This window comes from Streptomyces sp. NPDC090442 (genome assembly GCF_044769405.1).
GTDB lineage: Bacteria > Actinomycetota > Actinomycetes > Streptomycetales > Streptomycetaceae > Streptomyces.
Genome location: NZ_JBIVXW010000075.1, coordinates 1 through 46,522 on the forward strand (window position 1 = coordinate 1; position 46,522 = coordinate 46,522).

Consider the following 46,522-nt stretch of genomic DNA (forward strand, 5'->3'; position numbering starts at 1 on the left):
CGGTGGGGGGTGTTCAGTCCCCCCCGACCCCCGGCCGGGGTACCCGGTCGGTTACGCGCCGCCGGTGTGGACCTGGAAGGCCGCCCGGCGCACGGCCTTGGCGAGCGCCGGGTCCGGGTGGGCGGCGGCCAGCGCCACCAGCACCTGGACGGTCCGGGGATGGCCGACCGCGCGGACCTCCTCCAGCAGCCGCGGCACCGAGCCCTGGACCGCCGAGTCCAGGTGCCGGACCAGGAGTTGGGTCTCGCCGTGGTCGGCGACGGCCGCCGCGGTGTCCACCCAGAGCCAGGTCGACTCCTCACGGGTGAGGACGTCCGGCGCGGTCTCCGGGTCGCCGCCCTCGTGCTCGACGAGCCAGAGCAGGGCGTAGGGCCGCAGCGCGGGCTCCTCGGCGGCGGCCCGCACGGCCGGTTCGGCGGGCGCGCCGACGGCGCGCAGCGCCTCGAAGGCCAGCCCGCGCAGCAGCGCGTCCTCGCCGCGGGCGACGGCCAGCAGCTCCTCGACGGCGGCGCCGACGGAGCGGGCCGCGAGCCAGGCGCGGTACTCGGCGCGGGCCGGGCCCGGGGTCAGCCGCGCGCAGCCGCGCAGCATCGCCTCCGCGGACTGCTCGATGTGGCCGGCCGGGCTCTGCGCGGCGACGCAGATCTGCTCCAGCTTGACCCACACCGACCAGTTGCCCAGCGGCGTCAACTGCGCCTCCTGGCCGTGGTGTCGACCCTCGCCGGCGCCCTCGGGCGCGCCCTCCGGCGGCACCAGCGCGCCGACCGCGAGCAGTGCGTCCAGCGCCCAGCGCAGCAGCTCGACGAGCGGCGCCCCCGCGGCGTCGCTCGTCGCTCCGCCGGCGTCGGCGCCGTCGGGGGCCGGGTCGGTCCCGTAGGGCACCTCGCAGCGTTCGGTGCGCAGTTCCTCGACGCGCTGGGTGAGCATGTCGAGCAGCACCGGCAGCCGCACCGGGCCGGCGGACAGGTGCAGCAGGGACAGCAGTTGCGGGGCGGCCTCGACGACCTCGGCGACGGCCGTGAGGCCGGCGCCGGCCGGGGCGGGCAGCGCCAGCGACCAGGCGTCGAAGAGCGCGACCCAGCCGCGCAGGGCCGCGGTGTCGTCGCGGTCCCAGGCCCGCAGCCGCCAGCCGGGGCGGGCCAGTCCGTCGTGGAGCTCGATCAGCCCGGCGAGCCGGGCCCGGTCCCAGTCGGCGCGGACCTGGTGGGGCGTCAGCGCCAGCGCCTCGGCGGCGGCGTCGACGGCGGCCTGTGGGAGCGCTCCGTCGGTGCCCGCGCGCAGGCTGCCCGCGCGGTCGGCCCAGTGCGCGAGGCGGGCCGCGCCGGCGAGCACGGCGCGGGCCTGGCGGGCCAGTTCCGCGGGCGGCGGGGTGCCCTCGGGGGGCCGGGGCGCCGGGCGGGTGACCCGGGTGCTCACCGCCTGGCGGGCGGCCGCAATCGGTTGTCGGGGGACGAGTCGGAGCCGGGAGTCGCGCGGTGTACGGGACGTCACAGGAGCAGTCTTGCCGCTGACGGCCCGAAAGCCCAATCGGAACCCGGCTTGCGGTCTTCCGGGCGGGCGCCACCCCGGCTTCCCTTCCCCGAGAGCGGGAGTTGTCCGCCCGTACACCTTCCGGCCCGGCGGAGCGTTCGACAGGGGCCCGCGCGGGTCCCGTGCGCCGCGTCGACCGGCGGTGCGCCGGCGCCGCACCTCAGCGGGGTCGTCACATCAGCGGGGTGAGGAAGCGGCGCAGGGTCTCCTCGTAGCGGTCCGGGGCGACGTTCCACATCGCCGCGTGCGGGGCGTGCGGCACGGGCGCGAGCGTGATCAGCTCCGGGCGGCGGGCGGCGAAGCTCCGGGAGGCGCCCCAGGGGGCGAGGGTGTCCTCGGGGCCGTGGAACAGCAGGACGGGCATGCCGAGTTCGTCGGGGTCGACGGCGTCGGCGGGGCGGTCGACGGGCAGCCCGGTGTGGCCCTCGGCGGCGCGCACGGCGAGCGGGAGCAGGATCCGCGGGATGCGCCGGGCGGCGGCCAGCGCGCGGACGGTGGCGTGCCGGTCGAGGATCGGGGAGTCCAGGACGAGGCCGGAGATCCGGTCCCGCAGCGCGGAGTTGACGGCGGCGCGCAGCGCCATGGTGGCGCCGGCGGACCAGCCGTACAGGACGACCGCGCGGGCGCCGTGCTGGACGGCGTAGCGGATCGCGGCGTCCAGGTCGCGCCATTCGGTGTCGCCGAGGTGGTGCAGTCCGTCGGCGGTGTGCGGGGCGCCGGGGTCGTTGCGGTAGGCGAGGTCGAGGACGGGGAAGTGGTGGCGGTGCAGGAACGGCAGTACCACCATGGGGTGTTCGCGGGTGGTGCCGAGGCCGTGGGCGGTGAGGACCCAGGTGTCGCGGGCGCCGGGCACCAACCACGCGGGCAGCGTGCCCAGTTCGCCCGGGACGTCGACCTCCTCGTACGTCAGGCCGAGGGCGTCGTAGGGGTTGCCGGCGTGCACCTGCGGGGTGAGCCGCATCCGGGTGCCGGGGCGCAACGTGCCGTGGGTGACGCGTTCCAGGCGACGGACGACGGCGTCGGCGGGGTGCGGGGTGCCGTGGACGACGGGGCCGACCACCGCGTGGCAGCCGGCGCCGGTCAGCCCGTAGGTGCCGGGTCTGAGGGAGGCCAGGCTGCGGGTGAGGACGAGGTGATCGCCGGCGGCGGAGTGGACGGTGAGCCGGGAGTCGCCGGGGAAGGGGCGACCGGGCGACGGTTTCAGGGCAACGTCGCCGGCGTACCGCCCGGCGGCCACCGCGGCCGCCCCGGCACCGATCACGGTGGTGGCGGTCACCGCCGCCACGGTTCCCAGTCGCACCACTCCAGTGTGCGCAGCGCCGCCGGAGCCGGCCACCGGGCGGTCAGCACCGGCGGCCGGACCAGCGGCGTTGTGCCGTTGCGGGGCCTCGCGCGGGGTGTCGTGGCGGGTCAGGCGGGGGCGTCGCCGGGCTGGCCGTAGCCGCGCAGCCGCTCCCCCGCGGCGTCGAGCTGGTCGGCCGAGAGCAGGCTGGGGGTGTGTCCGGGCACGGAGACCGCGGTGAGCCAGACCCGGCACATCCACTCCAGTTGGGCGGTGCGGTCCAGCGCCTCGGCGAGGGTGGCGCCGTGGGCGATGGTGCCGTGGTTCTGGAGGAGGGCGGCGCTGCGGTCGCGGAGCGCGGCGGCCATGTGGGCGGCGAGCTCGTCGCTGCCGTAGAGGGCGTAGGGGGCGACCCGGACGGGTCCGCCGAGGGCGGCCGTCATGTAGTGGACGGGCGGGAGTTCGGTGACGAGGGTGGAGACGGCGGTGGCGTGCGGGGCGTGGGTGTGCACGACCGCGGTGGCGGTGGTGTCGCGGTAGACGGCCAGGTGGAGCGGGAGTTCGCTGGTCGGGCGGAGTCTGCCGACGATCTGGCGGCCTTCGAGGTCGACCCCGGTGACGTCGCCGGGGCCGAGCCGGTCGTAGGGGACGCCGCTGGGCGTGACGAGGATCAGGTCCCTGACGCGGACCGAGACGTTGCCGGAGGTGCCGACGACGAGGCCGTCGGCGGCGGTCCGGCGGGCGGTGGCGACGAGCTCGCTCCAGGCGGCGGCGAGGTGGTCCGGGCGGTCCTTCATGGTGTCCTCCGGGGCGGCACTGCGGGACGTGCGGAAACGCGCGGAGGCAGTGCATCACACCGTACGAGCGGGCCGGGGCACGATAGGCCACCGCGCCAGAAGCCCGGTATCCGCCATATGGGGATACCCCCTCTCCTGAGAGGGATTGGCCGGAGAACGACCACCTTGCGTTGGTCATCCCTTAGCGTCGAGTGCACTGCACCCCTCACATGTCATCACCCAGGGGGACCCGTGACTTGTGACCGCTCCACCCCCCGGACCACGCTGGCGACCGCGATAGCCGTGGCGTCACTGGCCGGCACCGCACTCGCCGAACACCCCGCGTGGGCCGCCTCGGACGGCCGGCCGCTGGGGCACGACGTCTCCTCGTACCAGAAGCACATCGACTGGCGGGCGGCCCGCGCGAAGGGCGCGCGGTTCGTCTACGTCAAGGCCACCGAGTCGGACGGCTACCACAACCCCTCGTTCTCCGGGCAGTACCACGGCTCCCGGGCGGCCGGACTCCTGCACGGCGCCTACCACTTCGCGGTGCCCAGCGCCTCGTCGGGCACCCGGCAGGCCCGCTACTTCCTGCGCCACGGCGGCCACGGCAAACGGGACGGCTGGACGCTGCCGCCGGCCCTCGACATCGAGCACAACCCCTACGACGGCAAGCAGCCGTGCTTCGGGCTGAGCAGCCCGGCGCTGGTGCGCTGGATACGGGCGTTCAGCGACGAGGTGCGGCGCGACGCCGGGCGGCGGCCGGTGATCTACACCACGGCCCGCTGGTGGGACCGCTGCACGGGCGGCAGCCGGGCCTTCGGCGGTGACCATCCGCTGTGGCTGGCGGAGTATTCCGGCGCGGCGCGGACGCCCGCCGGCTGGTCGTTCCCGAGCATCCTGCAGTACGCCTCGCGCGGGCCGCTGCCGGGCGATCAGGACCGCTGGAACGGCACACTGACGCAGCTCAAGAAATTTGCCGACGGGTGAGACGGAAGTGACGGCAGGGGCGCCTCCGCGTGAACACTGCGGGGGTGTCACCGCGGCGCCCGGCCGAGTTCACTTTCCGTTCACTCGCCGTCCGTACGTTCTCGAAGACACTGACCATCGAACGGATTGCCTGGGTGAATGGAACACATCACGCTTCTCATCGGGATCGTGATCGTCACGGCCTTGGTGTTCGACTTTACGAACGGCTTCCACGACACGGCCAACGCAATGGCCACCACCATCTCCACCGGGGCCCTGCAACCCAAGATCGCGGTGGGGATGTCGGCGGTACTCAACCTCGTCGGCGCGTTCCTGTCGGTTGAGGTCGCCAAGACCATCTCCGGCGGGATCATCGACGAGAGCGCCGGCATCAGACCGGAAGTGATCTTCGCCGGCCTGGTCGGCGCCATCGTCTGGAACCTCGTCACCTGGCTCGCCGGCCTCCCCTCCAGCTCGTCGCACGCCCTCTTCGGTGGTCTGATCGGCGCGACGCTGGTGTCCGTCGGCACCGGCGGGGTGCACGGCGAGGCCGTCGTGATGAAGGTCCTGATCCCGGCGGTGGCCGCGCCGTTCGTCGCGGGGCTCGCCTCGATGGCGGCGACCCGGCTCACCTACCGGCTGGCCCGCGGCCGCGACGAGGCCGACACCGCCAAGGGCTACCGCGCCGGGCAGATCGCCTCGGCGGCCCTGGTCTCGCTGGCCCACGGCACCAACGACGCGCAGAAGACGATGGGCGTGATCACCCTCGCGCTGATCACCGGCGGGGTCATCGCCCCGCACTCCGACCCGCCGATGTGGGTGATCGCCTCCGCCGGCCTGGCCATCGCGCTCGGCACCTACCTGGGCGGCTGGCGGATCATCCGCACCATGGGCAAGGGCATCACCGACATCCAGCCGCCGCAGGGCTTCGCCGCCCAGACCGGCGCCGCGGCCACCATCCTGGCCTCCTCCCACCTCGGCTTCGCGCTCTCCACCACCCAGGTCTGCTCCGGCGCCGTGATGGGCTCCGGGCTCGGCCGCAAGGGCGGCGTGGTGCGCTGGTCCACGGCCGGCCGGATGGTCGTGGCCTGGGGGCTGACGCTGCCGGCCGCCGGCCTGGTCTCCGCGGGGGCCGCGGTCCTCGCCGACCAGGGCACCTGGGGCATCACGACGGTGGCCGTCCTGGCGCTGGCGATCTGCGGCGGCATCTGGGTCGCCTCCCGGCGCAAGCCGGTCGACCACACCAACGTCAACGAGGGTCCGGCGGTGGAGCCGGCGGGCGTCGTCACCACCGCGCTCCAGGCCGTCTCGCCGCCCCCGGCGGGCCCGGTCGCCCCGGCGGCCTCCGAGGCGGACGCGGCCGCCGTGCCCGCCCAGCGGGACGCCGCCGCCCCCACCCAGCCCGCGACGGCCACCTCCTGACGGCCGGCCGCCGCGACCGAACTGACCCAAGGACCCTAAGGACTACGCAATGCACATCGACTGGGCAGCTCTCGGCCAGGTCTTCGGCGTCACGCTCGTGGTGACGGTGGGAATCGTGGGCCTGTTCACCGTCGGCATCGTGGGCACCTCCCGCAAGCCGGCCGCGGACGGCGACGCGGTGGCCGCCGCGGCACCGGGCGTGGGGTCGCGCGCCGGGGCGCTGGCGGCGTTCGCGCTCTGCGCGCTGGCGGTGGCGTACGGGATCTATCTGATCGTCGCCGCCTGACGGTTGGCCGGCCGCGGGCCGGCAGCAGTGGACGGGGCGTTGGGAGGGCGCGGCACCAGCCGCGGCCGCCGGGCGCCCCGTTGGCGTGTGATGCGGGCGACCACCGGGCTGCCGGTCGCCTGCGAAGCCCCGTTCCGCCGGGCGGCGTTCGGGGCGGGCGGCGCGCGGGATCACGGACCGGGCGCGGTGGGGTGGCGGGCGGGCGCCGGCGGCTGCCCTGTGGTCTTGGACACAGGGCCGGCGGTGGGGCTGCGTCGCAGGTCAAGGGCGAGTTGACGGGCGTCGCGGGGCGTGGTGGACTGCCGGGGCCAATCGGCGACAGCAGAGGAAGTCCGGTGCGAATCCGGCGCGGTCCCGCCACTGTCACCGGGGAGCGCTCCTCCGACGAGGGCCACGGCCCGTACGCCACGTACGGGCGGGAAGGCCGGGGGACGCGCCGATCCGGGAGCCAGGAGACTCTGGTCGCCGTCGCGTCGAGCCAGGGCGAGGACCCTGAGTGAGGACATACCACCATGCCCGGCTGCCCATCGAGAGCCTCATCGCCCGCTGCCGCAGGGCCCGTTCGGTGTCTGACGGCGGTCTGATCCGGTGCGCGGCGAACACGCGGCATACGCGTGCGGCGCGGCCCTCGGCTTCCTCGGTGATCTGATCGCGGCGGATCCGCGGCGCGGCCATCCGGTGGCCGCGTTCGGCCGGGCCGCGGGCGCCCTCGAACGTCGACTGTGGCGCGACCACCGCGGATACGGCGCGGCCCACGCGGTGGTGTGCGCCGGCGGCGCGGCCGCCGGTGCCGCGCTGTTGGAGCGCGCCGTACGCCACCGCCCGGGCGCCCGGGCCGCGTTGACCGCGGCCGCGGTGTGGGCGGTGCTGGGCGGTACCTCGTTGGGCCGGGAGGCGCGCGCCGTGGGCGGCGCGCTGGACGTCGGCGATCTGGACGTGGCGCGGGAGCGGTTGCCGCATCTGTGCGGGCGCGACCCGCAGGCGTTGGACGGGCCGCAGATGGCCCGTGCGGTGGTGGAGTCGGTCGCCGAGAACACCTCGGACGCGGTGGTGGGCGCCCTGGTGTGGGGCGCGCTGGGCGGGGTGCCCGGACTGGTCGCGTTCCGCGCGGTGAACACCCTGGACGCGATGGTGGGTCACAAGTCGCCGCGCTACTGGCGGTTCGGCTGGGCCGCGGCCCGGCTCGACGACGTCGCCGGCCGGCCCGGCTCCCGGCTGACCGCGGCGCTGACGGTCCTCGCCGGGCCGGACCGACGCGGTGCGCTGCGGGCCTGGCGGGCGGACGGCGGGGCCCATCCGAGCCCCAACGCGGGCCCGGTGGAAGCCTCGTTCGCCGGTGCGCTGGGCATCCGGCTGGGCGGCACGCTGGCGTACGGCGGGCGGGTGGAACACCGGCCGGTGCTCAACGGCGGGGCGCGGCCCCCGGAGGTCTCCGACGTGGAACGGGCGGTGCGGCTCTCCCGGCGGGTGAGCGCGCTGGCGCTGGGCGTGACGGTGGCGGGACGGTTGGCGGCGGGTGCCGTGCGGCGCCGCCGGGTGAACGGGAACGGGAGGCTGTCCCGGTGAACGGGCGCGAGAAGACGGCCGGTGGGCTGCTGGTGGCCGGGACGACGTCCGACGCCGGCAAGAGCGTGGTGACGGCCGGCATCTGCCGCTGGTTGGTGCGGCAGGGCATCAGGGTGGCGCCGTTCAAGGCGCAGAACATGTCGCTGAACTCGTTCGTGACCCGGGAGGGCGCGGAGATCGGTCGGGCGCAGGCGATGCAGGCGGCCGCGGCCCGGGTGGAGCCGACCGCGCTGATGAACCCGGTGCTGCTCAAGCCGGGCAGCGACCGCAGCAGCCAGGTGGTGCTGTTGGGGAAGCCGGTGGGCGAGTTGAGTGCGCGGGGCTACCACGAGGGGCGGCAGGAGCAGTTGCTCGGGACCGTGACCGACTGCCTGGCGGAGCTGCGACGCACGCACGACGCGGTGATCTGCGAGGGCGCGGGCAGCCCCGCCGAGATCAACCTGCGCCGCACCGACCTGGTCAACATGGGCCTGGCCCGGGCGGCGCGGATCCCGGTCGTGGTGGTCGGCGACATCGACCGCGGCGGGGTCTTCGCGTCGTTCTTCGGGACCACCGCGCTGCTGTCCGAGGAGGACCAGGCGCTGGTCGCCGGCTACCTCGTCAACAAGTTCCGCGGCGATGTGACGCTGCTGGAGCCGGGGTTGGAGATGCTGCGCGGCCTCACCGGGCGGGCGACCTACGGCGTGCTGCCGTTCGCCCACGGGCTGGGCATCGACGAGGAGGACGGTCTGCACGTCTCGCTGCGCGGGGCCGTGCGGGAGTCGGTGGTGGCGCCGCCGGCGGGCGAGGACATCCTGCGGGTCGCGGTCTGCGCGGTGCCGCTGATGTCCAACTTCACCGACGTGGACGCGCTGGCGGCCGAACCGGGCGTGGTGGTGCGGTTCGTGGACCAGCCGGAGGAGCTCGTCGACGCGGACCTGGTGGTGCTGCCGGGGACCCGCGGCACGGTCCGGGCGCTGGCGTGGCTGCGCGAGCGCGGGCTGGCCGACGCGGTGGCCCGGCGGGCCGCCGAGGGCCGTCCGGTGCTGGGCGTCTGCGGCGGCTACCAGATGCTCGGCGAGCGCATCGAGGACGACGTCGAGTCGCGGGCCGGGGCGGTCGAGGGGCTGGGACTGCTGCCGGTCCGGGTCCGCTTCGCGGTGGAGAAGACCCTCGCGCGGCCGTCCGGCGTGGCGCTGGGTGAGCCGGTGGCGGGGTACGAGATCCACCACGGCGTGGCCCACGTCCTCGGCGGGGACGCGGCGTTCATGTCCGACGGCCGGGGGAACGCCCTGGACGGCTGCCGGGTGGGCGCCGTGTGGGGCACGCACTGGCACGGCTCCCTGGAGAGCGACGGTTTCCGGCGGGCGTTCCTGCGGGAGGTGGCGCGGGCGGCCGGCCGGCGCTTCGTGCCGGCGCCGGACACCCGCTTCGGCGCGCTGCGCGAGGAGCAGTTGGACCGGCTGGGCGACCTGATCGAGGAGCACGCGGACACCAAGGCGCTGCTGCGGCTGATCGAGGAAGGGGTGCCGGAGGGGCTGCCGTTCGTGCCTCCGGGGGCGCCATGAGCACAGGGCACGCGGGGCGGGAACGGCGGGGAACACTTCAGGAGCGCAGCCGGCGAGGCGGAGGACGACAGGCATGACAACGACGCAGAACCCGACCCGGCAGTACCCGTTCACCGCGGTCGTCGGCATGGACGACATGCGGCTGGGGCTCCTGCTGAACGCGATCTCGCCCGCCATCGGCGGGGTGTTGGTGCGGGGCGAGAAGGGCACCGCGAAGTCGACGATGGTGCGCGGGCTGGCGGAGCTGATGCCGGCCGTGGACGTCGTCGCCGGCTGCCGGTTCTCCTGTGCGCCGACCGCACCGGACCCGGGCTGCCCCGACGGGCCGCACGGCGCGGCCGACGCCGACGCGCGGCCGACGCGGATGGTCGAGCTGCCGGTCGGCGCCTCCGAGGACCGCCTGGTCGGCGCGCTGGACATCGAGCGGGCGCTGTCGGAGGGCGTGAAGGCGTTCGAGCCGGGCCTGTTGGCGGACGCGCACCGCGGCGTGCTCTACGTCGACGAAGTCAACCTCCTGCACGACCACTTGGTGGACCTCCTCCTGGACGCCGCCGCCATGGGTGCCTCCTACGTGGAGCGGGAGGGCGTCTCCGTGCGGCACGCCGCGCGGTTCCTGCTCGTCGGGACGATGAACCCCGAAGAGGGCGAGCTACGGCCGCAGTTGCTGGACCGGTTCGGGCTGACCGTGGAGGTCGCCGCGTCCCGGGACCCGGAGCAGCGGGTGGCGGTGGTCCGCCGCCGGCTGGCGTACGACGACGACCCGGAGGGCTTCGCGGCGCGCTGGGCGGCCGAGGAGCTGCGCTTGCGCGAACGGATCGCGCGGGCCCGGGAGTTGCTGCCGTCGGTGGTGCTCGGCGACAAGGCGCTGCGGCAGATCGCGGCGACCTGCGCGGCGTTCGAGGTGGACGGGATGCGGGCGGACATCGTGATGGCCCGCACCGCGAACGCGCTGGCGGCCTGGGCGGGGCGGACCGAGGTGCTGCCGGAGGACGTGCGGCAGGCGGCGCTGCTGGCGCTGCCGCACCGCCGGCGGCGCAATCCGTTCGACGCGCCCGGGCTCGACGAGGACAAGCTGGACGAGGTGTTGGAGGAGTCCGGCGGGACGGACGACGACCCGGAGCCGGAGCCGGAGGGTCCCGACGACGGCCCGGAGGGCCCGGGCGGCGGGCCCGAGGGCGGTCCCGACGGTGGTCCCGGTGGGGTGCCGCCGCAGGAGTCCCGGGAGCGGCCGGGCGACGCGCCGCGGCCCGACGTGCCGCGGCAGCAGGAGCCGGAGCGCCCGGCGCGGCCCGAGGAGTCCGAGCGGGAGCCGGCGGGCGAGCCCGCGGCCGGGCCGGGCGGGGAGCAGGCCGCGGTGGGCGCCGCCGAGCCGTTCCGCACCCGGCGGCTGGACGTGCCGGGGCTGGGCGAGGGCGCGGACGGCCGGCGGTCCCGGGCGCGGACCGCGCACGGCCGGACGACCGGCGCCCGGCGCCCCCAAGGGACCCTGGGCAAGCTGCACTTGACGGCGACGGTGCAGGCCGCGGCGCCGCACCAGTGGGCGCGCGGCCGGCGCGGGCCCGGCCTGGTGGTGCGCCGGGACGACCTGCGGGAGGCGGTGCGCGAGGGGCGCGAGGGCAATCTCGTGCTGTTCGTGGTGGACGCGTCCGGGTCGATGGCGGCGCGGAAGCGGATGGGCGCGGTCAAGGGGGCGGTGCTGTCGCTGCTGCTCGACGCGTACCAGCGGCGCGACAAGATCGGAATGATCACCTTCCGGGGGGCCGGCGCCGAGTTGGCGCTGCCGCCGACGTCGTCGGTGGAGGCGGGCGCGGCCCGGCTGGAGCGGTTGCCGACGGGCGGCCGGACGCCGCTGTCGGAGGGGCTGTTGCGGGCCCACGAGGTGCTGCGGGTGGAGCGGATGCGGGATCCGTCCCGGCGGCCGCTGGTCGTGGTGGTGACCGACGGGCGGGCGACCGGGGGGCCGGAGCCCCTGGGGCGGGCCCACCGGGCGGCGGGGCTGTTGGCCGCCGAGGGGACCGCGTCGGTGGTGGTGGACTGCGAGGCGGGGCCGGTGCGGCTGGGGCTGGCCGGGGAGTTGGCCCGGGAGCTGGGCGGGACCGCCGTCACCCTCGACGAACTGCGCGCGGACAGCGTCTCCGCGCTCGTACGGACCGTGCAGGGCAGGCCCGTCCGCGGCGGCAGCGCCGGCGCGGACCGGGCACGACCGGATCGTCACAACAGGAAGGCCGCGTAATGCCGCAGGGACAGCCGTCCGTCGTACCCGAGGACGGGCTCACCACCCGCCAGCGCCGCAACCGTCCGCTGGTGCTGGTGCACACCGGCGAGGGCAAGGGCAAGTCGACCGCCGCGTTCGGCCTGGCGCTGCGCGCCTGGAACCAGGGCTGGCCGGTCGGGGTGTTCCAGTTCGTGAAGTCGGCGAAGTGGAAGGTCGGCGAGGAGCGGGCGCTGAAGGTGCTCGGCGACTCCGGGGAGGGCGGCACCGTCGCCTGGCACAAGATGGGCGAGGGCTGGTCCTGGGTGCAGCGCGACTCCCAGTTCAGCAACGAGGAGGCGGCCCGGGAGGGTTGGGAGCAGGTCAAGCGGGACCTGGCGGCCGAGACGTACCGGCTGCTGGTGCTGGACGAGTTCGCCTACCCGCTGAAGTGGGGCTGGGTGGATGTCGACGAGGTGGTGTCGGTGCTGCGCGACCGGCCCGGGACCCAGCACGTGGTGATCACCGGGCGGGGCGCGCCGCAGGCGCTGCTGGACGTCGCGGACCTGGTGACGGAGATGACGAAGGTGAAGCACCCGATGGACGCGGGGCAGAAGGGCCAGCGGGGCATCGAATGGTGAGTACGCGATGAGTGGTGGCGTCCCCCGGTTGGTGATCGCGGCGCCGTCGTCCGGCGCCGGGAAGACCACGGTGGCGACCGGTCTGATGGCGGCGTTCGCCGAGGCCGGTCTCGTGGTGTCCCCGCACAAGGTGGGGCCCGACTACATCGATCCGGGCTATCACGCGCTGGCCACGGGCCGGCCCGGCCGCAATCTGGACGCCTACCTGTGCGGTCCGGGCCAGATCGCGCCGCTGTTCCTGCACGGGGCGGCGGGCGCCGACCTGGCCCTGGTCGAGGGCGTGATGGGGCTGTTCGACGGGGCGTCCGGGAGGGGCGAGCTGTCGTCCACGGCGCAGGTGGCGAAGCTGCTGCGGGCGCCGGTGGTGCTGGTGGTGGACGCCTCCTCGCAGTCCCGGTCGGTGGCGGCGCTGGTGCACGGCTTCGCGTCGTGGGACCCGGAGGTCCGGCTGGCCGGGGTGATCCTCAACAAGGTCGGTTCGGACCGCCACGAGGAGCTGCTGCGGGACGCCATGGAGTCCTCCGGGGTGCCGGTGCTCGGGGCGCTGCGCCGCACCGAGCGGGCCGGTACGCCCTCCCGTCACCTGGGGTTGGTGCCGGTCGCCGAGCGGCGGGTCGAAGCGGTCGAGTCGGTGCGGGAGTTGGCCGCGCAGGTGCGCGCGGGGTGCGATCTTCAGGCGCTGCTGGCGCTGGCCCGGAGCGTGCCGGAGCTGCCGGACCGGCCGTGGGACCCGGCGGCGGCGCTGGCGGCCGCCGGCGGGGCCACCGGGTCCGGGCGGCCGGTGGTGGCCGTGGCCGGCGGGCCCGCGTTCACCTTCTCGTACGCCGAGCACGCGGAGCTGCTGACCGCGGCGGGGGCCGAGGTGGCGCCGTTCGACCCGCTGCGGGACGAGCAACTGCCGCCGGGTACCCGGGGGTTGGTGATCGGCGGCGGCTTCCCCGAGGTGTACGCGCCGGAGCTGTCGGCGAACGCGCCGCTGCGGTCGGCGGTGGCGGAGCTGGCGGCGTCGGGGGCGCCGGTCTCGGCCGAGTGCGCCGGACTGCTGTACCTCTCCCGCTCGTTGGACGGGCGGCCGATGTGCGGGGTGCTGCCGGCCGACGGCCGGATGACCGGGCGGCTCACGCTCGGCTACCGGGAGGCGGTGGCCCTGACCGACAACGCGCTGGCGGCGGCCGGGACCCGGGTGCGCGGCCACGAGTTCCACCGGACGGTGCTGGAGCCGGGCGCGGGCGCGTCCCCGGCGTGGGGGGTGACGCACCCCCGGCGCGGCGTGGAGGGCTTCGTGGCGGGCGGGGTGCACGCCTCGTATCTGCATGTGCACTGGGCGGCGGAACCGGCGCTGGCGGGACGGCTGGTGGCGGGCGCGGCGCGGGCGTCGGTGCCGGCCGCGGGCGGTGTCCGGTGAGCGGCGCGGACGCCCCCGGCCGGGAGGCCGGCGCGCCGGCCCTCGACCATCTCGTCTACGCCACCCCGGACCTGGACCGCACGGTGGCGGAGGTCGCCGAACTGACCGGCGTCCGCCCCGTGTTGGGCGGCGGCCACCCGGGGCGGGGCACCCGCAACCACCTGCTGGGGCTGGGCTCCGGCGCGTACCTGGAGATCATCGGCCCGGACCCGGCGCAACCGGAGCCCGCGCGGCCGCGGTGGTTCGGCATCGACGCGCTGGACGGGCCACGGCTGGTGACGTGGGCGGTGCGGGTCACCGGGATCGCCGGGCGGGTGGCGCGGGCCCGGGCTGCCGGCTACGACCCCGGCGACCCGGTGGCGATGTCCCGTCGGACGCCGGACGGCACCGAGTTGGCCTGGCGGTTGACCCCGCCGGGGGCGGGCGGCGGCCTCGCGCCGTTCCTGTTGGACTGGGGCGACACCCCGCACCCGTCCGGGGCCGGACTGCCGGTGCTGCCGTTGCTGTCGCTGTCGGCGACGCATCCGGATCCGGCGGCGGCGCGGGCCGAGTGGGCGGCGCTGGGCGTCCGTTGGCCGGGCGCGCCGCTGATCGAGGGGCCGGTGCGGCTCACCGCCGTGGTGGCCGGGCGGCACGGTCCGGTGGCGTTCGGCCGCGGGACCGCCGCGCGGTGACCGGTGCGCGCGGGGCCGGCCCCGTCGTGGTCGCGGGGGTGGGGGCGCGGCGCGGCGTGGCGGCGGCCGAGGTGGTGGAGCTGATCGGCGCGGCGTTGGCGGCGGCCGGGCGGCGGCCGGCGGCGCTGGCCGGGCTGGCGACGGTGGTCGGCAAGGCGGCCGAGCCCGGACTGCTGGGCGCCGCGCGGCACTTCGGGGTGCCGCTGTGGCCGTTCCCGGCCGCGGCGCTGGCGGCGGTCGGGGTGCCGGCGCCGTCGGGCGTGGTGCGGGCCGCGGTCGGCACGCCGAGCGTCGCGGAGGCGGCGGCACTGCTGGCGGCGGGGCCGGGGGCCGCGCTGGTGGTCGGCAAGCGGGTCTCGGCCGCGGCGACCTGTGCGCTGGCCGCGCCCGCGGACCCGGACAGTTGGGGCGCGGCGTCGCTTACCCCCGGTACGACGGGCGCGGCCGATGCCCCCGCGGCGGCGGTCGATATCGTCGTCCCCTCCTCCGACCCGATCAGCGACCCCCTCGGCCCCTAGGAGACGTTGTGACCTCCCGACCCGCACTGCTCATCGCCGGTCACGGCACCCGGCACGAGGGCGCGGCCGACGCGCTGCGCGCGCTGGTGCGACGGCTCGCCGAGCGCCATCCCGAACTGCCGGTCGCCGGCGGCTTCTTCGGCGCCCCGGCGTCGCCGCTGCCGCTGTCCGGCGCGGTCGACGAACTGGCCGCGCGGGGCGCCACCCGCCTGGTGGTGGTGCCGCTGCTGATGGCGCCCACCGGGGCGCTGACGGAGGGCCTGCCGGACGCGGTGGCGCGGGCGGTCGCCGCCCACCCCGGGCTGCGCTATGCCTGCGGCTCGGAACTGGGTCCCGACCCGCGGCTGTTGGCGGCGCTGGAGCGGCGGCTGGACGAGGCGCTGGGCGGCGGCGCGCGGCGGCCGCAGGACCGGTCCGGCACCACGGTGCTGCTGGTCGGGCGCGGCGCCGCCGATCCGTACGCCAACGCCGAAGTGGCCCGGGCCGCCCGGCTGTTGTGGGAGGGCCGGGGCTTCGCGGGCGTGGAGACCGCGTTCGTCACGCTGGCGGCGCCGGACGTGCCGGCCGGGCTGGAGCGGTGCCGGGTGCTGGCCGCCGCGGGGCCGGACGGGGTCGGGCCGGCCCGGACCGTCGTCCTGCCGTACTTCTTCTTCGCCGGCGACCTGCTGGAGCGGCTGCGGATGCAGACCGAGGGCTGGGCGGCGGCGCACCCGGGAGCCGAGGTGGTCTCCGCCGAACCGATCGGTGCGGCGCCGGAGTTGGCCGAGGTGGTCCTGGCGCGCTATCGGGCGACGGCGGCCGACGAGGCGGCGTTCGACGACCGGGCGGACCGGGGCGTCCGCCCGTCGGCCGGGACCGTCGTGACCGCCGGGGGCCGGGGATGACCGGCCCTGCGCTCTCCGCGCCCGAGGCCGTCGCCGGGCCCGGGGAGGTGGACCTGCGGCACCACGGAGACGCCGAGGTGCGCGGCGCGGACCTCACGGACCTGGCGGTCAATGTCCGCGCGGGCACTCCCCCGGCCTGGCTCAAGGCGCGGATCGCCGCGTCGCTGGACGGGCTGGCCGGGTATCCGGACGGCCGGGCGGCGCGCCGGGCGGTCGCGGACCGGCACGGACTGCCGGTCGAGCGGGTGCTGCTGACGTCCGGCGCCGCGGAGGCGTTCGTGCTGCTGGCGCGGGCGGTCCGGGCGCGCCGGCCGGTGGTGGTGCACCCGCAGTTCACCGAGCCGGAGGCGGCGCTGCGGGACGCCGGGCACGAGGTCGGGCGGGTCCTGCTGACCGAGCGGGACGGCTTCCGGCTGGACCCGGCGGCGGTCCCGGACGACGCGGACCTGGTCGTGGTCGGCAACCCCACCAACCCCACGTCGGTGCTGCACCCGGCGGGCGGGCTGGCCTCGTTGGCGCGGCCCGGGCGGACGCTGGTGGTGGACGAGGCGTTCATGGACGCGGTGCCCGGGGAGCGGGAGTCGCTGGCCGGGCGGGTGGGCGAGCTGCCGGGGCTGGTGGTGCTGCGCAGCCTCACCAAGACCTGGGGGCTGGCGGGGCTGCGGGTCGGCTATGTGCTGGCGGACGCGGCGACCGTCGGGGAGTTGGCGCGGGCGCAGCCGCTGTGGCCGGTCTCCTCGCCGGCGCTGGCCGCCGCCGAGGCGTGCTGCGAGCCAGGCGCGCTGGCCGAGGCGGCCGCGGCGGCCGAGCGGATCGGCACGGACCGGGCCCATCTGCTGGCGCGGCTGGGCCGGTTGCCGGGGGTGGCGGTGGTCGGGCCGGCGGCGGGGCCGTTCGTGCTGGTGCGGCTGCCCGGCGCGGCGGCGGTGCGGGCCGGGCTGCGGGCCCGCGGTTTCGCGGTCCGCCGCGGCGACACCTTCCCCGGACTGGGCCCGGACTGGCTCCGGTTGGCGGTCCGGGACCGGGCGACCACCGACCGGTTCGTGGCCGTCCTGACGGAGGTGCTCGGGGCGGCGCCCGTGTAGCGCGGTCCCCTCGCCGGGGCGGTCGGCCGGGCCACGCCCCGGCGGCCCCGGCGAGGGGCGGGGTGCGCCGCGCGGGCCCACGCGGCGCACCGGCCGTACTCGCGTGCGGCGCCCCCACGGCACCGTTGGCGGGTACGGGATCTGGCGGGATCGCTCAGCCGCGCCCGCCCGGCGTGGCGTTCCGGCGGTGGCGGACGTAGCCGAGCGCCCCGGCGCCGCCGGCGACCAGCAGGGCGGCACCGCCCGCGAGGTACGGAGTGGCGGAGCTGCTGCCGGTCTCGGCGAGGTGCTGCTCGGTGGCCGAACGGGCGCCGCCGGTAGTGGAGTTCACCTGGGTGCCGCCGGTGTGCCCGCCGGTCCCTCCGGCGGTGTCGCCGCCGGTGCCGGGCTGGTGCGGGCGCCCGGGCTGCCCCGGTTTGTCGGGGGTGCCGTGCGGGGCGGTGCAGGTGGCCTGGGCGAGGGTGACCTGGCCGTGGACCTCCGCGACGTTGAGCTTCAACGGGTTGACGGAGACCTTCAGTTGCAGCGCGGTCGCGGCGGCGCTCGTCGAGGTGGTGCTCTTCTGCGAGAGGTCGAGCCGGACCTCACCGACCCCCGGCACCTTGACCTCGGTGGCGCCGCCGGCGCGCAGCGCGACGCGCTTGCCCAACACCACCACGTCGCCAAGGAGTTGGGCCTCGGCCCGCGGGTGCTGCCCGGCGGCGCAGACCGCCCGGGCGGTGACCTGCTGGACCTCGGCCAGCGGGGTGGCCGGGAGGCCGGGCAGCTGGACCCTGGCCCGGACGAGGTGGGCGTAGCCCTCGGCGGTCCGCCCGTCGGCGGTGGCGCGGGCGGTGGCGACGTCGGCCCGCAGCAGGCTGACCGGGCGGCCGCCGTCGATGCCGTCCAGGCGGACGGTGAGCGCGGTCTTGTCGGCCGAGGCCGGAGCGTGGACCTCGTTGAGCTCGGCCCGGACGGGGACGTCCAGGGTCTTGTCGAGCAGCCCGACGTCCAGGGCGGTGCGCAGCACCACGGCGCCCGAAGTGCCATGGGTGCGGCCGTCGTTGTCGGCGGCGTAGGCGGCCGGCGCGGCGGCGAGGACGACGGCGGGACCGGCCGTCAGGACGGCGGCGACCAGGGTGGCGCCGATCCGTCTGGTGGCGCTGGCGGAACTGGTGGACACGTGTGTGGAACCCCCACAGGAGAGATGGCGCCGCCGGCCGCGCCAATGGGGGACATCGCGCGGGCCGACGGCCTCGTCCCGCACATCGTGTACGCACTGAGGGTGAACGGTCAGCCACGCGAGGTCAGTTCACCCCAAAGGGTGGTTTCCGTTTCCCTATTCGATTCCCTTCCTTCCGCCGCCCCCGCCCCGCCGCCTCCTCCCTCACGACAGGCACCACGCGCCCCGGCCGCAACGTGCCACCCCACGGCGGCCGTTGGCTCAGCGCATCAGCACGCCACCGTTGACGTCGTAGGTGGCCCCGGTGACGAAGGTCTGCCGCGAGGCCAGGAAGACGGCGACCCGGGCGACCTCCTCCGGGGTGGCGATCCGGCCCATCGGCACCTGGGCGGTGAGGTCGGCGAGCGCCCCCGGGCCGATCGAGCGGACCATCGGGGTGTCGATCATGGCCGGGGCGACCGCGTTCACCGTGACGCCGTGCGCGGCGAGTTCGGCGGCGAAGACCCGGGTGAGCGCGATCAGCCCGGCCTTGCTGGTGCCGTAGGCGGCGCCGGTGGGCCGGGGCGTCTGGCCGGCGACCGAGGCCACGTTGACGATCCGTCCGTAGCCGCGGTCGCGCATGTCGGCGGCGACCGCGCGGGTCAGCAGGAAGACCGCGCGGAGGTTGACCGCGAAGACCTCGTCCCACTCCTCGGCGGTGATCTCCCACAGCGTCCGGGCGAGCGGCCGGGCGGCGTTGTTGATCAGCACGTCGACGGGTCGCCAGGCGCGGACCTCGTCGTAGGCGGCGGCGATCGCGTCCGGGTCGCGCAGATCGACGCGGAGGGTGCGGATCCGCTCCCCGTCGGGGTCGACCTCCGCGGCGAGGGAGCGGTTCGCCCCGTCGTCGATGTCCAGGGCGGCGACCTGGGCGCCCTCGGCGTGGCAGGCGCGGACCAGGGCGGCGCCGAGACCCTGGGCGCTGCCGGTGATCAGGGCGGTGCGGCCGGCAAGTCCGGTGTCGAGCACGGCGGTTCCCCTCAGACCGTTCCGAAGAACAGCGGACGGCCGACCCGGGCCTCGATGCGCAGGTAGCGGAAGAGCCGCCCGTCGCCGACCGGGGTGTCGCGGACCAGGCCGCAGACCCGGGAGGCGGTGGCCAGGTCGGGGACGTCGGCCAGGATGTAGGAGGTCCAGGGCGCGGCGGCGGCGGCGCCGACCATCAACTGGTCGTCGTCCAGGGTGCCGAGGACCCGGACGCCGAAGCGCTCGCCGAGCCGGTCGAAGGCGGGCCCGAGGGCGGCGGCGACGGCGGCGCGCACGGCGTCGTCGGCGGCGAAGAAGTCCTGCGTCACGCCGATGCAGAAGAGCGTGCGCAGCGGGCCGTCGGCGGACGGGTCCGGGGCGGGTGCGGGAACGGGTGCCGGGTGGGCGGTGGTCATCGGCGGGCCTCGCGGGTGCGTCGGCACGGCGGTGCACGGGCACCGGTGAGCGCCGGCGCGGGCACCGTCCGTGAATAATTAGAGAATCGTCAACGCATTGACGATCACCGACCGTATCACTCGCTTAGAGAGTTCTCGAACAATGTCACGTACGGACCCGGCCGCCCCCGCCGCCGCGGACCCCAGCGCCCTCTCCGCACCGGCCGACCCCGATCAGCCGGAGGCCGCGCGGATCCGCCTCGGGGACCTGCTCCAGGCGTTCAGCGACCCGCTGCGGCGGGGGATCGTGCACCGGCTGGCCACCCAGGGCGAGGCGGGCTGCGGGGACATCGAGCTGCCGGTCAGCCGGGCCACCGGCTCCTACCACTTCCGGATCCTGCGGACGGCGGGCTGGACCCACACCCGCCGGGTCGGCCGCGAGCGCTACCTCTCGCTGCGCCGCGCCGACCTCGAAGCACGCTTCCCCGGCCTGGTGGAGGCCCTGCTGCGGGCCGACGCGACGGAACGGGCCGCGGCGGACGCGCCGCGGGCGGACGCCTGACCGGCGCCCGTCAGCCGACGACCCGACCGCGCAGCACCACCAGGCGCGGCGCCGTCAGCACCCGGACGTCGGCCCGCGGGTCGGCCTCGTAGACGACCAGGTCCGCGGGGACGCCCTCGGTGAGCCCCGGGCGGCCGAGCCACTCCCGGGCGCCCCAGGTCGTCGCGGAGAGCGCGGCCTCGACCGGCAGTCCGGCCTTCATCAGCTCCGCGACCTCGTCGGCGACCAGGCCGTGCGGCAGCGAGCCGCCGGCGTCGGTGCCGGCGTAGATCGGGACGCCGGCGTCGTAGGCGGCCCGCACGGTGTCGTAGCGGCGGGCGTGCAGTCGGCGCATGTGGTCGGCCCAGCGGGGGAACTTCGCCTCGCCGCCGGCCGCGAGGTCCGGGAAGGTCGCGATGTTGACCAGCGTGGGGACGATGGCGACCTGGCGCTCGGCGAAGAGCGGGATGGTGTCCTCGGTCAGCCCGGTGGCGTGCTCGATGCAGTCGATGCCGGCCTCGACCAGCGGGGCGAGGGACTCCTCGGCGAAGCAGTGCGCGGTGACCCGGGCGCCGAGCCGGTGCGCCTCGGCGATGGCGGCGGCCACCTCGCCGGGCGGCCAGCACGCGGCCAGGTCGCCCACCGAGCGGTCGATCCAGTCGCCGACCAGCTTGACCCAGCCGTCGCCGCGCCGGGCCTCCCGGGCGACGTAGGCGACCAGGTCGTCCGGCTCGATCTCGTGCGCGTAGTTGCGGATGTAGCGCCGGGTGCGGGCGATGTGCCGGCCGGCGCGGATGATCCGCGGCAGGTCGGCGCGGTCGTCGACCCAGCGGGTGTCCGAGGGCGACCCGGCGTCCCGGATGAGGAGAGTGCCGGCGTCACGGTCGGTGAGCGCCTGCTTCTCGCTGGTGGCGTCGTCCACCGGCCCGTGCGCGTCCAACCCGACGTGGCAGTGGGCGTCGACCAGGCCCGGCAGCACCCAGCCGGTCACCGTCCTGGCATCGCGTGCCAGGGCGGGCCGCTCGAAGGTGACGCGGCCGTCGACCACCCACAGCTCGTCGCGGACGTCGTGCGGGCCGACGAGGACCCTCCCCTTGAGGTGCAGCACCGCACCCTCGTTCATGGACGTCATGCCCGCACTGTATGCGCGCGGCACAGGCAACGGCCACGGTGCGCCGAAGTACCCCCGCGCATGCCCCCGCGAACGCTTTTCGAAAACCCCGCGGTATCCGACGGGTCGCGTTAACGACGCTTGTGTCTTGCCGGGACGCAGGCCCTGTGGCGCCTTCCCGAGCAGCTTTTCATGAACTGCCCGCGGAACCTTCCGCCGGCAAATTCCCAATTCTCAAGAAGCACAGCTTCCCGTATTCGTATGCCCGCTTTCCCGCACCTCAAACGCCAAGATTTCGCTAGCGTCAAGTCTCATTATTCAGGCACTTCAGGCGAGCGTTATTGACCTGTGACCGACTACACACCGTGCCCGTTTCGCTCCAAATGTCCGTGACGAATCGTGACATCTTGCGGCCGAGTCGCGCGCTCGCGCGCCCCCGCGTGATAACACAAAACCGCTTCTCGCGTAACCCGGACCCGCGATGCAATTTGCTTTTCGCCTGGGTAAATTCAATTGCATGACCGCCGCACAAGCAGCCCATGCAGGTGCCCGAAGCGAAATCGCAGAAATACCGGAGGGCTTCAAGCTCGACTCCCCCCGGGTGGAGGACGGGTCCGCGATCTGGCGGATCGCCCGCGACTCGAAGGCGCTGGACCTGAACTCCTCCTACAGCTACCTCCTGTGGTGCCGCGACTTCGCCGCCACCTCCGTCGTCGCCCGCGACGCGGAGGGTGAGCCGGCCGCGTTCATCACCGGCTACCTGCGCCCTGACCGCCCCGACACCCTCGTCGTCTGGCAGGTGGCCGTCGACGCGGCGCATCGTGGACGCGGCCTGGCCGCCGCCCTGTTGGACGGGCTGACCACCCGTGCCATCGATGACATGGGCGTTCGGCGCGTGGAGACGACCATCACGCCTGACAACGCGGCCTCCAACCGGCTGTTCGCGTCCTTCGCCGAGCGGCACGCAGTGCCGGTCAGGCGCGAGGCGCTCTTCGACGCGGCGCTCTTCCCCGACCAGGGGCATGAGCCGGAGGTCCTGCACCGCATCGGCCCGTTCGAGGTGCCGCCCGGCACCGGCCACTGAGCCGGGCCGCGCGCGCGGCGCCCCACCCCCAGACTTCTCTCCTCCCGCACTCATCTCCCTGGAGCATGTTGTGACCATCACCCAGCCCGATCTGAGCGTCTTCGAGACCGTCGAGTCGGAGGTGCGCAGCTACTGCCGTGGCTGGCCCACCATCTTCGACCGCGCGCAGGGCAGCCACCTGACCGACGAGGACGGCCACACCTACCTGGACTTCTTCGCCGGCGCCGGCTCGCTCAACTACGGGCACAACAACCCGGTGCTCAAACGCGCCCTGATCGACTACATCGAACGGGACGGCATCACCCACGGCCTGGACATGTCCACCACGGCCAAGCGGGCGTTCCTGGAGTCGTTCCAGAACATCATCCTGCGCCCGCGCGACCTGCCCTACAAGGTCATGTTCCCGGGCCCGACGGGCGCCAACTCCGTTGAGGCCGCGCTGAAGTTGGCCCGCAAGGTCAAGGGCCGGGAGTCGATCGTCTCCTTCACCAACGCCTTCCACGGCATGTCGCTGGGCGCGCTCGCGGTGACCGGCAACTCGATGAAGCGGGCCGGCGCCGGCATCCCGCTGGTGCACGGCACCCCGATGCCGTTCGACAACTACCTCGACGGCCAGGTCCCGGACTTCCTGTGGTTCGAGCGGCTGTTGGAGGACCAGGGCTCCGGCCTGAACAAGCCCGCGGCGGTCATCGTCGAGACCGTCCAGGGTGAGGGCGGCATCAACGTCGCCCGCGCCGACTGGCTGCGGGAGCTGGCCGCGCTGTGCGAGCGCCAGGACATGCTGCTGATCGTCGACGACATCCAGATGGGCTGCGGGCGCACGGGCGCCTTCTTCTCCTTCGAGGAGGCGGGCATCGTGCCGGACATCGTCACCGTCTCCAAGTCCATCAGCGGGTACGGGCTGCCGATGGCGCTCACCCTGTTCAAGCCGGAGTTGGACATCTGGGAGCCGGGCGAGCACAACGGCACCTTCCGCGGCAACAACCCGGCCTTCGTCACCGCCGCCGCCACCCTGGACACGTACTGGGCCGACGGCCAGATGGAGAAGCAGACCCTGGCCCGCGGCGAGCTGGTCGAGTCGCACCTGAAGGCCATCGTCGACGAGCACCCGGACGTCTTCGTCGAGTACCGCGGCCGCGGTCTGGTGTGGGGTATGGAGACCGTCGACAAGGACCTCGCCAACAAGATCGCCAAGCGCGCCTTCGAGCTGGGTCTGCTGATCGAGACCTCCGGCCCGCAGAGCGAGGTCGTCAAACTGCTGCCGGCGCTGACGACCACCCCCGAGGAGCTGGACGAGGGGCTGCGGACCCTCGCCCGCGCGGTCCGTGACTGCGCCTGACGCTCCCGCGTCCGACGTCCTCACCGTTCCACAGAAAGGCACTCAAGACACCATGATCGTCCGCTCGTTCAAGGACATCGAAGGCACCGACCGGCACGTCAAGGCCAAGACCGGCACGTGGGAGAGCAAGCGCATCGTGCTGGCCAAGGAGCGGGTCGGCTTCTCGCTCCACGAGACGATCCTCTACGCCGGCACCGAGACCTCCATGTGGTACGCCAACCACATCGAGGCCGTGGTCTGCGTCGAGGGCGTGGCCGAGCTGACCAACGACGAGACCGGCGAGAAGCACCTCATCACGCCCGGCGTGATGTACCTGCTGAACGGGCACGAGAAGCACACCATGCGGATCAAGGAGGACTTCCGCTGCCTGTGCGTCTTCAACCCGCCGGTCACCGGCCGCGAGGACCACGACGAGAACGGCGTCTACCCGCTGCTCACCGAGCCCGAGCCCGAGGCCGGTTGAGGTAGGGCGGTCGAACCGCCGCGCGTCACCGCGAGCCGCCAGACATTCCGTACGAGAGGAGAGGAAGGCACCACCATGACCACCGCACCCGAGCGCACCGCCGACCTGTACCCGACCCGTGGGACCTTGGAGGTCATCACCCCGCGGCGGGACCCGGTGGTGTGGTCGCAGCCCGGCGCGGAGGGACCCTTCGCCGCGTCCGAACTGGGCGACTTCGACCGGGACGGGTTCTTCGCCATCCCGGAGCTGCTCGCCCCGGACGAGGTCGCGGTCTACCGGGCCGAGTTGGACCGGCTGGTGCACGACCCGGTGACCCGGGCCGATCCGCGCTCGATCGTCGAACCGACGTCGCAGGACGTCCGCTCGGTCTTCGAAGTGCACCGGATCAGCGAGGTGTTCGCGAAGCTGGTCGCCGATCCGCGCGTGGTCGGCCGGGCCCGGCAGCTCCTCGGCTCGGACGTCTACGTCCACCAGTCGCGGATCAACGTCAAGCCCGGTTTCGGTGCCTCCGGCTTCTACTGGCACTCGGACTTCGAGACCTGGCACGCGGAGGACGGGCTGCCCCACATGCGTACGGTGTCGGTCTCGATCGCGCTGACCGAGAACTACGACACCAACGGCGGCCTGATGATCATGCCCGGGTCGCACCGCTCCTTCATCGGGTGCGAGGGTGCCACCCCGAAGGACAACTACAAGAAGTCGCTGCAGATGCAGGACGCCGGCACGCCGTCCGACGAGGCGCTGACGAAGCTGGCGGACGAGTACGGCATCCGCCTGTTCACCGGCAGGGCCGGCTCGGCGACCTGGTTCGACTGCAACGCCATGCACGGCTCCGGCGACAACATCACGCCGTACCCGCGCAGCAACGTCTTCATCGTCTTCAACAGCGTGGAGAACGCCGCGGTGGAGCCGTTCGCGGCCCCGGTCCGGCGCCCGGAGTTCATCGGGGCGCGGGACTTCACGCCGGTGCGCTAGCGCCCGCGCCGGTCGGCGCATGACGTCCCGCGGCCGCCGGGCCGCACCCCTGGTGGTGCGGTGCGGCGGCCGCCGCGCTCTTCCGTGCCGGACGGGCCACACCCCGACCTGACGCTACGTCAGTTGACCACCAGGGTCGGGTAGTCGAGTCCGCATGGCCTGCGGAAACGCCACGGCACCGCCCGGAGCCGGAGTTCGCGCCCGCCGCGCCGTCACTCCGTCAGCAGCTCCAGCGCCCGCGCCACGTCGTCGGTCGAGTTGTAGAGGTGGAACGCGGCCCGCAGCAGCCCGCCGCGGACCGAGACCCGCACCCCGGCCCGGGCCAGCCGCGGTTCGGCGTCGGCCAGTCCCGGGGTGGAGACGATCGCCGACCCGGGCGCGGACTCGGGGACGTACCCGGCCGCCCTCAGGCCGGCTCGGTACTGCTCGGCCAGCGCGAGGTTGTGGGCGTGCACGGTCGGCACGCCGATCTCGGCGAGCAGTCCGAGGGAGTGCTCCGCGGCGACGTAGGAGTAGTGGGCGTGCGGCTCGTCGTAGCGGCGGGCGGTGGCCGCGGGCCGGTCGACCACCCCGTAGTTGGACTCCCCCGGGTCCTCCCCGGCGGCCCATCCCGCGTGCACCGGCACCGGCCAGCCCGGGCCGCCGAGCTCCCCGCGCTCCCCGCCGAAGACCATGAACGTCGTCCCGCGCGGGCACAGCAACCACTTGAACGCCCCGCACACCACGTAGTCGAAGTCGGCGAGCGGCAGCGGCAGCCAGCCCGCGGCCTGGGTGATGTCGAGGTAGGTCCGCGCCCCGTGCGCCCGGGCGGCCTCCCGCACCGCGGCCAGATCGGCCAGCCGGCCGTCGAGGGCGTGCACCGCGCTCACCGCTACCAGCGCCGTCCCCGGCCGCACCGCGTCGACCAGCGCCTCCCGCGGCACCATCCGCACCGTGCAGCCGGACCGCGCCGCCAACGGGTTCACCAACGAGCTGAAGTCCCCCTCGGCGACCAGCACTTCGGCGCCCTCGGGCAGCGAGGCGGCGACGAACGCGGACTGCACCGCGACCGAACTCCCCAGCGCCACCCGCTCCTCGGGCACCCCCATCAGCCGGGCGAAGGCCGCCCGCGCCCGGGCCGCCGGCCCGAAGTAGTCGCGCCCCATCGTCCCGTGCGAGGCCGACTCGGTCAGCGCGGCGCGGATCGCGGCGGCGCTCCGGGCGGGCAGCAGCCCGCTGGACGCCGAGTTCAGATAGACCGTCCCGGGCGCGAACTCGCCCTCGCCCAGTGCCACATGTCGCTGCATGGGCCCCACTCTGCTCGGTGATCGGCCCGGCGTCCACGGGACATCCGGCTGCCGGGCCGACCCTGGCCGGTTCGGGCTCGTTCAGCCCTGCGGGACCGCGCAGCCGTCGTCGCCGCAGGTGTCCGCGTCGTCGGCGGCCAGAACCTGGACGGCGCCGTCGGCGTGGGCGCGCTCCAGGGCCTGCCGGAAGACGTCGACGGGCTGGGCGCCGGAGACGCCGTAGCGGCGGTCGATCACGAAGAAGGGGACGCCGGTGGCGCCGAGCTCGGCGGCGGCCCGCTCGTCGGCGCGGACGTCCTCGGCGTACGCCTCGGAGTCGGCCAGCACCCGCGCGACCTCCTCGGACGGCAGCCCGGCCGCCTCGGCGAGGTCGGTCAGGACGGCCGGGTCGGCGAGGTGGCGGGCCTCGGCGAAGTTGGCGCGGTAGAGCGCGGTGAGCAGGGCGTCCTGGACGCCGTGCGCCTTGGCCAGGTGGAGCAGGCGGTGCAGGTCGAAGGTGTTGCCGTGGATCCGGTCGGACCGGTACCCGAGCCCCTCGCCGGCGGCCGCCTCGGCGACCCGGGCCTCCATCGCCTCCGCCTGGGCGCGGCTGACGCCGTACTTCGTGGCGAGCATGTCGAGGACCGGGACGTCGGTGGCCGGCGGCGCGGCCGGGTCCAGCTCGAAGGAGCGGTGCACCACCTCGACGTCCGCCCGGTGGGCGAACGCCGCCAGGCCGGCCTCGAAGCGGGCCTTGCCGATGTAGCACCAGGGGCAGGCGATGTCCGACCAGATTTCGACGCGCATGGGTCTTGCTTGCTTTCCTCGGGAACGTCCCGACCGGGGCCGGCCGGGGGTACGGACGGGTGCAACAGCGGGGTGGGCGGCGTTATTCCGGCCGGCCCGGACTGCCGGGCCGGGGTGCGCCCGGTTCCAGCGGTACCGTCCCGATATGGGCATGCCATCACCCCACCACACCGACGGTTTCTGGGAGACGACCGGGGCCGCCAAGACCTTCACGCACCCGCTGGACGCGAGGCTGCTGGCCGAGTTCGTGCCGCGCAGCGCGCGGGTGCTGGACTTCGGCTGCGGCTACGGGCGGCTGACCGCGGAGCTGGCCGGGCTCGGGTACCGCGCGGTGCGCGGGGTGGACCGGTCCGCGGCGCTGGTGGCGCGGGGGCGGCGGGAGCATCCGGAGCTGGCGCTGCTGCGCTGGGCCGGGTTGCCGCTGCCGTTCGGTGACCGCAGCTTCGACGCGGCGCTGCTGTTCACGGTGCTGACCTGCGTGCCGGACGACGACGGGCAGCGGGCCATCGTCGGGGAGCTGGCGCGGCTGGTGCGTCCGGGCGGGGTGCTGTACCTCAGCGACGTGCCGGTGCAGGACGACCCGTTCCACCGCGCGCAGTACCGGCGGTGCGCGCAGCGGTACGGGACCTACGGGGTCTTCGACACCGACGACGGCGGGGTGTTCCGGCACCATCCGCCGCAGTGGCTGCGGGAGTTGCTGCGGGCGGCGGGCTTCGCGGTGCTGCGGGAGCTGCGGGGCACCGCGCCGACGATGGGCGGCCGGTCCGCCGAGCGGTTGCAGATCATGGCCCGGCGGGAGCCCGGCGGGGCGGCGGGACCAGCGGCAGGGTGAGCGAGAGGTGGCTGGCGTCGGGGGCGGGGCGGCGGTCGGGGTCGGGGCGCCAGCCGAGGCGGGTGTAGAAGGCGCGGGCGCGGTGGTTGTGCCAGAGCACGTCGAGGGCGGCCCGGGAGAAGCCGGCGGCGCGCCAGGCGTGCAGGCAGGCCGCGTGCAGGGCGCGGCCCACGCCGGTGCCCCAGTGGGCCGGGTCGACGTGCAGTTGGTGGAGGGTGACGGTGGCGGGGCCGGTGCGTCGGGGGTCCCGGCGCACCGGTGCGGCGTCGGGGACGTAGGAGGCGGCGCCGACGACGCGGTCGCGGCGGACCGCGCAGAGGGTCGGACTGTCCTCGCGGTGCAGCACGCGGGACCAGACCTCGCGCCAACGGGCGTGCTCGGCGGGGGCGTCGAACGGCGCGTCCGGCACCCGGCCGCGGACGTAGGCGGCGCGGGCGGCGGTGTGCAGGGCGGCGATCGGCTCCAGGTCGGCGGCGGTGGCGGGGCGGACCTGCGGGGCGGTGGGGGTCATCGGCCGGTCCGTGCCCCTGCCACGCGGCCGCCGGGGCGGTCGTCGCCCGGGTGCTCGGGCCGGTCGTCGACGCGGCGCGGCAGTCGCAGCGGGTTCTCCTCCAGCAGTTCGGGCGGGAGCAGGGCGGGCGGGGTGTCCTGGTAGGCGACCGGGCGCAGCCAGCGCTCGACGGCGGTGGCGCCGACGGAGGTGGCGGTGGAGGTGGTGGCCGGGTAGGGGCCGCCGTGGTGCTGGGCGGGGGCGACCGCGACGCCGGTGGGCCAGCCGTTGACCACGACCCGGCCGGCGAGCGGGGTGACCGCCGCGAGCAGCCGGGCGCCGCGGCCCTCGGGGTCGGTGCCGGCGCTCTCCGCGTCGGCGAGTTGGAGGGTGGCGGAGAGGCTGCCGGGTACCCGGGCGAGCACCGCGCCGGCCTCGTCCTCGTCGGCGCAGCGGACCACGACGGTGACCGGGCCGAAGCACTCCTCCAGGAGCAGGTCGTGCGGCCCGTCGGCGGTGAGCCGGTCGGCGGGGACGGTGAGCACGGCCGCGTCGACGGTGGACCCGTCCCCCTCCGGGACGGGCGCCAACGCCGCCTGCACGCCGGGGAGTTGGGCGCGCTCGCGGACGCCGGCGAGGAAGGCGTCGCGCATCCGGCGGTCGAGCATCACGCCCGGCCCGGTGGCGCCGGCGGCGGCGGTGAGGGCCGCCAGCAGCCGGTCGCCGGCCGGGCCCCCGGGCAGCAGGACCAGTCCCGGCTTGACGCAGAACTGGCCGGTGCCCAGGGTCATCGAGCCGGCCAGCCCGGCGCCGATCTCCTCGGCCCGCTCGGCGGCCGCGGCCCCGGTGACCACCACGGGGTTGAGGCTGCCCAGTTCACCGTGGAACGGGATGGGGCGCGGGCGGGCCGCGGCCGCGTCGTGCAGGGCCCGGCCCCCGCGGACCGAGCCGGTGAAGCCGGCGGCGGCGACCAGCGGATGGCGGACCAGGTCCAGGCCGGCCTGGAAGCCGTGCACCAGGCGCACGGTGTCCGCCGGCAGACCGGTGTCGGTGGCGGCCCGGCGCAGCAGCGCGGCGCACCGCTCGGAGGTGGCCGGGTGGTCCGGGTGCGCCTTGACGACGACCGGGCAGCCGGCCGCGAGGGCGCTGGCGGTGTCGCCGCCGGGGACGGAGAAGGCGAGCGGGAAGTTGCTGGCGGCGTAGACCGCGACCACGCCCAGCGGGATCTTGTAGCGGCGCAGGTCGGGGCGGGGCGGGGTGAGGTCCGGGGCCGGGTGGTCGATCCGGACGTCGAGGAAGGCGCCCTCGTCGACGAGGTCCGCGAAGCTGCGCAACTGGTAGGCGGTGCGGGCGAGTTCGCCGGTGAGGCGGGGCGCGCCGAGCGCGGTCTCGGCGTCGGCGGTGGCCACGACGCCGTCGGCGTCGGCCTCCAGGAGGGCGGCGGCGCGGCGCAGCAGGGCGGCCCGTCGGCCGCGGTCGGCGAGCGGGCCGCGGGCGGCGTGCGCGGCGCGGACCGCGGCGTCCACCGCGTCGGCGGTGGCCTCCGCCCCAACCCGCTCCCGGCGCTTCCCGGTTCGGGGGTCGACGCTCCAGACTGGTGCTGCCTCCGGTGCTGCCTCAGCTGTCACCGTGCGTTCCTTCCGGGCGAGTTCGGGCCGCGCGAAACCTTGCCGCACACGGGACGGCGTTCTATATGCTGAACGATGTCCCAGATGATGAATCTCTGGGACTCTATGGCCGTCCGAACTGAGGGGTCAAGGGCGATGACAGTTGCCGAGACCGGAGGAGCACAGGTCAAGTCCGCGGTGCGCACGGTGGAGTTGCTGGAGTTCTTCGCGGGCCGCCCCGGCATGCACAGCCTCGCCTCCGTCCAAGAGGCCGTCGGCTACCCCAAGTCCAGCCTCTACATGCTGCTGCGCACCCTGGTCGACCTCGGCTGGGTGGAGACCGACGCCACCGGCACCCGCTACGGCATCGGCGTCCGCGCCCTGCTGGTCGGCACCTCGTACATCGACGGCGACGAGGTGGTGGCCGCCGCCCGCCCCACCCTGGACCGGCTCTCCGACGACACCACCGAGACCATCCACCTCGCCCGGCTCGACGGGGTCAACGTGGTCTACCTCGCCACCCGCCAGTCGCAGCACTACCTGCGCCCGTTCACCCGGGTCGGCCGCCGGCTGCCCGCGCACTCCACGTCGCTGGGCAAGGCGCTGCTGGCCACCCACACCGACGACCAGGTACGGGCGATGCTGCCGCCCACCCTGCCCGCGCTGACCGAGCACACCCGCACCGACCGCGAGCAGCTGATCGAGGAGCTGCACGCGGTCCGCGAGCAGGGCTTCGCGGTGGACCGCGAGGAGAACACCCTCGGCCTGCGCTGCTTCGGCGTGGCCATCCCCTACCGCACCCCGGCCCGGGACGCGATCAGCTGCTCGGTGCCGGTCGCCCGGCTGACCCCCGCCCACGAACAGACCATCAAGGACGCACTGTTCGACGCCCGGGACCGGCTGACGCTGGCCACCCGCCGGCTGTGAGCCGTCCCGGCGGCGCCGACGGCCACCGGGCGGACTCGCTCACCCGTTCACCGTAGGCCAACAGGACCGACCGGCCCCCGAGGGCTTATCTCGTGGGAGGAGGCGCGGAACTCATCGACTTCCCCAGTGGCGCACCCTGTGTCACGTCCGCGCTTCGCGGAGGTCGTTCCCATGCGTTCCACCCGACTGTTCACCGGCGCCGCGCTGTCCGCCGCCACGCTCGGCCTGGCCACCACCGCCGCGTACGCCGGCGACTTCGGCACCATCGAGGTCTCCCCGGGCACGGCCGCGGCCGGCTCGGTGGTCTCCCTCTCCACCACGGGATGCGGGGCCAGCCGCTCGGCGAGCGTGGACGCCGCCGCCCTGGGGGGCGGCACGGTCACCTTCGCCCCGGGCACCGCCAAGAACTCCCTGGAAGGGAAGGTCACGGTCAAACCCGGTACCAAGCCCGGCACTTACGGGGTCGGCGGGAAGTGCGCCGACGGCAAGCAGATCACCGGCACCGTCAAGATCGGCGACGCGTCCGCCGACCCCAGCATGAGCCCCAGCGGCATGGCGCACCCCAGCGGAAGCCCGAGCATGCCCGCCAAGGAGAAGTCCGGCCCGAAGACGCCGGGCAAGGAGCACCCGCCGGCCGGGCATGGTGGCGCCGGTGCCACCATGCCGCCCAAGGGCAAGATGAAGACCGGTGAGGGCTCCACCAGCGAGGACGGCGTCAGCACCACCGAGATCGCGGCGGGCGCCGGGGTGGCGCTGGTCGCGGCCGCCGGCGCCGTCTGGCTGGTCCGCCGCCGGACCGGCGGCCGGTACTGACGCAGGCCCCGCTCCCGACCGGCCGTGCCCCCCAAGCGCCCCGCTGCGCCCGGTCCCCCGCCGCCGTCCCCCGGCGGCGGGCGGCCGGGTCGGCGCGGCCGGGCGGGCGCGGCCCGGCCGCGTCGGGCGGCGCTGGCCGGCGGGCTGGCGGCCGTCGTCATCGCGCTCGCCGGCGGCGCCGGGGCCTGGCTGATCGCCGACGGCAGCCGGGACACCGCGCCGCCCCAGCCGCCCGCCGCCCAGGGGTTCACCGGCCGGACGCCGGACGCCGCCCCGACCGCGCGCCCGGCCGCGCCGCCCCTCCCGGCGGCCGAGCCGCTGCGGGTGGCGGTCCCCTCGCTGCGCATCGACGCCCCGCTGACCCGCCTGGGGCTGGCCGCGGACGGCAGCCTCGCCCCGCCGCCGGAGGGCGAGCGCAACCTGGCGGGCTGGTACGCCGAGGGCACCCCGCCGGGCGCCACCGGGACCGCGCTGATCGCCGGCCACGTCGACAACCGCGCCGGCCCCGCGGTCTTCTACCGCCTGGGCGCCCTGAAGAAGGGCCACACCGTGCGGATCCTGCGCGCGGACGGCCGCACCGCCGTCTTCACCGTCGACGCGGTGGAGGTCTACGACGGCCGGCACTTCCCCGACGAGCGGGTCTACGGCGAGGCTCACCGGCCCGAACTCCGGCTGATCACCTGCGGCGGCGGTTTCAGCCGGCGGCGGCAGGAGTACCTGGGGAACGTCGTGGTCTTCGCCCACCTGACGGGAAGTCAGGCGGGCGGGACGGAGTCCGCGCCGCTGCCCTGGGCGCGGCCGCCGACCGACCGGTTCAGCGCCCGCAGCGCGCCGCGCACCGCCGCCAGGTCCGCCGCGCCGGCCAACCCCGCGTGGTAGAGCCGCAGTTCGTCGGCGCCGAGCGCGGCGGCGTGCGCCGCGTCGGCGGCCAGCGTGCCGGGGCTGCCGCCCATCCCGGCGACCACGCCGAGGTTGGCGGCCACCGTCGCGCCCGCGGGGCGCCGGGCGAACGGGCCCAGCACCGCGGCCCGTTCGGCGGCGCCGCCGGTGCAGGGCACCACCACCCCGTCCGCGGACGCCCAGACCACCGCCGGGTCCACCCCGGGGTTGGGCCCGCACCGGTGCGGGGCGGGGTCGGCGTGCAGCAGCACCCGGAAACCGTCCGGTGCGGCGGCGCGCACGGCGCCCACCACCGCGCCCCGCAGCTCCCCCGCCGCCCGGTCCCGCCAGGCCCGCACGGCGCCCGCGAGGTCCTGGCCCAACAGCTCCTCGACGGCGGCCCACTCCCCCGCCCGGCCCTCGCCGTCCGGCGCCGCCGCGCCGTCCCACACCGGCGCCAGCGCCCGTCGCACCGCGGCCGCCACCTCGCCCCGCGCCAGGCCGAGTTCGGCGTACCCGCCCTCGCAGACCGGACAGCAGCAGACCGACATCAGATACTCCGCGGCACCGCCCAGCCGGACGCCGGCCAGCTTGTCGTGGCCGTGCAGATGCGCCAGCCCGTACCACCCGCAGGACTCCAGCTCCGTGCCGCGGGCGCCGGGCCGGGCGGCCGCCTCGGCGGCGAGGCGGACGAGGTAGTCGCGCACCTCGGGGTGGGCGATGCAGGGCGCCCACGGGTACCGGTCGCCGTGGGCGTTGCGGACGACGGCGGCCGGATGGTCCGCGCCCAGGCGGGAGTTGTGGGCCAGCACCACCCAGCTGTGCACCTCCAGGCCGGCTGCGGCCAGGGCCCGCGCGGCGGTGCCGAAGGGATCCGGGTCGGCGACCCAGTCCTGGGCGTAGGGGCGCAGGGCGCGGCCGGCCCAGCGGTCCGGGTCGGGCGGGTAGAGGACCGCGGAGTGCCGGGCGGTGACGATGCGGTGGCGGGGGTGGCGGGGGGTGAGGGCGCGGGTGGAGTGGTAGGCGGCGGCCAACGTGACCTGCTGGACACCCAGTTCGGCGAGCCGGTCGGGGGCGTCGGGATCGCCGACCACGTCCCAGGGGTAGAGGAAGGCGGCGGCCCGCATCAGGCGCCGCTCCCGGGCGCGGCCGCGACCAGTGCCAGCCCCCGGTCGAGGAGGCGGGCCAACTGCTCGACGTGCGCGGGCCCGGGGTCGGACAGCGGCGGCCGCACCCCGCCGACGGACGGCCCGCCGCGCAGCCGCACACCCGCCTTGACCAGCGAGACGGCGTATCCACTGCCCTGGTTGCGGAGCTCCACCAGCGGCCGGTAGAAGCCGTCCAACAGCCGGGCGACGGTGGCGTCGTCGCCGTCGTTCAGCGCCCGGTGGAAGGCGAGCGCGATCTCGGGGGCGAAGGCGAAGACGGCGGAGGAGTAGAGGCGGACGCCCAGGCCGCGGTAGGCGGGGCCGGTGAGCTCGGCGGTGGGCAGGCCGTTGAAGTAGCGGAACGGCCGGTCCGGGGCGGCGGTGCGGACCGCGCTGATGACGCGCTGGAGCAGGTCCAGGTCGCCCAGGCCGTCCTTGAGGCCGATGATGCCGGGGGTCCGGGCCAGGGCGGCGACGGTGTCCGGGGCGAAGACGGCGTTGTCGCGCTGGTAGACGATGACCGGGAGCGGGGTGGCGGCGGCGAGCGCGGCGTAGTGGCGGAGCAGGCCGGCCTGGTCGGCCCGGACGAGGTAGGGCGGCATGGCCAGCAGCCCGTCGGCTCCGGCGGCGTGCGCCAGGCCCGCGAACTGGGCGGCGAGCGCGGTGCCGTAGCCGGTGCCGGCGAGCACCGGGAGCCGGCCGGCCGCCTCGTCCACCGCGGCGGCGACGCAGGCGGCGTACTCGTCGGGGGCGAGCGCGTGGAACTCGCCGGTGCCGCAGCAGGCGAAGACGGCGCCCGCGCCGGCCGCGACGCCGGCGCGCACATGGGCCCGGAAGGCGTCCAGGTCCAGCGCGCCGTCGGGGTCGTAGGCGGTCACGGGGAAGAACAGCAGCCCGTCGAGGCGGTCGGTGAGCGGGCGGCGGCTCCCAGCGGCGGCTGGGGGAGGGTGTGCGGTCACGGGGTCTCCCTGGCGTACGCGGGGGCGTGCTCATATACGTTCATGACCGATGTCCATATTTCTGAACGGCGTCACGGTATTGCAGCCGTCCCGGACGGGTCAAGGGTGCCCGCACCACGCCAACACCGCGCCGCACAAGCCGATTTGGGCGCGGCGTCAAGCGGCTTGACCGGCCAGGATCGACATCCCTAGCGTGTCCATCCATCTGAACCGGATCGTGCCCACGGCCCCCGCCGCCCAGCCGGAGGAGTACCGCCCATGACCGCACCCCGCACCGTCCTGCTGACCGGCGCCGCCGGCGGCGTCGGCACCCTGATGCGCGCGCTGCTGCCGCCCTACGGCCACCGGCTGCGGCTCTTCGACCGGCTCCCGATCGAGGGCGAACCGGACGCCGTCACCGCGGAGTTGGCGGACGCCGAGGCGCTGCGCGCGGCGGTCCGCGGGGTCGACGCGATCGTCCACCTCGCCGGCATCTCCCTGGAGTCGTCGTTCGAGCGGATCCTGAGCGCCAACATCGAGGGCACCTACCGGCTCTACGAGGCGGCCCGCGAGGCGGGCGTGCGCCGGGTGGTCTTCGCCTCCTCCAACCACGCCGTCGGCTTCGCCCCGCGCCCGCCGGACGGCTCCGCCGCCCTCCCCGTCGACACCCCGCACCGCCCCGACACCTTCTACGGCCTGTCCAAGTGCTTCGGCGAGGACCTCGCCGCCCTCTACTGGGAACGGCACGGCATCGAGACCGTCTCGCTGCGCATCGGCTCCTGCTTCCCGAGGCCGACCACGGTGCGGATGCTCTCCATCTGGCTGAGCCCGGCGGACTGCGCCCGGTTGCTGCACGCCGCGCTCACCGCCGAGGACGTCGGCCACACCGTCGCCTACGCCTCCTCCGCCAACACCCGCCTGTGGTGGGACCTGTCCACCGCCCGCGCCCTGGGCTACGACCCGCAGGACGACTCCGAGCCCTACGCCGCGGAACTGCTCGCCGCCCAAGGCCCGCTCGACCCGGACAACCCCGAACACACCCATCTTGGCGGGGCGTTCTGCACCAACCCTCCCATCTGGCCGCATTAGCTCTCATATTCGGGCGATTCTCCGGCACGCGGAACCTCGCCCCCGTCTCGTCGCGTCCTTGGGGGCACACCGCCTGTCCGGCACCGGTTCGCCGCGTTCCGGCAGGCCAGCACGGAAACGCGGCAACGCGGGAACGAGGTAACACACCATGGGCATCGTCAGTTGGCTCGTACTGGGCCTGATCACCGGCCTGATCGCCAAGGTGCTGCTGCCGGGGCGGGACCCGGGCGGCCTGGTCGGCACCACCCTGATAGGCATCGCCGGCTCCTTCATCGGCGGCTGGCTCTCCACCCGCTTCCTGGACCGCCCGATCCCGCGGGACTTCTACGACCCGTCGATGTGGATCGCCGCGGTGGCCGGCTCCCTGGTCCTGCTGATCGCCTACCGCCTGCTCTTCGGCAGCTCCCGGCGCTGACCCGCCCGGCCACCGGCCGCCGGACGCGGCCGGGCGCCCCACTGGAACTCGCGCACGCCCCCTGATCGTTAGGGCTGTCATGACCGCAATGACTCCTGGCTCGAACCTCCCGCTCAGCGCCGCGCGGGTGGCGGTGACCGTCACCGCCCCCGTGCGGCTGGACGTGTCGGGCCTGCTGCTCACCGCCGGCGGCACGGTGCGCTCCGACGACGACTTCGTCTTCTACAACCAGCCCACCGCGCCCGGTGTGAGCCACCGCGCGGCGGCCGACGGCGACACCATCACGGTGGACACCGCCGCGGTGCCGCCGGACGTCGACAAGGTCGTGGTGACCGCGAGCCTGGACGCGCCCGGCACCACCTTCGCCGGCACCGAACCGACCGGCACGCTCACCGACGTGGACGGCGGCGCGGTGCTGGCCACCTTCACGCCGCCGCGGCTGGGCCCGGAGACGGCGCTGGTGGTCATGGAGCTCTACCGCCGCGGCGGCGGCTGGAAGGTCCGCGCGGTCGGCCAGGGCTACGCCAACGGACTCGCCGGCATCGCCACCGACTTCGGCGTGGACGTCTCCGAACCGGCCGCCCCGCCGGCCCCCGCGCCCCAGGCGCCCGCCGCACCGCCGGCTCCCCCTGCTCCCCCGGCCCCCGTCCCGCCCGGCCAGTGGGCCCCGCCCACCGGTCCCCCGGCGCCGCTCGCCCCGCCGCCGGCCGCCGGCCACCCCGCCGCGCCCGCGCCGCCCGTCACCGGCAAGGTCGACCTCGACAAGGGCCGGGTCAGCCTGCGGAAGAACCAGACCGTCTCGCTGGTCAAGGGCGGCCGCCCGCTGCTCGGCTCGGTCCTGATGGGACTGGGCTGGGAGCCGGCCCGGCGCGCCCGGAGCATCGACCTGGACGCCTCGGTCATCGCCTACGGCCCGGACCGCGGCAAGGTCGACAACTGCTACTTCGGCAAGCTGATGATCCTCGGCGGCGCCGTCCAGCACTCCGGCGACAACCTCACCGGCGACGGCGCCGGCGACGACGAGGCGATCACCGTGCACCTCGGCGGCATCCCCCCGGAGGTCACCGGCCTGGTCTTCACCGTCAACTCCTTCTCCGGCCAGAAGTTCTCCGAGGTCGCCCAGGCGTACTGCCGGCTGGTCGACGCCCAGACCGGCGAGGAGCTGGTCCGCTTCGACCTGACCGGCGCCGAACCGCACACCGGCGTGCTGATGGCCAAGCTGGTCCGGCAGTACTCCGGAGAGTGGGAGATGACCGCGCTCGGCTCGTTCGTCGACGCCCGCACCGTCCGCGGCATGGTCAAGCCCGGGGCCGCCGCGCTGTAGCGGCCGACGGGTGCCGGGTCCCCCGGTGCGAGCACCGGCTCCACCGGAGCGGCCGACGCCGCGCCCCGAGCCCGCTCAGCCCCGCCCCGTGAGGCCGACCACCCGCGCCAACCGCTCGTAGGACTCGCGCAGCGCCGCCCGGTCGTGGGTGCTGGTGGTCACCAGCACCTCGTCCGCCGCGGTGCGCTCGACCAACGCCGCGAGCTCCCGGGCGACCTGCTCCTCCGTGCCGTGGACGTGCCCCCGCAGCGCGTCCTCGTAGAAGCCGCGCTCACGCGCCGACATCCCGTCCCCGGGCGCCGCGCCCCCCACCGGCGCGAGCGGCGGGAACACCCCGTGCGTCCGGGAGTGCGCCAGCGCCCGCGCCTCCGGTATCAGCAGCCGCCGGGCCGCGTCCGGCGTCCCGGCCACCGCCACCGTCCCGGAGATCACCACATACGGCCGCGGCCACAGCGCCGACGGGCGGAACGCCGCGCGGTACTCCCCGACCGCCGCCGACAGCTTCTCCCGGTCGCGGAGGTCGCCGATGACCAGGGCCAGCCCGGCCCGCGCCGCCACCCGCGCGCCGGCGCCGGTCGCCAGCACGAACGCGGGCACCGCCAGCCCCTCGGCGGGCCGGGCGTGCACCTGCGGATGGGCGGTCTGGGTGCCGGTGAAGTACCCCAGCAGCTCGGCCAACCGCCCCTCGAAGCCCTCGGCGGCGTCCTTCTCCGTGCCCAGCGCCCGCCGGATCCCGCCGGTGAAGCCGACCGACCGCCCCAGCCCCATGTCGATCCGCCCCGGGAAGAGCGACTCCAGCACCCCGAACTGCTCGGCGACCACCAGCGGGCGGTGGTTGGGCAGCATCACCCCGCCGGTGCCGACCCGGATCGTCGAGGTCGCCGAGGCCACCGCGGCGGCCAGCACGGTGGGTGCCGAGCCGGCGACCCCGGGGACGCTGTGGTGCTCGGCCACCCAGAACCGGTGGTACCCCAGCCGCTCGGCGTACCGGGCCAGCTCCACGGTGTCCCGCAACGCCGCGGCGGGCGGGTGTCCCTCCCTGGTGCGGGAGCGGTCCAGGATCGAGAATTGTGTCATCCGCATCGTCGAGCTCACCTCTCCTACAACGCCCGCCCGCGCCCAGGATTCCGCCCGCACGCCCCCTCGGCCCCTCCCCCGCGGCTTCACGACGAGGAGCGTCAGATGAACCAGCAGCCGCCCCCGGCCGGCGGTACCGGCCGGCCCGCGCAACCGGACCACCCGGACGGCGCACCCGGACCGGAGCTCCCCGACCGGGTCGCCGCCACCTACGGCGAGGAGGACCTCAGCACCGTCCCCGCGTTCGCCGGCGGCTTCATCAACTTCGGCTACTGGGCCTGGCTGCCGGAGCCCACGGACCGGCCGCTGACCGAGGAGGACCGGATCCGCAGCGAGCAGGACCTCTACCGGCTGGTGCTGGACACCTGCGACCGGCCGCGCGGCCGCACCGCACTGGAGGTCGGCTGCGGGCGCGGCCTGGGCTGCGCGCTGGCGCTGCGGGAGTTCGACTTCGGGTCGGTGATCGGCCTGGACGCCCACCCCGACCAGATCGCCCGCGCCCTGGAGGCCAACGCCGGGCTGCTCGCCGAGGAGGCCGGCCCCCGCCGACTGGAGTTCGTGCTCGGCCCGGCCCAGCGGATGCCGCTGCCGGACGCCTGCACCGACGTCGTCTACTCCGTCGAGGCCGCCCAGCACTTCCGTGACCTGGCCGGCTTCGCCCGGGAGGCGGTGCGGGTGCTGCGCCCGGCGGGGCACTTCGCACTGGCCACGTTCCTCGCCCGGGTCCCGGACGCGGTCCGGGTGCTGCCCCAACTGCTGCCCCCGTACGCCGACGGGCTGGACATGACGCACCTGGTGGACGACGTGGCCGGGACGTTCGCCGCGGCCGGGCTGCGGAACGTCGCGGTGACGCCGATCGGCGACGGGGTCTGGGAGTCCTACGACCGCTACATGGCCGAGCGGCCGGAGCTGCGCGACAAGTGGCCCCGGCAATACCTGACGGCCTACCAAACAGGCTTGCTGGACTACTACTTGATCACCGCGGCGGCCCCGGCCGACTGACCCGTGCCCGGCGTCCCCGTCAGTCGGAGCGCCGCGACCGCGCCTTGAACGCGGCCTTGCGCGCCTCCTTGGCGGCCTTCTTGTCCGGGTGGAGCTGACCCATCGCCTCCAGCACCTCGGCGGTGGCCGGGTGGTCCACCCGCCAGACCTCCTCGAAGAACCCGCTGTGCTGCTCGGTCAACCCCCCGACCAGCTCCGTCAGTTCGGCGGCCGCCTCGTCGTCGGTGGCGCCCAGTTGGGCCGCGATGGTGTCCACCGTCAGCCAGAAGACCATGTCCTGGGACGGCTCGGGGATGCCGGGCAGCCCGCGCTCGGCGAGCCAGACCCGGGCCAGCCCGCCCAGGTGCCGGTCGTCGAGCACCTCGCGCAGCGCCGGCTCGGCCTCCGGGGCGACCAGGGAGAGGGCCTGCTGGGCGGCGAGCCGGCGCAGCGGGCCGCGCTCGTCGTCGCCGCGGGCGGCCGCGAGCAGTTCGCGGGCCGCGTCCAGCGGGGTGCGGGCGGCGAGCCACTGCTCGGCCTCCGTCTGGGCCAGCGATTCGGGGTAGTCCGGCAGCGCCTCCAGCAGGAGGTCGGCGCCCTTGTCGGCGAGGTCCCCGACGGCCGGGGCGTCCACGCCGGCGTCCAGCATCCGGGCGCGGACCGCCCAGACGCCGAGCGGGGTGAGCCGCACCAGGCCGTAGCGGGCGACGTCCTCGTCCTGGAGCGGCTCGGCCGCGGAGACCGTCTCGCCGTCCTCGTCCAGCTCCTCGATGAGCGCCTCGTCGACCGGCCGGTAGGCGACCAGCCCGATCGGCTCCAGCACCCGGAACTGGTCGTCCAGCCGCATCATCGCCGCGGAGACCTCTTCGAGGATCTCGTCGGTGGGCTCGTCCATGTCGTCCGGGACGATCATGGAGGCGGCCAGCGCGGGCAGCGGGACGTCCTGGTCGGGGGCCTCGCCCAGGGCGTTGAGGAGGTAGAGGTTGCCGAGGATGCCGTCCAGCAGCTCGGCCTCCTCCTCCGGGTTCCAGTCGATCGAGTCCAGGTCCAGGTCGCCGCCCTCGGCGAGCTGGTCGGCGAGGTCGGAGAGGTCCGGGGCGACGGCGTCGGCGAGCACGGTCTCCATGCCGCCGAGCCAGATGTCCAGGACGTCCTGGGGGCTGCCGGAGGTGAGCAGGGCCAGTTCCTCGCCCGGGGTGGCGGTGCCGACCGCGGCGTCGTCGGGGAGGTCGTCGGCGTCCGCCTCGTCCTCGTCCTCGTCCTCCTCGATCTCGACCAGTCCGGTGTCCACCGCCAGCTGCCACGCCTCGGCGGTGTAGGCGGGGCCGTCCTCGTCGCCGGCCAGGCCCAGGTGCTCGGTGGCGGCCGCGAGCGACTGCTCCAGGAGCTCGCCGCCGACGCCGACCGGGACGCCGGAACCGGACCAGCGGGCCAGCTTGGCGGCGCGGGCCAACAGCGGGGAGCTCAGCGCGTCGCGGGCCAGCTCCGCTTCGGGGGTCAGCCGCACCGGCGGCATGGTGGGGCGGTCTGCGGACATCTGGCTCAGCTCCTCGGACGGACGTGTCGCTCGTGCGCCGCCCAAGCGTAGACGGAATTCTCCCCATCTCGGGCGGTTCACTTCTCCGTGCACTCCCGTCCACCGGGAGAACCTTGACAACTCCCTTGCGCACAAAAGAGATTGACGCGCGTAGCGAGCGCCGGTCCCGCTCCGCAGCACCTCTCCCACCCCCTTCTCCCGGAGGCATGCATGCCATCCCGTCGCACGCTCCGCAGACCCGCCGTCCTCGGCACGGTGGTCGTCGCGGCCCTCGCCGGTGGACTGCTCGGCGTGCAGTCCGCCTCGGCGGCCGGCACCCGGATCCACGACATACAGGGCAGGACCCGGATATCCCCACTGGCCGGCAAGCAGGTCGACGACGTCCCCGGCACCGTCACCGCGATCCGGTCCTTCGGCTCGTCCCGCGGCTTCTGGGTGCAGGACCCGCACCCGGACGACGACCCGGCGACCAGCGAGGCGCTCTTCGTCTTCACCGGCAAGGAGACGCCCGACGTCGCGGTCGGCGACGCGGTCACCGTCGGCGGCACGGTCAGCGAGTACTACCCCGGCGGCAGGGACGCCGGCGGCCAGTCCGTCACCGAACTCACCGACGCCACCTGGACGGTCAAGGCGAGCGGCCAACCGCTGCCGGCCCCGGTGAAGCTGGACGCGTCCGCGATCCCGGCGGCCTACGCCCCGGGCGCGGGCGGCGGGAGCATCGAGTCCCGCACCCTCCGCCCCGCCGCCTACGCCCTGGACCGGCTGGAGTCCCTGGAGGGCATGCGGGTCTCGGTCGTGAACGCCCCGGTCGTCGGCCCCACCAACACCCACCACGAGCTGTGGGTGACCGCCACCCCCGGCCACCACCGCACCGCCCGCGGCGGCACCCGCTACGGCTCCTACGCCGACCCCAACGGCGGCCGCCTCAAGGTCCAGTCCCTCCTCCCCTTCTCCCAGCGGCCCTTCCCCGCGGCCAACGTCGGCGACCGGCTGACCGGCACCACCACCGGCCCGCTGGACTACGACAACTTCGGCGGCTACACCCTCCAGGCCACCGCGCTGGGCACGTTGGCCGCCCACACCCCGGCGCCCGAGGTCACCCGCAAGCAGACCGCCGACGAGCTGGCGGTGGCCACCTACAACGTCGAGAACCTCGCCCCGGACAACCCGCAGGCCACGTTCGACCGGCTGGCCAGGGGACTGGTGCACCACCTCGCCGCGCCCGACGTCGTCGCCCTGGAGGAGGTCCAGGACGACAGCGGCGCCAAGGACGACGGCACGGTCACCGCCGGGGTCACCCTCAAGAAGCTCACCGACGCCGTCAAGGCGGCCGGCGGCCCGGCGTACGCCTGGCGGTCGATCGACCCGCAGAACGACCAGGACGGCGGCCAGCCCGGCGGCAACATCCGGGTGGCGTTCCTGTTCAACCCGCAGCGGGTGGCGTTCACCGACGTCCAGGGCGGCGACGCGTCCACGCCGGTCAGGGTCGTCGACGACCACGGCCGGGCCGGGCTGTCCGCCTCGCCGGGCCGGATCGCGCCGGCCGACCCGGCGTGGAAGTCCAGCCGCAAGCCGCTGGTCGGCGAGTTCGCGCCGCGGAGCCAGCCCGGCAGCCGGGTCTTCGTGATCGCCAACCACTTCAACTCCAAGGGCGGCGACCAGGGTCTGGACAGCCGCTTCCAGCCGCCGGCGCGGAGCTCGGAGACCCAGCGCACCGCCCAGGCGAGGCTGGTCAACGGCTTCGTCAGGGAGCTGCTGGCCAAGGACCCCAAGGCCGGTGTGGTGGTGGCCGGGGACCTCAACGACTACCAGTTCTCGCCCGCCCTCAAGGCCCTCACCGCCGGCGGCGTCCTCACCGACCAGGTCGACAAACTGCCCGCCGCCGAGCGCTACAGCTACGTCTACCAGGGCAACTCCCAGGTGCTGGACCACCTGCTCACCAGCCGGGCGCTGACCCGCACCGACTACGACATCGTGCACATCAACGCCGAGTACGCGGACCAGGCCAGCGACCACGACCCGCAGGTGCTGCGGATCAGGCCTTGAGCCGGCACCCGAGCCGAGCCCTTCGCCTCACCCGCGGTGATCGCCCGGTCACTCCACCGGCCCACTTCCGAGCGCCGATCGCGCCCGGGGGTGCGGTACTGAGCTGGTAAGCACCCCATTTCGGCGAGACAAAGGGAGTCACGATGCCGAAGTCGCAGAACCGTAAGTCGGGCAAGCAGGACCGGGCCGCCGAGCGGCGCTCCGAGCAGCACCGGCCGCAGTCGGAGGAGTCCGCCGCCGAGCGCACCCAGGACCTGAAGCCGCGGTCGCGCAAGGCTGACTGACGCGGGTAGGGCAGGTCATGCCTGAGCGGCCGTCGCACCGTCGGGGTGCGGCGGCCGCTTCGTCGTGCCGGGCGTCCGCGGACAACGCTCACCAGGAGGCCGGCACCGCCCGGCCCTCGGGCTCCGCCCCGTCCGCCACCGCCGCCCCGCCGTCCGCCCCGGCCGGCACCAGGTCCCGCACCAGCAGGGTGGCCCCGGCCACCGCCCCCGGCGTCAGCACCACCGCCGCGAGCGGGATCAGGAACAGCAGCACCAGCGGCGCCCCGAAGCCGACCGCCAGGCCCCACCGCCCGCGCAGCAGCCGCAGCCGGGCGCGGACCGGGATGTCCCGGCGCTGCATCGCCACCGTGGTCAGCTCGACGGTGAGGAAGAAGCCGGTGACGCAGGTGCCGACGACCGGGACCACGGTCTGCCCGACGACCGGCAGGAAGCCCAGCGCGAAGAACAGCACCCCGAAGGCGGCGGCCCGCAGCAGCACATGGGCCATGTCCCGCAGCGCGATGCCGAGCTCCCGCCACAGCGGGCGGTCCGGGCCGGGCGGGCAGCCGCCCGCGCCCTCCTCGACCCGCTCGGAGAGCGACTCGTAGAAGGGATCGCCGATCAGCAGGGTGACGGCGGTGAACGTCAGCACCGACAGCGCCAGCCCGCCGGCCAGCAGCAGCGCCACGAACAGCCCGCGCAGCAGCCCCTGCCAGGGGGAGCCCCAGCCGTCGGCGAACGGCGTCGCCCAGGCGGCGAGGTCGCCGGACTCCAGGGTCAGCGTGAAGAGCGCCCCGGCGTAGAGCACCAGCGCGATCAGGGCCGGGATCAGCCCGAATCCCCACCACCGGCCGTTCCGGGCGGCCCAGCGCACGCCCCGGCCCAGATACCGCACCCCCGCCACAAGATCACGCATGGCGGCCACCCTACCGGCGCGGGGCGGGAGTTGACCGGTCCGCGACGTACCGCCCGCGGCCGGCCTTGGACGCGCCGGCGCCCCGGGCCGGCGGGGTCGGCCGCCGGCCCGGGGCGCCGAACGCGGGCGCGCCACCGGTCAGTTGTGGCTGTGCAGGATCTCGTTGAGACCGCCCCAGACCGCCTTGTTCGGGCGGGCCTCGACCGTGCCGGTGGTGGAGTTCCGGCGGAAGAGGATGTTGTCGGCGCCGGACAGCTCCAGCGCCTTGACGATCTGGCCGTCGGGCAGGGTGACCCGGGTGCCGGCGGTCACGTACAGGCCGGCCTCGACCACGCACTCGTCGCCGAGCGCGATGCCGATGCCGGACTCGGCGCCGAGCAGGCAGCGCTCGCCGATCGAGATGATCTGCTTGCCGCCGCCGGAGAGGGTGCCCATGGTGGAGGCGCCGCCGCCGATGTCGGAGCCGTCGCCGATCACCACGCCGGCGCTGATCCGGCCCTCGATCATGGAGGTGCCCAGGGTGCCGGCGTTGAAGTTGACGAAGCCCTCGTGCATGACGGTGGTACCGGCGGCGAGGTGGGCGCCCAGCCGCACCCGGTCGGCGTCGGCGATCCGGACGCCGGCGGGCGCCACGTAGTCGGTCATCCGCGGGAACTTGTCGACGCTGGTGACCTGGAGGTGCAGGCCCTCGGCGCGGGCGTTGAGCCGGGCCGTCTCCAGCTGGTCGACCGGCACCGGGCCGAGCGAGGTCCAGGCGACGTTGGCCAGCAGGCCGAAGACGCCCTCCAGGCTCTGGCCGTGCGGCTTGACCAGGCGGTGGCTGAGCAGGTGCAGGCGCAGGTAGGCGTCGTGCGCGTCCAGCGGCTTGTCGTCGAGGGAGGCGATGACCGTGCGGACGGCCACGACCTCCACGCCGCGGACCGGGTCCGGGCCGATCGCCTTGAGGACGGCGGCACCCAGCAGCTCGGTGGCGCGGTCGTCGGCCAGCCGCTCGGTGCCGGCCGGGCCGGGCTCGGCGACGAGCGCGGGCGCGGGGAACCAGGTGTCGAGGACGGTGCCGTCGGCGGCGACGGTGGCGAGGCCGGCGGCGACGGCGCCGGTGGTGCGAGAGGAAGTTGCAGCATCGGTCATGTGGGAAACCTAACCGGAGCCCGCCCGCCGAGGCGAACCGGTCTCATGCGTCGGTCCCGGGGTGCCCGACCGCCCGCCCCCGGGCGTCGGCCCGGCAGCCGCCGCCGGCTCGCTCGCGGCGCCCAGCACGCCGGCCAACCCCTCGCGCACCGTGGTGACTTGGAAGGGCTGGCCGGTGAGCAGGTGCTGGAGCAGCAGCCCGTCGGTGAAGGCCACCACCGCCCGGGCGGTGGCCGTGTCGCCGAGCCGCCGGCCGAGCAGCGCCACCATCTCGTCCAGGCACTCGCCGGCCATCGGCCGCACCGCCTCGTGGCGCAGCGCGGCCAGATACAGCTCGTACTCCAGCTCCACCCGCGCCCGGTCCCCGGCGAGGGTGTCGGCGACCAGCCGGGCCACCTCGTCGGCGAGCGGCACGGTCAGGTCGATCCCCTCCACCCAGCGGGCGAAGTCCGTCAGCCACCAGCCGTTGGCCTGTCGCAACGCGGCGACCAGCAGGTCGTCGAGGGAGGCGAAGTGGTACGTGGTCGAGCCCAGCGGGACGTCCGCGGCGGCGGCCACCGCGCGGTGGCTGAGCCCGGCGATGCCGCGCTCGCCGACCACCTCGATGGCCGCGTCGATGATCCGCTGCCGCCGGTCCGGGTCGTAGCGCCGGGCCATCAGTGCGCCCCTCCGAGGTTGAGCACCACGACCCCGGCGATGACCAGCAGCACCCCCAGGATCTTCACCGGGCTGGTGCTCTCGCCCAGGAACACCATGCCGATCGCGGCGATGATCGCGGTGCCCACCCCGGCCCAGATCGCGTAGGCGGTCCCCATGCTCATCGTCTTGAGCGTCTGGGCGAGCAGCGCGAAGGCGAGCACGTATCCGAGCGCGGTGCCGAGGGAGGGCCACAGCTTGCTGAAGCCCTCGCTGTACTTCATCGATGTGGTCGCGAGGATCTCGGAGAGGATCGCGCCGGCGAGCGTCACATAGGCCATGCGTACGAGCGTACACAACGTTGCGTACGGGCGTACATAACCAGGAAGCGGCTGTGCCCGGCATGCGAAAACGGCCGTGGGCGCCCGGGGGGCCCGCGGGGCCCCCCCCGGGCCCCCCCCCCGGGGGGGGGGGCGGGGGGGGGGGGGGGGGGGGGGGGCCCCGGCGCCCCCCCCCCCCCGCCCGGCGGGCGGGGGGGTTTTGGGGGCCC

General features: G+C 75.3%; 45 protein-coding genes, 1 pseudogene and 1 riboswitch. Of the genes and pseudogenes, 27 read left to right on the forward strand and 19 right to left on the reverse strand.

Annotation, left to right across the window (positions count from 1 at the left end):
- Positions 1–51: 51 nt before the first annotated feature.
- The 3 genes from ACIQU6_RS36085 to ACIQU6_RS36095 all read right to left on the reverse strand — a co-directional run bounded on the left by ACIQU6_RS36085 (position 52) and on the right by ACIQU6_RS36095 (position 3,609).
- Positions 52–1,491 (reverse strand): hypothetical protein, encoded by a 1,440-nt coding sequence (locus ACIQU6_RS36085; protein WP_403485958.1) that lies wholly within the window; start codon positions 1,489–1,491, stop codon positions 52–54.
- A 211-nt stretch (positions 1,492–1,702) separates the two neighbouring features.
- On the reverse strand, positions 1,703–2,830 hold the full coding sequence (locus tag ACIQU6_RS36090; protein WP_403485959.1) for an alpha/beta hydrolase: 1,128 nt from the start codon (positions 2,828–2,830) through the stop codon (positions 1,703–1,705).
- A gap of 110 nt (positions 2,831–2,940) precedes the next feature.
- Positions 2,941–3,609, reverse strand: a complete 669-nt coding sequence (locus tag ACIQU6_RS36095; protein WP_403485960.1) for a class II aldolase/adducin family protein — start codon at positions 3,607–3,609, stop codon at positions 2,941–2,943.
- Positions 3,610–3,840: 231 nt separating this feature from the next.
- Here ACIQU6_RS36095 and ACIQU6_RS36100 point away from each other — a divergent pair, with 231 nt between their 5' ends.
- The 12 genes from ACIQU6_RS36100 to cobC all read left to right on the forward strand — a co-directional run bounded on the left by ACIQU6_RS36100 (position 3,841) and on the right by cobC (position 16,776).
- Complete coding sequence (locus ACIQU6_RS36100) at positions 3,841–4,578, forward strand: GH25 family lysozyme (RefSeq protein ID WP_403485961.1); 738 nt, start codon at positions 3,841–3,843, stop codon at positions 4,576–4,578.
- Between the two features lie 138 nt (positions 4,579–4,716).
- Positions 4,717–5,979: an anion permease gene (locus ACIQU6_RS36105; RefSeq protein ID WP_403485962.1), complete on the forward strand. Its 1,263-nt coding sequence runs from the start codon at positions 4,717–4,719 to the stop codon at positions 5,977–5,979.
- Positions 5,980–6,028: 49 nt separating this feature from the next.
- Positions 6,029–6,265, forward strand: a complete 237-nt coding sequence (locus ACIQU6_RS36110) for a hypothetical protein (protein ID WP_403485963.1) — start codon at positions 6,029–6,031, stop codon at positions 6,263–6,265.
- 323 nt (positions 6,266–6,588) lie between these two features.
- Positions 6,589–6,724, forward strand: a riboswitch (cobalamin riboswitch).
- A 129-nt stretch (positions 6,725–6,853) separates the two neighbouring features.
- Entirely contained in the window at positions 6,854–7,831 is a 978-nt protein-coding gene (locus ACIQU6_RS36115; RefSeq protein WP_403485964.1) for a cobalamin biosynthesis protein, read from the forward strand.
- On the forward strand, positions 7,828–9,378 hold the full coding sequence (locus ACIQU6_RS36120; protein ID WP_403485965.1) for a cobyric acid synthase: 1,551 nt from the start codon (positions 7,828–7,830) through the stop codon (positions 9,376–9,378). The genes ACIQU6_RS36115 and ACIQU6_RS36120 overlap by 4 nt, the downstream gene beginning before the upstream one ends.
- A 73-nt stretch (positions 9,379–9,451) precedes the next feature.
- Positions 9,452–11,611, forward strand: a complete 2,160-nt coding sequence (locus ACIQU6_RS36125; RefSeq protein WP_403485966.1) for a putative cobaltochelatase — start codon at positions 9,452–9,454, stop codon at positions 11,609–11,611.
- Positions 11,611–12,210, forward strand: coding sequence for a cob(I)yrinic acid a,c-diamide adenosyltransferase (cobO, locus tag ACIQU6_RS36130; RefSeq protein ID WP_403485967.1), 600 nt, complete (start codon positions 11,611–11,613; stop codon positions 12,208–12,210). The genes ACIQU6_RS36125 and cobO overlap by 1 nt, the downstream gene beginning before the upstream one ends.
- Before the next feature lie 7 nt (positions 12,211–12,217).
- Positions 12,218–13,615, forward strand: coding sequence for a cobyrinate a,c-diamide synthase (locus ACIQU6_RS36135; protein ID WP_403485968.1), 1,398 nt, complete (start codon positions 12,218–12,220; stop codon positions 13,613–13,615).
- On the forward strand, positions 13,612–14,289 hold the full coding sequence (locus tag ACIQU6_RS36140) for a VOC family protein (protein WP_403485969.1): 678 nt from the start codon (positions 13,612–13,614) through the stop codon (positions 14,287–14,289). Before ACIQU6_RS36135 ends, ACIQU6_RS36140 begins: the two co-directional genes overlap by 4 nt.
- Entirely contained in the window at positions 14,286–14,807 is a 522-nt protein-coding gene (locus tag ACIQU6_RS36145; RefSeq protein WP_403485970.1) for a cobalamin biosynthesis protein, read from the forward strand. Before ACIQU6_RS36140 ends, ACIQU6_RS36145 begins: the two co-directional genes overlap by 4 nt.
- A gap of 8 nt (positions 14,808–14,815) precedes the next feature.
- Complete coding sequence (locus ACIQU6_RS36150) at positions 14,816–15,691, forward strand: sirohydrochlorin chelatase (RefSeq protein ID WP_403485971.1); 876 nt, start codon at positions 14,816–14,818, stop codon at positions 15,689–15,691.
- Complete coding sequence (gene cobC, locus ACIQU6_RS36155; RefSeq protein WP_403485972.1) at positions 15,688–16,776, forward strand: Rv2231c family pyridoxal phosphate-dependent protein CobC; 1,089 nt, start codon at positions 15,688–15,690, stop codon at positions 16,774–16,776. The genes ACIQU6_RS36150 and cobC overlap by 4 nt, the downstream gene beginning before the upstream one ends.
- 154 nt (positions 16,777–16,930) lie before the next feature.
- Here cobC and ACIQU6_RS36160 read toward each other — a convergent pair whose 3' ends face one another.
- From ACIQU6_RS36160 to ACIQU6_RS36170, 3 genes are all read right to left on the reverse strand, one after another.
- On the reverse strand, positions 16,931–17,938 hold the full coding sequence (locus tag ACIQU6_RS36160) for an SCO1860 family LAETG-anchored protein (protein WP_403485973.1): 1,008 nt from the start codon (positions 17,936–17,938) through the stop codon (positions 16,931–16,933).
- A gap of 261 nt (positions 17,939–18,199) precedes the next feature.
- Positions 18,200–18,946 (reverse strand): SDR family NAD(P)-dependent oxidoreductase, encoded by a 747-nt coding sequence (locus ACIQU6_RS36165; protein ID WP_403485974.1) that lies wholly within the window; start codon positions 18,944–18,946, stop codon positions 18,200–18,202.
- 11 nt (positions 18,947–18,957) lie between these two features.
- Positions 18,958–19,359: a hypothetical protein gene (locus ACIQU6_RS36170; protein ID WP_403485975.1), complete on the reverse strand. Its 402-nt coding sequence runs from the start codon at positions 19,357–19,359 to the stop codon at positions 18,958–18,960.
- Between the two features lie 142 nt (positions 19,360–19,501).
- Between ACIQU6_RS36170 and ACIQU6_RS36175 the strand changes: the two genes are divergently transcribed.
- On the forward strand, positions 19,502–19,900 hold the full coding sequence (locus ACIQU6_RS36175) for an ArsR/SmtB family transcription factor (RefSeq protein ID WP_403485976.1): 399 nt from the start codon (positions 19,502–19,504) through the stop codon (positions 19,898–19,900).
- Positions 19,901–19,910: 10 nt separating this feature from the next.
- Here ACIQU6_RS36175 and ACIQU6_RS36180 read toward each other — a convergent pair whose 3' ends face one another.
- Positions 19,911–21,002 carry an amidohydrolase family protein gene (locus ACIQU6_RS36180; RefSeq protein WP_403485998.1) on the reverse strand — a complete coding sequence of 364 codons (1,092 nt, stop codon included), beginning with the start codon at positions 21,000–21,002 and terminating at the stop codon, positions 19,911–19,913.
- Positions 21,003–21,507: 505 nt separating this feature from the next.
- Between ACIQU6_RS36180 and ectA the strand changes: the two genes are divergently transcribed.
- The 4 genes from ectA (at position 21,508) to thpD (ending at position 24,851) form a co-directional block, all read left to right on the forward strand.
- Entirely contained in the window at positions 21,508–22,074 is a 567-nt protein-coding gene (ectA, locus tag ACIQU6_RS36185) for a diaminobutyrate acetyltransferase (protein ID WP_403485977.1), read from the forward strand.
- 70 nt (positions 22,075–22,144) lie between these two features.
- The gene (ectB, locus tag ACIQU6_RS36190) at positions 22,145–23,413 is read left to right on the forward strand and encodes a diaminobutyrate--2-oxoglutarate transaminase (protein WP_403485978.1); all 1,269 of its coding nucleotides are present in this window, start codon (positions 22,145–22,147) and stop codon (positions 23,411–23,413) included.
- Positions 23,414–23,465: 52 nt separating this feature from the next.
- Entirely contained in the window at positions 23,466–23,876 is a 411-nt protein-coding gene (locus ACIQU6_RS36195; RefSeq protein ID WP_274916341.1) for an ectoine synthase, read from the forward strand.
- A 75-nt stretch (positions 23,877–23,951) separates the two neighbouring features.
- Positions 23,952–24,851, forward strand: a complete 900-nt coding sequence (thpD, locus tag ACIQU6_RS36200; protein WP_403485979.1) for an ectoine hydroxylase — start codon at positions 23,952–23,954, stop codon at positions 24,849–24,851.
- Positions 24,852–25,063: 212 nt separating this feature from the next.
- Here the strand turns inward: thpD and ACIQU6_RS36205 are convergent, their stop codons facing one another.
- On the reverse strand, positions 25,064–26,137 hold the full coding sequence (locus ACIQU6_RS36205) for an aminotransferase class V-fold PLP-dependent enzyme (protein WP_403485980.1): 1,074 nt from the start codon (positions 26,135–26,137) through the stop codon (positions 25,064–25,066).
- 81 nt (positions 26,138–26,218) lie between these two features.
- Complete coding sequence (locus tag ACIQU6_RS36210) at positions 26,219–26,923, reverse strand: DsbA family oxidoreductase (RefSeq protein ID WP_403485981.1); 705 nt, start codon at positions 26,921–26,923, stop codon at positions 26,219–26,221.
- A 145-nt stretch (positions 26,924–27,068) separates the two neighbouring features.
- Here ACIQU6_RS36210 and ACIQU6_RS36215 point away from each other — a divergent pair, with 145 nt between their 5' ends.
- On the forward strand, positions 27,069–27,755 hold the full coding sequence (locus ACIQU6_RS36215) for a class I SAM-dependent methyltransferase (protein ID WP_403485982.1): 687 nt from the start codon (positions 27,069–27,071) through the stop codon (positions 27,753–27,755).
- On the opposite strand, the gene ACIQU6_RS36220 is transcribed toward ACIQU6_RS36215, so the two are convergent.
- Both ACIQU6_RS36220 and ACIQU6_RS36225 read right to left on the reverse strand, forming a co-directional pair.
- Positions 27,706–28,266: a GNAT family N-acetyltransferase gene (locus ACIQU6_RS36220; protein ID WP_403485983.1), complete on the reverse strand. Its 561-nt coding sequence runs from the start codon at positions 28,264–28,266 to the stop codon at positions 27,706–27,708. The two genes, ACIQU6_RS36215 and ACIQU6_RS36220, sit on opposite strands and share 50 nt — an antisense overlap.
- Complete coding sequence (locus ACIQU6_RS36225; protein WP_403485984.1) at positions 28,263–29,873, reverse strand: aldehyde dehydrogenase (NADP(+)); 1,611 nt, start codon at positions 29,871–29,873, stop codon at positions 28,263–28,265. Before ACIQU6_RS36225 ends, ACIQU6_RS36220 begins: the two co-directional genes overlap by 4 nt.
- A 135-nt stretch (positions 29,874–30,008) precedes the next feature.
- Here ACIQU6_RS36225 and ACIQU6_RS36230 point away from each other — a divergent pair, with 135 nt between their 5' ends.
- From ACIQU6_RS36230 to ACIQU6_RS36240, 3 genes and pseudogenes are all read left to right on the forward strand, one after another.
- Complete coding sequence (locus ACIQU6_RS36230) at positions 30,009–30,779, forward strand: IclR family transcriptional regulator (RefSeq protein WP_403485985.1); 771 nt, start codon at positions 30,009–30,011, stop codon at positions 30,777–30,779.
- A 171-nt stretch (positions 30,780–30,950) separates the two neighbouring features.
- Positions 30,951–31,592, forward strand: a complete 642-nt coding sequence (locus ACIQU6_RS36235) for a hypothetical protein (protein WP_403485986.1) — start codon at positions 30,951–30,953, stop codon at positions 31,590–31,592.
- 132 nt (positions 31,593–31,724) lie between these two features.
- Positions 31,725–32,351, forward strand: a pseudogene (locus tag ACIQU6_RS36240) (class F sortase); the annotation flags it as partial.
- On the opposite strand, the gene ACIQU6_RS36245 reads toward ACIQU6_RS36240, so the two are convergent.
- Both ACIQU6_RS36245 and ACIQU6_RS36250 read right to left on the reverse strand, forming a co-directional pair.
- A complete protein-coding gene (locus ACIQU6_RS36245) occupies positions 32,348–33,598 on the reverse strand; it encodes a hypothetical protein (RefSeq protein ID WP_403485987.1) in 1,251 nt (416 codons plus the stop codon). The pseudogene ACIQU6_RS36240 and the gene ACIQU6_RS36245 overlap by 4 nt on opposite strands.
- On the reverse strand, positions 33,598–34,578 hold the full coding sequence (locus tag ACIQU6_RS36250) for a 5-dehydro-4-deoxyglucarate dehydratase (RefSeq protein WP_403485988.1): 981 nt from the start codon (positions 34,576–34,578) through the stop codon (positions 33,598–33,600). Before ACIQU6_RS36250 ends, ACIQU6_RS36245 begins: the two co-directional genes overlap by 1 nt.
- 258 nt (positions 34,579–34,836) lie before the next feature.
- Between ACIQU6_RS36250 and ACIQU6_RS36255 the strand changes: the two genes are divergently transcribed.
- From ACIQU6_RS36255 to ACIQU6_RS36265, 3 genes are all read left to right on the forward strand, one after another.
- The gene (locus tag ACIQU6_RS36255) at positions 34,837–35,646 is read left to right on the forward strand and encodes an NAD-dependent epimerase/dehydratase family protein (protein WP_403485989.1); all 810 of its coding nucleotides are present in this window, start codon (positions 34,837–34,839) and stop codon (positions 35,644–35,646) included.
- 148 nt (positions 35,647–35,794) lie between these two features.
- A complete protein-coding gene (locus ACIQU6_RS36260) occupies positions 35,795–36,061 on the forward strand; it encodes a GlsB/YeaQ/YmgE family stress response membrane protein (RefSeq protein WP_274916327.1) in 267 nt (88 codons plus the stop codon).
- Between the two features lie 88 nt (positions 36,062–36,149).
- Positions 36,150–37,385 carry a TerD family protein gene (locus ACIQU6_RS36265; protein WP_403485990.1) on the forward strand — a complete coding sequence of 412 codons (1,236 nt, stop codon included), beginning with the start codon at positions 36,150–36,152 and terminating at the stop codon, positions 37,383–37,385.
- Positions 37,386–37,460: 75 nt separating this feature from the next.
- On the opposite strand, the gene ACIQU6_RS36270 is transcribed toward ACIQU6_RS36265, so the two are convergent.
- Positions 37,461–38,468 carry an MsnO8 family LLM class oxidoreductase gene (locus tag ACIQU6_RS36270; protein ID WP_403485991.1) on the reverse strand — a complete coding sequence of 336 codons (1,008 nt, stop codon included), beginning with the start codon at positions 38,466–38,468 and terminating at the stop codon, positions 37,461–37,463.
- A 99-nt stretch (positions 38,469–38,567) separates the two neighbouring features.
- On the opposite strand from ACIQU6_RS36270, the gene ACIQU6_RS36275 reads away from it, so the two are divergent.
- Positions 38,568–39,464, forward strand: a complete 897-nt coding sequence (locus tag ACIQU6_RS36275) for a class I SAM-dependent methyltransferase (RefSeq protein ID WP_403485992.1) — start codon at positions 38,568–38,570, stop codon at positions 39,462–39,464.
- Positions 39,465–39,483: 19 nt separating this feature from the next.
- Here ACIQU6_RS36275 and ACIQU6_RS36280 read toward each other — a convergent pair whose 3' ends face one another.
- Complete coding sequence (locus tag ACIQU6_RS36280) at positions 39,484–40,980, reverse strand: hypothetical protein (protein ID WP_403485993.1); 1,497 nt, start codon at positions 40,978–40,980, stop codon at positions 39,484–39,486.
- Positions 40,981–41,190: 210 nt separating this feature from the next.
- Here ACIQU6_RS36280 and ACIQU6_RS36285 point away from each other — a divergent pair, with 210 nt between their 5' ends.
- A complete protein-coding gene (locus tag ACIQU6_RS36285; RefSeq protein ID WP_403485994.1) occupies positions 41,191–43,026 on the forward strand; it encodes an endonuclease/exonuclease/phosphatase family protein in 1,836 nt (611 codons plus the stop codon).
- Positions 43,027–43,169: 143 nt separating this feature from the next.
- Entirely contained in the window at positions 43,170–43,310 is a 141-nt protein-coding gene (locus tag ACIQU6_RS36290) for a hypothetical protein (RefSeq protein ID WP_199836196.1), read from the forward strand.
- Positions 43,311–43,398: 88 nt separating this feature from the next.
- Here ACIQU6_RS36290 and ACIQU6_RS36295 read toward each other — a convergent pair whose 3' ends face one another.
- From ACIQU6_RS36295 to ACIQU6_RS36310, 4 genes are all read right to left on the reverse strand, one after another.
- The gene (locus ACIQU6_RS36295; RefSeq protein WP_403485995.1) at positions 43,399–44,205 is read right to left on the reverse strand and encodes an EI24 domain-containing protein; all 807 of its coding nucleotides are present in this window, start codon (positions 44,203–44,205) and stop codon (positions 43,399–43,401) included.
- Positions 44,206–44,343: 138 nt separating this feature from the next.
- Complete coding sequence (dapD, locus tag ACIQU6_RS36300; protein WP_403485996.1) at positions 44,344–45,336, reverse strand: 2,3,4,5-tetrahydropyridine-2,6-dicarboxylate N-succinyltransferase; 993 nt, start codon at positions 45,334–45,336, stop codon at positions 44,344–44,346.
- Positions 45,337–45,345: 9 nt separating this feature from the next.
- Complete coding sequence (locus ACIQU6_RS36305) at positions 45,346–45,993, reverse strand: TetR/AcrR family transcriptional regulator (protein WP_403485997.1); 648 nt, start codon at positions 45,991–45,993, stop codon at positions 45,346–45,348.
- The gene (locus tag ACIQU6_RS36310; protein WP_383407308.1) at positions 45,993–46,313 is read right to left on the reverse strand and encodes a DMT family transporter; all 321 of its coding nucleotides are present in this window, start codon (positions 46,311–46,313) and stop codon (positions 45,993–45,995) included. The genes ACIQU6_RS36305 and ACIQU6_RS36310 overlap by 1 nt, the downstream gene beginning before the upstream one ends.
- Positions 46,314–46,522 lie beyond the last annotated feature (209 nt).

Coding starts and splice junctions, on each gene's coding strand:
- ACIQU6_RS36125 (WP_403485966.1), top strand. CDS start 9,452: ATGACAACGACGCAGAACCCGACCCGGCAGTACCCGTTCACCGCGGTC.
- ACIQU6_RS36310 (WP_383407308.1), bottom strand. CDS start 46,313: ATGGCCTATGTGACGCTCGCCGGCGCGATCCTCTCCGAGATCCTCGCG.
- ACIQU6_RS36275 (WP_403485992.1), top strand. CDS start 38,568: ATGAACCAGCAGCCGCCCCCGGCCGGCGGTACCGGCCGGCCCGCGCAA.
- ACIQU6_RS36280 (WP_403485993.1), bottom strand. CDS start 40,980: ATGTCCGCAGACCGCCCCACCATGCCGCCGGTGCGGCTGACCCCCGAA.
- ACIQU6_RS36210 (WP_403485981.1), bottom strand. CDS start 26,923: ATGCGCGTCGAAATCTGGTCGGACATCGCCTGCCCCTGGTGCTACATC.
- ACIQU6_RS36175 (WP_403485976.1), top strand. CDS start 19,502: ATGTCACGTACGGACCCGGCCGCCCCCGCCGCCGCGGACCCCAGCGCC.
- ACIQU6_RS36135 (WP_403485968.1), top strand. CDS start 12,218: ATGAGTGGTGGCGTCCCCCGGTTGGTGATCGCGGCGCCGTCGTCCGGC.
- ACIQU6_RS36220 (WP_403485983.1), bottom strand. CDS start 28,266: ATGACCCCCACCGCCCCGCAGGTCCGCCCCGCCACCGCCGCCGACCTG.
- ACIQU6_RS36285 (WP_403485994.1), top strand. CDS start 41,191: ATGCCATCCCGTCGCACGCTCCGCAGACCCGCCGTCCTCGGCACGGTG.
- ACIQU6_RS36180 (WP_403485998.1), bottom strand. CDS start 21,002: ATGAACGAGGGTGCGGTGCTGCACCTCAAGGGGAGGGTCCTCGTCGGC.
- ACIQU6_RS36110 (WP_403485963.1), top strand. CDS start 6,029: ATGCACATCGACTGGGCAGCTCTCGGCCAGGTCTTCGGCGTCACGCTC.
- ACIQU6_RS36305 (WP_403485997.1), bottom strand. CDS start 45,993: ATGGCCCGGCGCTACGACCCGGACCGGCGGCAGCGGATCATCGACGCG.
- ACIQU6_RS36195 (WP_274916341.1), top strand. CDS start 23,466: ATGATCGTCCGCTCGTTCAAGGACATCGAAGGCACCGACCGGCACGTC.
- ACIQU6_RS36260 (WP_274916327.1), top strand. CDS start 35,795: ATGGGCATCGTCAGTTGGCTCGTACTGGGCCTGATCACCGGCCTGATC.
- thpD (WP_403485979.1), top strand. CDS start 23,952: ATGACCACCGCACCCGAGCGCACCGCCGACCTGTACCCGACCCGTGGG.
- cobC (WP_403485972.1), top strand. CDS start 15,688: ATGACCGGCCCTGCGCTCTCCGCGCCCGAGGCCGTCGCCGGGCCCGGG.
- cobO (WP_403485967.1), top strand. CDS start 11,611: ATGCCGCAGGGACAGCCGTCCGTCGTACCCGAGGACGGGCTCACCACC.
- ACIQU6_RS36105 (WP_403485962.1), top strand. CDS start 4,717: ATGGAACACATCACGCTTCTCATCGGGATCGTGATCGTCACGGCCTTG.
- ACIQU6_RS36230 (WP_403485985.1), top strand. CDS start 30,009: ATGACAGTTGCCGAGACCGGAGGAGCACAGGTCAAGTCCGCGGTGCGC.
- ACIQU6_RS36095 (WP_403485960.1), bottom strand. CDS start 3,609: ATGAAGGACCGCCCGGACCACCTCGCCGCCGCCTGGAGCGAGCTCGTC.
- ectA (WP_403485977.1), top strand. CDS start 21,508: ATGACCGCCGCACAAGCAGCCCATGCAGGTGCCCGAAGCGAAATCGCA.
- ACIQU6_RS36170 (WP_403485975.1), bottom strand. CDS start 19,359: ATGACCACCGCCCACCCGGCACCCGTTCCCGCACCCGCCCCGGACCCG.
- ACIQU6_RS36235 (WP_403485986.1), top strand. CDS start 30,951: ATGCGTTCCACCCGACTGTTCACCGGCGCCGCGCTGTCCGCCGCCACG.
- ACIQU6_RS36265 (WP_403485990.1), top strand. CDS start 36,150: ATGACTCCTGGCTCGAACCTCCCGCTCAGCGCCGCGCGGGTGGCGGTG.
- ACIQU6_RS36270 (WP_403485991.1), bottom strand. CDS start 38,468: ATGCGGATGACACAATTCTCGATCCTGGACCGCTCCCGCACCAGGGAG.
- ACIQU6_RS36290 (WP_199836196.1), top strand. CDS start 43,170: ATGCCGAAGTCGCAGAACCGTAAGTCGGGCAAGCAGGACCGGGCCGCC.
- dapD (WP_403485996.1), bottom strand. CDS start 45,336: ATGACCGATGCTGCAACTTCCTCTCGCACCACCGGCGCCGTCGCCGCC.
- ACIQU6_RS36245 (WP_403485987.1), bottom strand. CDS start 33,598: ATGCGGGCCGCCGCCTTCCTCTACCCCTGGGACGTGGTCGGCGATCCC.
- ACIQU6_RS36295 (WP_403485995.1), bottom strand. CDS start 44,205: ATGCGTGATCTTGTGGCGGGGGTGCGGTATCTGGGCCGGGGCGTGCGC.
- ACIQU6_RS36215 (WP_403485982.1), top strand. CDS start 27,069: ATGGGCATGCCATCACCCCACCACACCGACGGTTTCTGGGAGACGACC.
- ACIQU6_RS36205 (WP_403485980.1), bottom strand. CDS start 26,137: ATGCAGCGACATGTGGCACTGGGCGAGGGCGAGTTCGCGCCCGGGACG.
- ACIQU6_RS36255 (WP_403485989.1), top strand. CDS start 34,837: ATGACCGCACCCCGCACCGTCCTGCTGACCGGCGCCGCCGGCGGCGTC.